Below are 57,671 nucleotides of genomic sequence, written 5' to 3'. Positions count from 1 at the left end.
TAGGTTTTTTAGAATTGTTTTTGATTTCTTCAATCAAGGATTGTATATGGTTAGGTGCGCTGCAATTTATTCCTATGGCAGCCACTTGAGTAAAGGAATCTAAATATTTGGCACAATCAGAAATCAATGTACCATCGCTTATCTGCAAATCATTTTTAGCGCTAAAGCTCATCCAACAATATACCTTTGGAAATTCTTTAAGTAGTTTAGTAATAGCTTTAGCCTCTATAAGACTAGGTATTGTTTCGCAAGCAAGAATATCTACACCTGCATCTACTAAAATTTTTATTCTTGGTCTATGAAATTCAATTAGTTCTTCTTCACCAATTTTATAATCCCCACGATATTCAGAGCCATCTGCAAGATAAGCACCATAGGGGCCTACAGAACCTGCAACTAATGGGGTTGGTCTATTTATTCTATGTAGTGGATCCTTCCAAAAATCATTTCTAGCTTTTATAGCAATAGTAGCAGATTTCTTAATAAGGGATATCGCTTCGAGTTTAGTGAAACCTTTTTCTACATATCCTTCAATAGTAGCTTGATAACTTGAGGTAATTGCACAGTCAGCTCCAGAAGCAAAATAGTCATAGTGTACTTTCTCTATTATTTCAGGATTCTGAGCAAGTATTTTTGCTGACCAGAGGGAATCATTAATGTCGCACCCTGATCGTTCAAGTTCTGTAGCTAAGGCACCGTCTAAAATAATTAATGGAAAATCTTTTAAAATATTGGTTATTGGATTCATAATAACTCTCCTTCTTTTTATAGATTAATTTTTATTCCGTTTCTTGATATTCTTTATGTTCAAAATCACATTCCATAAGAGGAACTATCTTGGTTTTCTTTATAAACTTATAACCAAAATAGAAAATTGCAAATAATGGAATAGTCATATAATTTGTAATAAAACTAAACCAATCGAATTTGGGTTCTTGAAATATCCATATGTTTGAGCCAAATATAACAATAGTACAAAGTATCATAGCCATAATTGGGCCGAATGGAAACCACTTAGCTCGATACTTTAAATCTTCAAGTTTTCTTCCTTGTGCAATATATGCTTTTCTAAATCTATAGTGGCATATGGCTATACCTAACCATGCAAAGAAAGCTGTAATACCAGAAATGTTAACTAGTGCATAGTATATTTTACCATCACCAACGAGAGATGCAAAAAAAGCTGAACAAGCAACAAGAGTTGTAAGGTAAAGCGCATTCATTGGAACACCCCTCTTATTTACTTTCCCAAAAAGTTTAGGTGCCTTTCCTTCCTTTGCCATTGAATAAAGCATACGTGATGAAGCATATAATCCCGAATTCCCTGCTGAAAGCACAGCTGTAAGAATAACTGCATTCATAAGGCTTGCAGCAAATGCTAAGCCTGACCTTTCAAACACCATAGTGAAAGGACTAAATGCTATTTGGTCTGTACCACTTTTTAAAAGGTTGGGATCATTAAAAGGAACTAGGAACCCAATTACTAGGATTGCACCAAGATAAAATAAAAGGATACGCCAGAAGACCATCTTGATGGCTTTTGGAACATTAACCTGTGGATTTTCACACTCACCTGCAGCAAGACCTACAAGTTCAGTACCAGAGAAAGAAAAGCCTGCGAGTAGAAACACATTTACCATTCCAAATATGCCACCTATGAAGGGGCCCTTATTGCCATTAACATCAGATAGTGTAAAGTTAGAGAAACCTGGCGAGTGTCCACCCATTATACCAAATATCATTAGAGTACCTACTATTATGAACGCAATTATTGTAATAACTTTAATACTGGAAAACCAATATTCACCTTCTCCATAAGCTCTTGCTGATGTAAGATTAAGTATAAATAGAACAACTAAGAATAATATACTCCACAAAGTTGCATTAGTATTCGGAAGCCAGAATTTTATAATTATGGATCCTGCGACTAATTCACAAGCCACGCATGTAGCCCAGCAAAACCAGTAGTTCCAACCTAAAGCAAATCCAAATGCAGGATCTACAAACCTTGTAGCATATGTTTCAAAGGAACCCGAAACTGGTAATAGTGTTGCCATCTCTCCAAGAGATGTCATTAAAAAATATACTAAAATACCCATAACACAATATGCGACAATTGCGCCACCGGGACCCGCTTTGCTTATTGTGCCGCCACTAAGTAAAAATAACCCAGTACCAATTGCACCACCAATTGCAATCATATTTAAATGTCTGGCTTGTAAACTCCTTTTGAGTTCACCATGGTGCTCCACTTCATTCTCTGTCTTTATTTCGACTTTTGTGCTCATTTGAAACCTCCTTGTTTTAAATGTTTATAAATTCTGAACATTTAACTATACTGATAAGTTTACCATTAATATGTAATCATGCAATACATATAATGCATATATGCTTAATACTTTTAAAGTTATCTTGTTAATATTTTCTTGATAATACAATATTAAACGATATATAATGTAAGATATGGACTCAAATGATAAATTTTAAATACCTTATTTGTGTCATTTGCCATAGAATAGAGAAGGTGATTTTTTGATAACAATACTTATAGTTGAAGATGATACTACTTTGAATAGTGGTATTATGCTGTCTCTGCGTCAGAATGATGTGGATATTTATCAAGCATATAATGTAAAACAAGCTAAACAAATACTATGTGAGAAAAAAACAGAGTTAATCATACTTGACGTTAATTTACCAGATGGAAGTGGATTTGAACTTTGTAAAGAAATTAGACAAGCATCCCAAGTGCCTATTATTTTTTTAACTGCAAATGATATGGAAATTGATATAGTCACAGGTCTGGAAATTGGTGGAGATGATTATATTATAAAGCCTTTCAGCCTCATAGTTCTGCGTGCAAGAGTAAGGGCAATATTAAGGCGTGTTAGGGATATAAAATTTGATAATAAAATTACAATAGATAATATGGTGTTTAATTTTGATGCCATGGTATTTACTAAAAATGGTGAAGTCCTTGTATTGAGCAAGACAGAACAGAAACTTTTGAAATTTTTATTAAATAATAAGGGCAGTATTTTATCAAGATCTCAGCTTGTGGATAAGGTTTGGAGTGATGGATCAGAGTATGTTGATGAAAATGCTTTAACTGTGAGCGTAAGCAGACTTAGAAATAAAATAGAGGATAATCCCAATTCTCCTAAATATATAAAAACAATATATGGAATGGGATATATGTGGGTTGGAGGAGAATCTTTTGAATAAAATTACAGAAAATTCATTTAAAAGAATTTATATTATTTTTGGATCAGTATTTGCTTTTTTTACTGTAGCAATTGCCATATTTTTATTATGTATATACGATACTACAGAATCGTTTATGCTAATCGTATTTACATATTTCATGGTGGTGATACTTTTAGCATATATTTTTATAACTGTGTTGGGTAAAAAAGTAACTAGGTCTATTAAGACTATTGATGATATTATGGATAATGCAATAAGTGGTAAAAAAAATATGTATACAGGATATGAGGAAGATATATTTTCAGCTTTTGAGGGTAAAATGTATCGATTTATTGCCATGTCAAAATTCGCAACAGATGAGATTGAAAATGAGCGCAATAAAATAAAAAGCCTTATTTCAGATATCTCTCATCAGACTAAAACACCTGTGGCAAATATCATGCTTTATTCTGAACTTATGCTTGATGGTCATAAGCTAAATCAAGAGCAAAAAGAGTTAGCAAGTGGAATAAAGCTCCAGTCCGAAAAACTTAGATGGCTTATAGAATCTCTTGTAAAAATGTCACGTCTTGAAACAGGAATTATAAGTTCGGTTAATAAGACTTTAATGCCAGTCTTTCAAACTATCAGTACCTCAATTGGGACGATATTTTCATATGCTGAGAAAAAGAATATACAAATCAAGGTATGTTGTGATGAAAGTATAAAGGCATACCATGATGTTAAATGGACAAGTGAAGCGTTTGTAAATATACTAGAAAATGCTATTAAATATACACCAGAGTGGGGTGGAATTGATATAATAGTCATCCGATATGAGATGTTTACTCGTATAGATATAAAAGATACAGGTATAGGCATAAATGAGGGTGAGCTTAATTTTATATTTAAGCGATTTTATAGAAGTGCTGATGTAGCACAATATGATGGTGTTGGCATAGGGCTTTACCTTACACGAGAGATAATTTCCTCTGAGGGTGGATATATTAAAGTTAAATCTAAACTTAATAAGGGCTCCGTATTTTCCGTATTCTTGCCTAATACAAAATAGATATCAAATATTGCAGAACTGTTATATTTGAGAAAGTAGTTTGTTAGATTTAATTGATATAGTATATACATACCTACCTGGGTATAAATCAATATTTTTAGGGAGGAATTATTATGGCAGTATTACAGACGAAAAGTTTGAAAAAGTATTATGGAAACGGTGGAAATATGGTAAAAGCTTTAGATGATGTAGATTTAAGTATAGATCAGGGTGAGTTTGTTGCAATTGTAGGAACATCAGGTAGTGGTAAAAGCACTCTTTTACATATGTTGGGAGGGCTTGATAGGCCAACTTCAGGAACAGTGGAAGTTGAAGGCTCAGATATATTTAAATTAAATGATGATAAACTTACAATATTTCGCCGGCGAAAGATAGGGTTTATATTTCAAAATTATAACTTGCTTCCTATATTGAATGTTTATGAAAATATTGTTCTTCCCATTGAACTGGATGGAAACACTGTTGATAAAGAGTATTTAAACAGTATAATATCTGTTCTTGGAATTCAAAGTAAGATTAAGTCTTATCCAAATAATCTTTCAGGAGGACAGCAGCAACGGGTGGCTATTGCAAGAGCTTTAGCTACAAGACCGGCTATTATTCTCGCAGATGAGCCCACAGGGAATCTTGACAGTAAAACAAGCCTTGATGTATTGGGACTTCTAAAAGCCACAGGGAAACGTTTTAATCAGACCATAGTTATGATAACTCATAATGAGGAAATAGCACAAATGGCGGATAGTATTATAAAAATTGAAGATGGAAGAATTGTGAATAGGCTGGTGAATGATTAATGATAGCTACACCAAATAAGAGGACTATTCGTAATCTTTCCATTAAAAGTCTGAAAGCAAATAAGCTAAGAAATATATTTGCGGTAATGGCAATAGCATTAACCACTATATTATTTACAAGCTTACTAACAATCGGAATAAGCATGAATAAATCTCTACAGGAAAGTAGTATGCGTCAGGTGGGAGGAAGTGCTCACGGTAGTTTTAAATATTTAACAAAAAATGAATTTGATCATATAAAAACCCATAAGCTTATTAAAAATATTGAATATTCAGTATCAGTTGGTTTTGCAAAAAATAATGAGCTTTCCACAAGACAAACTGAAGTAAGATATGCAACAAATAAGGAAGCAGAATATATGTTTGATCTTCCTACAAAAGGGAGAATGCCACAAAACGAAAATGAAATAGCTTTGGATACTATAGTCCTTGATAAGCTTGGTGTACCACATGAAATAGGAAGAAAGGTGACATTAACATATACTATAAATGGCAAACAAGCTACAGATAAATTTATTCTATCAGGATACTGGAAAGGAGATAGTGTGACTCCTGCAAGTATGGCATGGGTATCTGAGAAATTTTTAAAATCAAAGCTTGATGATATAGATTATAAATATGTAGAAAGTCATATTAAAGAAACTGGAAATTTTACAGGACTTATATTTGCAGATGTAATGTTTTCAAATAGTTTTAATGTGGAGAATAAGCTTTTGAAAATTTTAAAGGATAACGGATATAAAGAGGCAAATATACCAGTAGGTGTAAATTGGGCTTATACTTCAGGACAAATCACATCTAATTTAGGTACCATTGCTGCTCTTATAGGTGTTATGCTGCTTATTATGTTAAGTGGATATCTTATTATCTATAATATATTTTATATTTCAGTGGCAAACGATACTAAATTTTATGGTGTGCTTAAAACCATAGGAACCACATCAAAACAGATAAGAAGTATTGTTAAAAGGCAGGCAATAACACTTTCTATTATAGGAATACCCATAGGACTAGTTATAGGATATATAATGGGATCAGTGCTTATACCATTTGTAATGCAGATTGTAAATGTTACACATACTGAAATATATTTTAACCCTCTTGTATTTATAGCAGCATCATTATTTTCACTTGTTACTGTGATTATAAGTTGCCGAAAGCCACAAAAGATAGCTGCAGAAATATCACCCATTGAGGCAGTCAGGTATACGGATGTTCAGGACAATGGGAAAAGGAAGGATAAAGATTCAACTAATGGTGTTAGAATTTACAAAATGGCGTTCTATAATGTGTTCAGAAATAAGAAAAAGGCTATAGTTGTAATGATTTCACTCTCACTTAGCATAATACTTTTTAATAGTGTTTATACAATAGTCAAAGGTTTTAATATGGATAAATATGTTGGTGAATTTATGAGCAGCGATTTTGTTATAGCTGCTGCGGGTTATTTTAATCCTTCTGTTGGATATAAAGGGCAGGATACCTTAAAAGAAAAAACGGTGGATAAAATAAGTTCTTTGAAGGGAGTAAAAAGCGCTGGAAGAATATATTTTAAAGAGTGCGAACATAAGCTAACAGACAAATCATTAAAATGGCTTAAAGGTGCTCTTAAAAGTGAGATTGCCATAAAGGATAAATCTGGTTCTACAGAAGAAACAAATAAAATATTAGAAAGTAAAGAAATGAAATTAGAGCTTTATGGACTTGATAAGCTTATATGGAATAAATTTAAAATTTATAAAGGGATATTTGATGCTGAAAAATTTGCAACAGGTAATTATATTATAATTGGAGCACCCAATATTTATGGAACTTCAGGTACAGAAAGTTATTATGATGTTGGTGAAGATTTTAAAATGGCATATGATGATGGAACAGAAAAGACCTATAAAGTAATGGCAATAGGTGATATACCATTTAATCTTTCTATAAAGCGTGCAGATCCTCAGGCAGTGCAGATTTCTATTCCATCTGATGATTTCAAAGCTCATGTTAAGAAACCTGTCATAATGACAGCATCATTTGATGTGGAAAAGAAAGATATCCTAAGTGTTGAAAAGTATATTGAAAATTATGTAAAAACAAAAGAGCCTGCACTTAGTTATATGTCAAAAAATCTTTATGAGAAGGAATTTGCAAAAACTCAGTCTACTTATAATGTAGTAGGATATTCACTCAGTTTTGTAATTGCATTGATTGGAATACTTAATTTTGTTAATTCTATGGCTACAAGCATAATATCCAGAAGAAAGGAGCATGCAATGCTGCAAAGTATAGGTATGACTGGCAGACAGCTTTATAAGATGCTTTTATTTGAAGGATTATATTATGCTTTGTTTACTATTTTAATCGTTGTTACATTTGGCACGGCATTTAGCTATATTATTGTTAAGGTTATTGCAGGAGGCATTTGGTTTTTCAGCTATCACATTACACTTGTACCAGTAGCAATTTGTCTACCATTTCTTATAGTGATGTCTGTAGTTATTCCTATTATATGTTATAAGACTACAAGTAAGAGGAGTATAGTGGAAAGATTAAATGAAATACAATAATATTAATTAAATAAAATCCATACTAAGACATTTTGGACAAATGTCTTGAAACTTGAACTTTAAGGATTAACGTTAAAAAAGCATTATGATAAAATTTGTCATAATGCTTTTTTAGTATTGAAATATTAGCTTGTCCACTATATTAGCGAATTATGTAATGAAATTAGGTATAGTTATCGCAATTTATAGAAATATAGCTAGGTAATAAATATTTAACTAGCTATATTGTTTTGTTTTATATATTAAAATAGTTATATTTTATTTATACTATTGTCTCAATATTAACGAGCTTAGGTTCAGTACCAGCAGGTGTTGCAGAAACATATATTTTTACTAGTCCAGTTTTAGGTGTTAATGTTACAGTAGTAGACTTAGCTATAAATACATAGTTAACTCCATTTACAACTTGAGTAGCAACTACTATAGGTTCAAAAGTAGAACCTACGAAGCCCTTTAGAGCAATACCAAGTACTTTTTTATTTTCTTTACTAACAGGTTCTTGAATTGTCCATCCCCCACAAACTTTCATCTCATTCCCTCCTTATTATTTTACTTGAATGTACGTAAATAATTATATATCTTTGATAGGTTTTCTATATACAAACAATATATGGATTTTGTTGTTTAAGTGTGATTGGATAAAATTAAAAATATTTACTTTATAATACAATATTAAACGATATTAAACGATATATAAAGTATATTTCAAATCCTTATAAAATCCTTATAATTGCTTGCTATTATAAAACTATAGTAAAGGAAAGGGTGATAAATATGGATTCTTATATTTTGAAAACAGAAAAATTGTGTAAAAAGTTTGGGAAACAACAGGTAGTTAACAATATTTCACTAATGGTTGAAAGGAATTCTATCTATGGGCTACTTGGTCCTAATGGTGCAGGAAAATCAACAACATTAAAAATGATAACAGGGCTTTTACGTCCAACCTCCGGTAATATAATATTCGATGGACATCCATGGAATAGAAAAGATTTAAAAGATATTGGAGCATTAATTGAATCTCCGGCACTCTATGGTAATCTTACTGCTAAGGAAAATCTCAAAGTACACACTAAATTGTTAGATTTGCCTGATTCACAAGTACATGAGGTACTTGAAATTGTGGATTTAAAAAATACGGGTAAGAAAAGAGCATCACAGTTTTCAATGGGTATGAAACAACGTTTGGGAATTGCCATTGCGCTTTTAACTCATCCAAAACTTCTAATTTTGGATGAACCCACCAATGGACTCGATCCTATTGGAATACAAGAACTTCGGGAATTGATTCGTTCTTTTCCGTCTCAGGGTATTACGGTGATTTTGTCAAGCCATATGCTTTCAGAAGTAGATCAAGTTGCTCAGCACATTGGTATTATCAGCAATGGGATACTAGGCTATCAGAATGAAATTCATAAAGATGATGATTTAGAAAAACTATTTATGAAAATTGTGAAAAAAAGTAGAAAAGAGGAGGATGCATCTAATGATTAATTATTTGCAATCTGAAAATTTAAAATACAAGCGAACATTCTCTCGAAAGCTCATTGTCATGGCTCCATTATTTTTTATATTATATGCATTACTTACTATGGCAAATATGGGAACTGAAAATAATTATTTTATTATTATGGTTTTTAACTGGTGGCCACTTATATTTATGCCTATTGGTTCTGCACTACTTTCTTCTCTTTCTGATGCTAAAGAAAGAAAAGCTGGAAATTATAGAGGATTACGTTCACATAATGTAAGGAGCATAAGATTGTGGCTTAGTAAAAATGCTATTATCGCCTTCTATATGTTTTTATCATCTATAATTCTCATAGCCGTTGTCTTTCTATATAGTTTTTTAAAATCAGGAAATATGGCTCCATTTTTGAAAATTTGTGAAGCGAGTATGGTAATTTGGATTACATCGGTTGGTTTGATTCCGATTTATTTGTTCCTAGCAACATGGTTAGGCATGGTTGCTTCAATTGGAAGTGCTTTAATTGGACTTTCAGCAGGCGTTATTATGGCTAATGGCCCATCATGGATATTTGTGCCTTGGAGCTGGCCATTGCGTTTAATGTGTCCTATTGTTCATGTACACCCAAGTGGTGCTCCTCTTCAGAATGGGGATATATTAATGAATCCATCTGTTATTCTGATTGGTATTATTGTATCGATTGTATTTTTAATTATAACATCTTTACTCACCTCAATCTGGTTTTCTAAAAGGGAGGTACGTTAACTTTGAATATATTTAAATGTATCTCTGCTGATTGGATGAAAACAAAGCGGACTGCAATTAGACTTATTTTTACTTCTATACCCATTGCTTATTCTATTTTAATGTTATTATATTTTTCAAACAATAAAATACAATATGTAATGTATGATGGATTTTTTAAGGTGATTTCAGTTTTTCTCCCCCTTTTGGTAAGTTTAATTTCAGGGTTTATTGGTATGCAGGAAGAAGGTGCAGGAAATTTTAGCATAATTCTAAGTTCGACTGTTCCAAGAACAACAAGTTATCTTAGCAAACTTTTTCTACTTGAGTTTATGACCACTATTTCCATTTTTCTTTCTACTTCTATGTTTTTACTTGGAATGAAGTTTATTTTGCATATAGAAAACATACAATATAGTTTATTTTTTCAAGGTTCATTGCTAACGGTTATTGGTTGCCTATTTTTGTATGTATTTTATCTGTTTTTAAGTTTTGCATTTGGAATGGGAGTTTCAATTGCATTAGGTGGCGCAGGATTTTTAATTGCTGCAATTATGGGCGCAACTGTAGTAGGTGATAAAATATGGAAGTTTGTTCCTTGGACATGGCCAGCGCGCCTTTCAATCATCCCAGAAAGCCTTATGCCTGGGATACAACTTCCTATAGGGTTAGCTCCATCACAAGTTCTTACGTGGCTCTATGGAAGATACCTTCCATTGGTATTCCTAGTCACAATTATGCTGATAATTGCTAGCCTTATTTGGTTCAATAGGTGGGAAGGTAGAAAGTCCTATGAATAATAATTTTTCGAAATTTTTGTTTATTTGTTTAAAGGGTGAGCGTATAATTCAGAAATCCTAATATAAAGTAATTCCTGATGCAACATTTTTTTATCTTTTGTATATGCACTTATTCCACCTATTTTAAACAAATCATCTATTGAACTTTTTGCAGATGAGTACTCTTTTATAAAATTACTATATGCAATTGATTTTGCATCATCTACTTTTTCTATAGATTTTTGCACTGGATTTAACATTCTTTCTTCAATTATAGAAGGGTTCTTAAGTAAAGTTGATACACTAACATTGTTTGAAAAGTGCTTATCATTATTTTCTTTGTCTGTATTATTTGGTTTAGTGTCATCTAATTTTCCAAAATCTAGTGTTATATTAAGACTCTTAGACAATATAACACTAGTTTTACCATCAGATCCAGTTAGCGTAATTGTCTTATCTCCTAATACATTATTTTCTTCTTTTTGATTCATAAGACTGCCTAAATTATTTAATAATTCCTCTGCTTGTTTTTCAATTTTTGACTTATCATTTTCACTCAAATCAGAACTTGCATATTGTTTTGATAGCTCTTTGAGTTGGTTGCCTATATCTTTTATATTGTCTAACCCTACCTCTTTTTCTTGTAAAGTTGACATTCCAATTTCTATTTGTTGTTCTGAATTTTGACTAAGTGCAAATTGAGTATTCATATTCCTTATTTTCTGTTTCATAATTTCTTCAGAACTTAAATTTTTGTTATTGGTAATAATATTTTTGTTACTTACTACCTTTTGAAGTTGTTGGTTACTAATATTATTTATATATGGATTTTTTACATTTCCAATAATCATTTTATATTTTCCCCCTTTAAATAAGATCTAAAAAAACAAATCATATTATAGTTATCGAAATAAAAATATTAAACATTAGGTTTTAAGAAAGAAATTTTTGAATAAAATAACTTATAATTGAAATTATGATATAATATAGTATAAAAATAAACTACAATATAGAAATATGAAAGGCGAGGAAAAAGAAATTATAAATCAATCAGATAGAGACAATCTAATTGATTTAATTAATAGTTTGAAAATTACAAAGTCAGGTGTGGAACTACGGGATGGAATAGGCTTTGGTGTTATAATAATATATTCAAATGGAGAGAAGTTCTCAGCCAGTTTTTTGGCTTCAAGTATGGTTTACTTAATTGATGACAAGAGTATTTGTTGTGACATAGACAAAAATATTGTTAATGATTTAAGAAATTGTTACGATAAAAATTAGTGTAAAATCTTTTTTATTTTCTATCTTTTGCATTCGAAAATATGTTAATTTTCAATGACCCAAGTACTGTAATCATCAAAACAAGTGCCACGAAACCACAACCGAAAAATCCTAAATTAGGTCCGAATTTTTCTGTAATGGTGCCTGCAAAAAGATTTCCAAGAGGGGTGGTTCCATTATTAGCCAAGGAATAAACGCTCATTACTCTACCTCTGTAATCATCACTTGTGTTTAACTGAATTGTTGAATTTACTGAAGTTGAAAAAGCTACTGTGAAAAATCCGACTAATGCGAGCATTAGCGAAGACATTAAGTAAGAATGTGTAAACAGCAAAACAGTTTGAGATAAACAAACTAATATTGAACTACCATAGAGCAACTTCTTATTTGGACCTTTTCTAGTAGTAGTTATAACGGTTAAAGCTGCGAAAAGAGAACCTACTCCCATGACTGATAAAAGAGTACTATATCCACCAGCTCCTTGATGAAGAACTATTGTAGAAAAGACAGGAATAATGACATCAGAATTCATAGAGAAGGTTCCTACTGCAAACATGGATAACACTGCTGCTAAAATTGTTTTATTTGATATAATATACTTTAAACCCTCATTTATACCTAAAAACATGTTACCACTTTGTTTTCTTATATATGAACGAGTTGGTTTAATCAAAACGATACCTATAATTACAGCTATAAAGCTTAAACCATTAAAAAAGAAGCATAGTGCGGTTCCAAAACGTACCATTAAATAGCCTGCAATTGCTGGTCCTATAATTCTTGCCACATTAAACACAGAGGAATTTAGTCCAATGGCATTTATTATGTTTTTCTTTTCAACCAATTCTGGTATAAAAGATTGTCTTGTAGGCATATCTAGCGTATTTACAAAACCCATTATGATTGCAATAACAAGTACGTGCCAATAGTGTACTTTACCACTCCATACTAGAAAGGATAGTGTAAAGGCTAACATCATCAAAATGCTTTGAGTAAATATAAGCACTTTTTTCTTGTTAAATCTATCTATAAACACACCTGCAAATAGAGAGAAGAAAAGAACTGGGGTAAATTGGGCCACACCTAAAAGTCCTAATAATAATGGGGATTTTGTAATACTATATACTAACCATTGCTGAGCTGTTCGTTGCACCCAAGTGCCGAGTAGAGATATACACTGTCCGGTCCAAAAATACATAAAGTTTTTTTCCTTAAGTGCTGGAAAAGTATTACCTAAATTTCTTCTAACTACAGATAAGCTACTCATTAATATCTCCCTTTTTAGATAAAAACTTTTTTTATTTACAGTTCAAATTCATAATCATAATATGCTTTGGTTTTAATAAATTCAATTTTACATTTGACAACATATTATTAATATAACTAATATTAATAATAGTACCGGCATTAATATTAGTCAATTTATTGAAAATTATAAATTGTAATTATAAAACATATATGGTATTTTAAAATTGACTGTATATTAATATAAATAAATTATTCATATAAAAAGGAGATTAGAAAATGTCAGAAAAAATATTAAATCAAACTATTTGTTTAAAACAATACATATCAGAAAGGGAGTATAAAGAAATAAGTCAACTAGAAGTACTTTGTACTTTGAAAGACAAAACCAATTTAAAATTAGAATTAGATTATAAAGTAAGTGTAACCAAAAATGATTATATAGGTTTAAAGGAAATTAATGAATATTTATATTATGTAGAAGATGTTTTAGTGGCCTACCTTGGTATTTCAAGCTTTGGAGGCAATAATGGTGAAATTAATGGTATGACTCATCCAGACTTTCGTAGAAAAGGCTTATTTACAAGGCTCCTTAAACTTGCAACAGAGGAGTGCCAGAAAAGAAACTTTAATAATATATTTCTATTATCAGATGGTAAATCGAGGTCAGGGACCCTTTTTATAAAGGCTGTATGTGGGAAATATGATTTTTCGGAGTATAGAATGAAGTTACTTAACAAAACTATTTTAGAAAACATAAATTCAATTAGTTTAAGAAAAGCTGAGAAAACAGACAAAAGGGAAATAGCGAGACAAAATGAAATATTTTTCTATGGTTCAGAAGAGGGTGAAAGTTTTCCAGAGGAAGAGGAAATCATAAATATGAAAACATATATGATTGAATTAAATAAGGCCATTATAGGTAAAATTAGGATAGAACATAGCGATAATTCTGCATTTATATGTGGGTTTGGAATATTGTCAAATTTTAGAGGTAAAGGTTATGGGAAACAAGCTTTAAAAGAAGTTTTGCGTATAATTAATGAAGAGAACATAAATGATGTAGAATTGGATGTGGAATCCAAAAACAACAATGCACTTAATTTATACAAAGTTTGTGGTTTTGAGGAAATGTCTGTAATGAATTATTATAGGTTTAACGATATTTCAGATATTTTATAAAAAATCGTATAATAATGATTTGTAAATGTAGAGGCGAGAATTAATTTGAAAACAATTGGTTTAATAGGGGGAATGAGTTGGGAGTCAGGTAGAAAAAAACGAATGCGCTAAGTACGCATCCGTTTAATCAACATTAAATTTAACGTTTACAAGATATGAAGGAAGATATAGCTTTTGGCACGGTTTATTCATAAATTACTGGTTACTCTTTTAACAAAGCGCTTCAATCATCATAATTCAATATTGTTTATTTACCAATAAAAGTTCCCATACCATTATCTCCATTGTAATTAGGTGCTCCTTTAACTGTTACATAACAAATTATTAGCATATACTGTGCACCTCTAGGAATAACGTGATTAAAAGTTAATATAAATGTTCTCGCTGAGCCATTTTTAGAATTTATTTTAACAAAACTATCCGTAAGTGAATTTCTAGTATTCACACTAGCGTTTCTACCAGGTGTAGCTATATCTTTAGGTATAACATTCATTGTATCCTTGATCCAGTAATTAGTTGATTTCGTTCCTAGCTTTACATCGACATCTATGTCATAGCTAATTTCAATTTGGAAAGGTGAAACCTGTTCTAATTTTACTAGCATTGGAATAGGTAATATCACAACATCTTTTTTACTATCATCGCTCTGCATAGGATCTTTTAAATATGTCTTCAATAATTACACCTCATTAAGAATTGTTAGATATATTAATAGTATATGAAGTGAGCTAATAACTGTGATAGCAGATGACAGACATAATTTTAGATGGAGACATTTTATCTCCACACTTACATTTAATTCAATAAGTTATAACTGTTACCAAAGTATATAACCAACAACCTGGCTTACGGGTGGATTGATTTATATATATAGTGAGAATGTTTCAGGCTGAGCTGTAAAAGAAGAAATAGTAGCTGTTCCTTTTGTAAAGTATAAAACTGCAAAAATTCCATCATCAATGTTATACATAGTCTTTAAAGATGGAACAGCTTGAAGTGCCAATTCTTTTACTTCACGTCTGTCATCATTTGCAACTTCTCCAGTAACACGAATCCATTGTCCTTTTTTATTCATACCAGACATCTCAACTTTAGGATTTTTTAACATTTGTTTAAAACATTTTTTTGTATTGTTTGTGACAATGTATAATTTTCCTTCATATTCAAAGACAGCACCAAATGGTCTGACTCTTGGTTGGTCACCTTCAGTAGTCGCTAAGTAAAAAATACCACTCTCTTGTAAAAATTCTAATGCTTTATTCATAATTATTGCTCCTCTCATATATGTGTGTTAAGATTGATTACACACTAATAATACCATGTATATCAAAAACAACAAGTACGATCTTTTGATGATGTAAGTATCTAATAGATACTGAGGAGGAAACTATGATGGAGAGTAAAAATAGTCTTTTTGGGAAATGCCCATATTTTACAGCGCAAAAAATATTTTCGGGAAAATGGTCAATATTAATTTTGTATCATTTGAGTGATGGAGCATTACGCTATGGCGAGTTACAAAGAGGAATAGGTGATATCACTCAGTCTACATTAACAAAGCAATTAAGAATGTTAGAAGATTATGGATTGATTAGTCGACATGTTTATTCGGAAATTCCACCAAAGGTGGAGTATTCACTAACTGATTTAGGAAAAGCGTTCGATCCAGTATTAGAACAGTTTAGAATTTGGGGAGATAAATATATTGAATCTCTTAAAAATAAATAAGGTAAATTAAGGCTATAGAAAAGCAATAAAACATACTATTAGTATATAATATAACATATTTATGATGCAATTGACAGTTAATGGGTGATATGCTATTCTTTTACTAAGTATGTAAAAAGGATAGGTGAGCACATTGAGAAAAATTAATGCTCTAATTAAATATGAAGTTATTAATTTAAAAAGAGGAAAACTTATATGGGTTATTGCTGCTTTATATGCTTTTGGTATTCAGCAAATAATAAGTAGCATGAAATTAGGAGACGTCACATTTTTATCAGTAGTTGGGCTAATTAAAGATTCTTGGCTACCATTAAATTTGATTATGGTACCTATTTTGCTATTGTGCATGAAAATTGGACAAAGTCACAATGATATTTTTGAAATCATAGATATTTCTCATAGAAAAATAATGTTAAGCAAACTTCTAACATTATCAATGATTGAAGGATTCGTTTTGATTTTAAATATAATAATACTTGTGGCAGTTGGGATGATTTGTAAGGTTTCTATAGGGTATTTTTTATATCAAAGCATAGGGTATATTATTAATACTATAGTTTTCTTAGTGGTATGCACTTGTGTTGGGCTATTTATAGGACAAACTATTAGCAAGTATCTGGGGGAGGTAATAGGGTTTATATCCGTAATTTTAGTATTTTTAATATTATGCAACTTTTATAAAACATCAAATATTATAGTTCCTCTTATTAATATAAGAACATTTCCAAGTGTTTTTGATGTTATAAGTTATGATAAGAGCTATTTATATCATAATATCTTATGGTTAATCATTTCATTTAGTTTATTAATATTACCTTATGCTTACCAATACAGAAAAAAGGAAAATAGAAAAAACACTTTATTTCGTATGGGAGCATTATCTTTAATTCTTATTTTATGTATATGTTTAGGTAGGGGTATATATTTAATGAGACCCAGTTATTATGATATAACATCAAGAAATGAAGATATAGCGGCTAAATATAGTGATAATAAAGATGGAACTTTCTTTGGTGAAAGGAAATGTGGCTATTATATTGATAAATATAATATGAATCTCGATATTAGTAATAAATTAAAGAATGATTGTGAAATGGAAATAAAAGTTAATAAATCTGGAGTTAATTCTTTAGAATTAGGATTATATGAAAAATTAGATATATCTAAAATAGAAGTTCAGGGAAAAAAATTGAAATTTAAAAGGACTAACCACAGCTTTATAGTAACGCTTCCAAGAGAATATACAAAGAATGAAATAGTAAACATGAAAGTATCTTATGAAGGAGAAATAAACACAAGTTGGGTACAAGGGGAAGAGTTATTTTATGTGAGGGATAATTCGTTTTTTTTGGCTGATGTTTTTGAATGGTATCCAAAATTAAATGATGATACAGATAAAGAATATAATATAAATATAAAGTATGCTGGAAAAAACAAAATATATTCTAACCTAAATGAAAAAAGTAAAGCAAATCAATATGAATTTCAAGGGAAAGATAGGGAAGTTGTTTTAATAAGTGGTAATATATCAGATAGAACGTATAAAGGGTATTTGTTTATTGGTAATGAAGAATATATTAATAGCAACAATAAATGTAATGATGTAATTGATTATCTTAAAACAAAAAGAAACCCAATAAATAGAATCTTACTATCACCATTTATTCCAGGAATTAAAATGGATAAGCCTTATGAAAAAATGTTTTTATATTCAGTAAACTGATAGAGTGAGGAGTAGTGGGAATGAATACTTTAAATGTAAGTAATTTAAATTATAAATATGGAAATGTAGAGGCACTAAAAGACATTTCTTTTGAAGTGAAAGAGGGCTTAGTAGGAATACTCGGACCTAATGGCGCAGGGAAAACTACAACACTTAAGCTTTTAACAACACTATTTGCGATTCAGGGTGGAGATATTTTTTTAAATGATTTAAATTATAAAAAAGATTTAAAAGAAGTAAGAAAAACTATAGGGTATCTACCACAGGATTTTTCTACCTATGAAAATTTAAAAGGCCGAGAGTTTTTAGAAATAATAGGTAGTTTAAAACTTGATTGGAATAAAAATAACATAAAAAAACATCTTGATGAAATTATAGATAAGTTAGATATGAATGAGTATATAGATAGGAAGATTAAACAATATTCAGGTGGAATGAAACAAAAATTAGGGTTTGCACAGGTGCTCATTGGTGACCCTAAGTTAATCGTAGTAGATGAACCTACTGTGGGGCTTGATCCGGAACAAAGGAATATTATTAGAGAACTATTTCCAAGTATAAGTAAAAATAGAATAGTATTAGTTACAACTCATATAGTTGAAGATATTGAATACTATTGCAATTACTTACTAGTAATAAAAGCAGGTGAATTAATTTATAAGGGGACAAAAGAAAATTTTATAAATGAAGTAAGTGAATTGTTATGGGAAAGTGATGTAGATGTTGATACACTTAATAAAATAAATACTTCTGGTAATGTTCTTACAACATTAAATTCTACGAATTTCTCACACATAAAATATATAAGTGATGAGCCTTTAACACCTGATTCTGTAAAAGTTAAGGTAAATCTACAGGATGCGTATATAATACATAGTAGGCTAAAAGGAAATGGAGTAAAGAAATGATTAAATTCTATTTAAGGTTTCAAAATAATATGCTAACTAAGAATTTGCTGTATTTAATAACTTACCTAGTGCTATTTTTTAATATAATTATAAGAATAATGCCAGATAAATTTATTCCTTTATCCAATGGGCCTGCAGGGATTGGAAATATAATTCCACAAAATCTATATCTTTATTGTGATGTATATCTTCTAATGTTATTTATAATACTGATATTTTTCTTTTTAGGTTCAGATTTTAATAACAGCATGGAAGAAATAGCTTTAGTAGTTGGTGGAAGTAGACCTAACAAATTTATGATAAGGAAGTTGGGTTCAATATTAATAATGTATACAATTTTATATTTTATTTCCTTCTTCAATATTTACTTTTTATATAAAGGAATGATTAGGGCAAATGAAACTCTACCTCCAATAAATGAAATACTTTTATGTTCAATCACCACTAATATTTTTGTTATATCATTAAGTATATTTGTATTGCTTATCTCAAGAGACATAGCAGTAAGTACATGTTTAATTACTGCTTATTACTTAATTGAAGAGGGTTTATGGAGATGTAAGATTACTCAAACAAACGGGATATTAGGACATATATATTATTACTATGATTATGAGAAAGGTGGAATTTTAAAAGTTAAATTAATATATATGATTATCTCAATAATTTTATTGTTTTTATCCTATAAGATTTCTCAAAGAAAAATTCATTTTAAAATTCATCATTCATAGTCTTTATATGTTTTTAACTTAGTGGCTGTAAAATTATTGTAATTGTCTTCAGTTTCAAATTTTATGAATGTATTTAAAATATCTTCATCATATTTTAAAGATATAATCTAATTAAATTAATTAAACAGAATATTAAAATTGTGATAAAATAACATTATAATTATGATAATATTACGATATACTAATAACAGTAACAATATCAAGAGAGGAGATTTTATTATGCTATATGACATTCTACCAGTCAGCGATTTGCGAAACAAATTTCCCGAAATCTCAAACATTTGTTTAACAAAAAATAGACCAGTCATCCTTACAAAAAACGGAAAAGGAAGCATGGTATTATTAAGCATTGCTGAATTCGACAAACAACAAAATGAATTAGGTAAATTAAGAGCTGAAGTAGCTAGATTAGTAATTATAGAAAAAGAATTAGTTGCTGTAGAAAAAGTCTATGGAAATCTGCTTGAATCAGAAATTTCAGAAAATGGAAATGATGAAGTTATTAATCATGAAGATTTTATAAAACAGATGAAAGCTAGAGTTTTAAATGCAGAGCACAATAACGTACAGTCCTCATTATAATGTAAAAATAAATAAAATATTTGATGATTTAGAACGTATAAGTAGTGCAAGAATGGCTAGTTTTTTAAAACATACATTAATGCAGTCGACACGATTACGGTATATGTGAATAGTGCAAGCAATCCTAAGAAAGAACTACTAATCAGGCTTAATTATAAATTTAAATGCTTCGATGAATATGTTTTAATATATAGAATTTCAAATAAAAATATAATCAAAGTAATGGATATATTTAATCAGAAAGAAAATTATCAAGAATATATATAGTAAAAACTTAATTAAATTTAACAATCAATCAAAAGAGATTCTTCTACTGAAGAATCTCTTTTGATTTTATTATTTTATTTATTATATTCATTTAAAGGGGTTTCTTTTGAAAAAGAAACTTCTTTTATAATGCTATATAGCAATCCTAACAGAGCACCAACTAAAGCTGGTATTACCCAAACAAGACCTTGTTTTGCTAAAGGCATAGAACTTAAAAATGATATTTTAAGTCCAACTTGATTTAATGAATCAGATATACTAAAAACAGCAGTAAATAGCATGCTGAAAGAATATACTGTGTTATAACCTTTAAATAAGTTATGGGTAAATGCTAGTACAATAAGCACTATTGCCATAGGATATATAGCTGATAAAACAGGTACCGATATTTTTAATATGTTAGTTAAGCCTACGTTTGCAAATAGCATACTAGATAGTGTTATTGTGGTAACCCAAACTTTATAACTAACCTTTGGAATTATCCTTGAGAAATATTCACTACATGATGTTATAAGACCAACGCAAGTTGTAAGGCAAGCTAATCCAAAAGTTAATCCAAGTATTATTAGGCCATTTGTATTAAAAAGATAAGAAACTACCTTTGTTAATGTTTGCGCTCCATTTGTTGTATTGCCAAATTTGGTTTGAGCAGCAGCGCCTAGGCAGGAAAGCATTAAATATATTACAGTTAAAACAAGACCAGCTATAAGTCCAGCTTTTATTGTATAAGAGCTTAAAGCTTTTTTATCTGTAATGCCTTGTTTCTTTAAAACTAAGGCAACAACTATCCCGAAATTAAGTGCAGCGATGGCATCCATAGTCATGTATCCATCCAAAAATCCTTTTAAAACAGGGAAGCTAGCATAATCTCCAATTGGGGCACTAAAACTACCAAGAGGGTTCACTAAACTACCTATGAATATTATAAGTATTAGTATTAAGATAGCGGGAGTTAGTATCTTCCCAAAACGATCTACTAATTTATTAGGATTCATACTTAGCCAAAATGCTAAACCAAAGAAGCACACTGTATATAGAAAAAGAGGTAAAGCTCCACCAGTAACTGATGTAGGTAAAAATGGTGCTATGCTAGTTTCAAAAGATAAACTAGCAGCACGAGGTATGCCTAAAAATGGTCCTATTGATAAATAGATTAATAATGTGAAAATAAGTGCGAAGGGTTTATTAATTCTACTAGCTAAATTCTGAAGACCGTCAGCTTTTGCAACAACAGCTACAGCGAGAATTGGTAGACCTACTGCTGAGGCAAGGAAGCCCGATAGCGAAAGTAGAAGATTTGTACCAGACATTTGTCCGAGGACTGGAGGGAAGATTAAGTTTCCAGCTCCAAAAAACATTGAAAATAACATTAAACTAACTAGCAGTAAATTTTTTCTTGATAATTTATTCATAGTAACTCCTCCAAAAATTTTATTTTTTTTGTATGTTATTATATCGCTAATGTCACTGTCCACTAAACCACCCCCTTTTTAAAATAAAAAAAGCCCGTCCCTATAAAAGGGACGAGCGAATATGCACGTGTTACCACCCAAAATCTATTAAAATTATAATGTCTAACTTTAATAGCACTTAGCAAGATACCAATCGATATCTGTTCCTTTTAATGGTGGACAACCATTAAACCTTATTACATTTCAGGTTTACTTCTCAGAGATGATTTTCGATTATAGACTGAACGTTGACTCTCACCAATTGTCAACTCTCTTTAGAACAGATACTAAAACGTACTCTTTCTCGTCATCAAATTTGTTATTTATGTTGTAATGAAATATACCATATTATAAATAATTTGTCAATATGTAATTAATTTTATTATTTTTATGTAATTAATTTTATTTATTATTTTTTATTTTTTTCAAATATAACCTTACCTGCACAAACCTTAGACTGACCAAACCACATACACTTTGAACATTTTAAACATTTTCCAGTATCTTTTCCTTCCTTGGCATCATTTGCCCAATTAGGATTTATAAGAAAGCCTCTAGCAATATCTACAATGTCTACATTTGTATCAGTTAATATTTGCTCTGCAATTTCAGCTGAATTAATTCCATCAACTGCAAATACTGGAATTGAAACTACTTCTTTAATTTTCTTGGCTGCATAAACAGCATTAGAGTATTTATATTCCTCATTTACGTGCATTTCTTGCTCACTCATAAATCCATAAGAAATATCAAGGAAATCTATTCCGTTTTTTTCTAATATTTTAGCGTAATGTATTCCATCTTCTATTAGTGGTTCAAATCCTCCCAAACGAATTCCGACAACAAATTCCTTTGGTGTTGTTTTTCTAATTTCATCTAGTATTTCTAGCACAAATTTTTCAGGGTTAGTGCCATATTTGTCAGTTCGTTTATTTACTTTTTTATCTAAAAATTGGCTTATTAGATAGGCATGACATCCATGAAGCTCAATACCGTCATATCCTGCTTTGTAAGCTCTTCCGGCAGCTTTTATAAAATCATTTTGTATAGATTTTATATCTTCACTAGTCATAACGCGTCCAACAACTATATTTCCTGCATAATTTTTATATTCATAAGGACTTGGACACATTGGGTCGTTTGATATTCCAACAACTCCTGCATGATGAATTTGAAGAAATATTGGACAGTTTTCTTTGTGAACTACATCTACTATTCTTTTTAGTCCTTCAATTTGATCATCTTCCCATATTCCAAGTTGATTTCCAGATAATTTTCCATCATTATTAACACAGGTAGCCTCTTGAATTATAAGTCCTGCTCCACCTTTAGCTAACTTTTCATAACGTTCTACATTTTCAATTGCTACATATCCATCAGGTCTGAATCCAACAACCATCGGAGGAACACAAATACGATTTTTCATTTTTATATTTTTAATATTAAATTCGGTAAATAATTTTTTCAAAAATAACACTCTCCTATTTCACTATTTCATTTACATAAAACCCTTTATATGTTATGTTATTATTATATCTTACAAAGGAACACAATATCAAGTACGCACATTTTTGTGCCCTGGATTTGGAGGCATCATTTATGAAAGATCAACTAAAGAAAACACCACATATTTATTCTAAGCAGTGTCCTGTTGTTCATGCACTTGAGATTATTGGCGGTAAGTGGAGAATCGCTATTATATGGGAATTATCCTCTGAAAAAAGCGTTAGATATAATGAACTTAAACGAAGGATACCTGGAATCACTAATATTATGTTAACACGTTCTTTGAAGGCTTTGCACGAGCATGGTCTTGTAGAAAGAATAGAATATAATAAAATTCCACCTCATGTAGAGTACTCTTTAACAGATACCTGTCATGATTTGCTACCTGCATTAGTAATTATAAATGAGTGGGGAAAAAAGTTGAGTAGTTATCATACATTTTTAGGCGTTTAAGTAGAACCCATATGAGGTAACTAAAAGTTACTTTATATGGGTTTTTATAATCAAGGCGAATTTGTTATAGAAATCTGTTACTATAAAGAGGAGTATTTGCATTTTCTTAATAAATTTGTAAGAATTATGATAAGTATTTTGTAAAAAGTGTCCTGTATAATTGTTTATAGTTACTGATATTAAAGGGGGAAATACCAAATGAAAAAAGTTATGCTCATTTTACTTGTTGTAGTTTTTACGAGTATAGTAGTAATAGTTATAAAAAATAATATTATACAAAATGAATATCCACACTTAAACGAAAATATATATGGTTTTCTACAAGATAAAGGAAAACGAACAGATGTTTATAATACATCCGTAAAATTAAATAAGGGTAGTTCAAAAAATACATGCGTTTATTTTTTATCTGAAGTTTTAAGGAAAAACAATTTTAGCGTGCCGTTAGAAACAAGTAATACAGAGCAAATGATATCTTTACTTTCACATAAAGGTTTTAAAAAACAAAGCAATTATAAAAAATTAATGCCTGGAGATATATGTTTTACTACAGATGCTAATGGACAGCAAAGTGGTTTTCCAACTCATACATATGTATTTATGAAATGGGTAAAAGAAGGAAGTTATGATTATGCATATATATGTGATAATCAAGCAAAAGATTATAAGGGTAAAATTTATCACATTCGTAATATAAACATTACGGTTAAATCTAATGGGTTAGCTAAGGACCCTTTTGCATTCTTTATGAGATAGGTTTAGTTGTAAAGTTCTCATATTAACATATATAATATATATAATGGGGTGGTTAGAATGACTAAATTTAATGTTTTGGTTGTAGATGATGAATATGAAATAAGGGAAGCTATTGAGATATATTTGAAAAATGAAGGGATAAAAGTGTTTCAAGCGGTGGATGGTATAGAGGCCTTGGAGGTTTTGAAAGAAGAAGAAATTCACCTTATACTAATGGATATAATGATGCCTAGAATGGATGGAATTAAAGCTACCTTTAAAATTAGGGAAAATAAAAATATTCCAATAATAATGCTTTCAGCTAAATCAGAAGATACAGACAAAATACTAGGTCTTAATATGGGTGCGGATGATTACATTACAAAACCGTTTAATCCAATGGAACTTATAGCAAGAGTTAAATCTGGACTTAGAAGATATACAAGCCTTGGTAATTATAAAGAATGCGATGATGAGATAAATGTGCGAGGACTTATATTAAATAAAAATTCGAAAATGGTAACGATTGATGAAAAAGAAATGAGTCTTACACCTATAGAATATAGAATATTGAAACTTTTAATGGAGAATAAAGGGAGGGTATTTTCAATTGAAGAAATATATGAGAGAGTTTGGGAAGAAACATTTTATAATGGAGAAAATACTGTGTCAGTTCATATAAGGAGAATAAGAGAGAAGATAGAGATAAATCCAAAGGAACCTGAATACTTAAAGGTGGTGTGGGGGATTGGATACAAAATCGAAAAATAAATATTGGGTCATAGCCTTTATTATAAGTGCATATATGTTGGCTCTTTCAAACTTGTCAGTAATGGACATTATAAAAAATAAAAATTATTTAAGAATGGAGCCCTATTTTACTAGTTCAGAGTTCAAGGCTGAAATTGTTGGTTATTTTAATAATATAGAAGCGTTAAATGTTATATATAAAGACTATTCACACAAGTCAGATGACGAAAAAGTTACAAATGGAGAAATAATGCCATCAAAAACAACATATGATGCTAATTTGAGAACTAAGGAAGATCAATTAAGTAATAAGTATAAAAATGATCTATTAGCAGCAGAGAAAAAAGGCAATAATGTTGAGATTAGTAGACTAACTGATGCAAAAAATAAAGAGCTTAATGAATTTAAAAAGGAAAATGAAAAAACATTAGATAATGCGAAAAAGAAAATTGCTCTATATAAAAATCAAGACTATGAAAATATTAAAAGAGCTGTAGAGGGGAAAACTATAATAAAATATTATATAACAAAGGGTAAAAACAATGTTATATATACAAACATAGTAAACGTTTCAGATATAAATTTATATGTAAAAAACAATGCCTTTTATAGTATGAAATTTCCTGATAAATCTTTAAAGATTAATGATGATATGTTTACAATAAATCAGTGGGTAGGTACTAGCGGAGAAGCATATTTCATTATTCCAAAGGATATAGATAAAACGAGTTATATATATGAAAATTATAATTATTATAATTCTGTGAGACAAAGAATTATTAAAGAGGTTATCATAGGTTTTGTGGCATTTATTGTAGGGATTATACTTATTTTTATATTAAAGAAAAATAAGGAGCAGATGCCTTTTATTAAAAAACTAAAAAACTGGTACAATAAAATACCATTAGATGTGAGAATATTTTTATTTATGATATATTATTTTATAATGAATACATATATAGATAATGTGCCGTTTTTTTACAAACCATATAATTTCGCACAATTTCGCACACTTACCATTATGGCATTTTATATGTTATATTGTATTTCCAATCTTATTATGGTATATGGGTTATATAAAAATAGAGAAGAATTTAGAGAACAAGTAAAAAAATGTGCTTTTTATCAATTATCTAAAAGAGGCATTATTATCCTTACAATGTTCGCTGGAGTAGCGATATTTGTAGCCTATAGCACTTTCATGGTATCCTCTAGGATTACAATAATCCCGATTATGTATATAATTTGTTACTTTGTATTTATCTTTATTTATTCCTTTAATAAAATAAGATTTTTGAGAAGTATTATAAAAGGAACGGAAGAAATAGTTTCAGGAAATCTTAATTATACAATAGTAGAAAAAGGGAGAGGAGATCTTTTTAAGCTTGCCCACAATATAAATAATATGAAGGCTGGGTTTAAAAAGTCTCTTGAGAATGAGATAAAAAGTGAAAGACTTAAGTCTGAACTCATAACTAATGTATCTCATGATTTAAAAACTCCACTTACTTCTATTATAAATTATGTTGATTTTCTAAAAAAAGAAGGTTTATCTAAAGAAGAATCGCAAGGGTATATAGATGTATTAGATAGAAAATCCCAGAGACTTAAGATACTGATAGATGACTTATTTGAAGCTTCTAAGATGGCAAGTGGTGCGGTGGAACTTAATATAGAAAAAGTAGATATAACTGCACTTTTGCAACAATCATTAGCTGAACTTAATGATAAAATTAATAATTCATCTTTAATATTTAAGGTGAAAGTTCCAAAACAAAAGATTTATGCTAATTTAGATGGAAAAAAGACTTGGAGAGTATTTGAAAACTTAATAAATAATATATTAAAATACACGCTTCCTAAAACTAGAGTATATATTGATTTAATTGAACGGGATAATCAAATAATTATAAATATGAAAAACATTTCATCTTATGAGATGAACTTTGATAATGAAGAAATATTTGAGAGATTTATTAGGGGTGATAAGTCCAGAAACACTGAAGGCTCAGGACTTGGACTTTCAATTGCTAAAAGTATCATTGAGCTTCAAGGAGGGGGACTTAGTATTGAAATTGACGGAGATCTATTTAAAGCGAAGGTTATAATTCCATCGTTTTCTCAGTCGCTTATTGAGCCTTAACAGTAATTAGTGTGTTATAGGACATTATTACATAATGTTCACATATTTTTTTGACATTTATAAAGTATTATTAGTAATAAATGTGTTAAAAGAAATTAAAGGGGTGGGGTAGAGTGAAGTCAAAAAAGTTATTTACGATATTCTTAGCGACAACATTATTTATTATATTAACATGTGGAACAGTTTTTGCGGCGACAACAGTGCAGGGTGGTACGAAAAGATATATAGTTAAATTTAAGACAAGCAGTATTAATGAAAGCCAAACTGTAGCAAAGCATAGTGGAAAATTAAAACATCAATTTAAACATGTTAATGCAGTTGTAGCTGATATGACTACTCAAAGTCTTGCAAGTTTAAAAAAGGATTCAAATGTAGCCTACGTTGAAGAAGATAAAGTAGTTAAAATGTCATCAACTACCTACACAAATTGGGGTATAAGTGATATAAATGCAGCGGCCTCCGTTCAATCTGGATTAACAGGTAAAGGAGTAAAAATTGGAATTATAGATTCAGGAGCAGCTACACATACGGATTTGACAGTTGCTGGTGGGACTAATGTAATAAATGGTTCAAAGACAACATCATATGCTGATGATAATGGACATGGTACAGTTGTAACAGGAATTATTGCTGGCCAAGGATTAAATGGTGGAGTTAAAGGAGTAGCTCCGGATGCGTCAATATATGCTGTAAAAGCACTTGACTCAACAGGTAGTGGTTATACTTCAGACATAATATCTGGTATAGATTGGGCTATAGAAAATAAAATGGATATTATATCTATGAGTTTAGGATCAGATCAGTCAGATGTTACTCTCAAAAATGCTGTTGATACAGCTTATAAAGCGGGAATACTGATAGTGGCAGCGGCTGGTAATGATGGAAATGTTAAAGGAACCGGGACTAATGTTGAATACCCTGCTAACTATGATTCTGTTATTGCAGTTGGTGCAGTGGATTCTACAAATACTAGAGCATATTTCTCGTCAACTGGAAATAAGGTAGAAGTAAGTGCACCAGGGGTTAATATAATGAGTACTTACTTAAATGGTGGATATGAAGAAATGAGTGGTACATCTATGGCAACACCTTTTGTAGCAGGAGATTTGGCTATCTTAAAAGAGAAATATCCAGAATATACTAATGTTCAATTAAGAAAATTACTGGATACTAATGTGGCGGATCTTGGAGTAGTAGGTAGAGATTCCTTATATGGATATGGATTAATACAAGGTATAAGTAGTACAACTTCTGTTATTACACCCGTTATGGCACCAGTTACTGTAACAACACCTATAACATTGCCTACACTATTGCCTACATTAATACCTACACCGATAGCTAGTATGGCTTCAGGTTCTTATAATAGGGGTATAATGGTTCAACTTTATGCTAGGTATTCACAACCGTTGAGGGCATTTTATACTTTAGATGGTAGTAATCCAACAACTAAAAGCACACCTTATAGGGGATATATTAAGATAAATTCTACCAAAACTCTAAAAGTTATAGCGGTAGATTCTGATGGAAATATTTCTGGAGTGTTAAGTAACACCTATAATATAAGTAACTCTATGCATGGTTGCGACGTAAGACCTATAGAAAATAATATGTAAAAAAAAAATTAAATTAAAAGGTAGAGACTAAAAAAAGTCTCTACCTTTTAATTTTCCATCATAATTTTGATGATTTCCTTGTCGGTTTCTTTCATTCCTTCTTTTGCAAGTTTACCTACATTTGATATAGTAGCTTCAATACCTTTTTTCACAATACCATCGCCACCCTTAAACTGCTGCCCTTCTTTAAACATATGATAGCCTAGAATTCCGGCATCTACAGATGTAGCAATTTTAGCCGCGCATGATGCTTTAGCGCCATCACAAATTATTCCAGAAACTATGGATAATGCATTAACAATTGTATGAGAAATATCTCGATACCCTCCTCCATATAAGTAAGTAATGCCTGCTCCACTTCCAGCGCCTGCACAAACAGCGCCACAATAAGCTGAAAGTCTTCCTATACCAGTCTTTTGATGTATTGTAACTAAATTTGAAATAACCAAAGCTCTATAAAGTTTTTCTCTTGAAACTTTTAATTCATTACCATATTCAATGACAGGCAGTGAAGCTGTCATTCCCTGATTACCACTACCGGAAACTATAATGACAGGTAGTTCACATCCATTCATTCTGGCATCTGACCCGGCAGCTGCTTTCGCCTTTGCTCTTACTTTAACATCAGAGCCATATGTTGAAATTAGAACACTTCCTATATTGGCGCCATAACTATTTTTTAATCCTTCTTCTGCGATTTTCGAATTATAATCAATCTGTCTACCAATAATATCTTCTATATCTTTTATATCCACAGAATCTGCAAAATCAACAATATCTTTTACGCTTAGTAAATCTTTACCACTAAGACCTTCTTCATTTGATGATGTTGCTTCTTTGTGATAAAGTATCTCACCATTCTTTTCAATTAAAATAATATTGGTATGATAGTTTACAATTCTTACTTTTACATATGTTTCTTTATAAAATACAGTTATCTGTATATCAAATATAAATGGCGTATCTATAAGTTTAACTTCTATAGGAAAAGTAGATAAGTATTCTTTAATTTTTTCTTTATCTTCATTAGATACATCTGAAATAACTTCTAGTTTCTTTTCAGGGTTGCCTGCTATAATACCAGCTGCTGTTGCAGCAGCAATTCCTTTTAAATGACCTGTATTAGGAACTATAACACTTTTAACATTTTTAATAATGTTGCCACTCACTTCTACAATAGTTCTATCAGGCGTATGACCTAATACTTCTTTAGCTTTTGCCGACGCATATGCAATTGAAATTGGTTCAGTACAGCCCATTGCAGGTATCAACTCTTCTTTCAAAATCTGTAAATAAGTTTTATAAATCAAATCACTATTTTTAATTTCATTCCCCTCCTTGTATCTACTGTATTAGGGAATAGGTCTCCCGCGCATACATATAATGAATTATACCATTATAATTAGTGGTAGAGTATTTTTTGATTTTATAAAGTTTTCATTGTTATATGTGGTTCTACCACTTTAGACACATTAAATTTTATATTATTTAAATTGTTACCAATTAAGTATATAATTACAAATATAACAGTTAATATTGCAGCGACCCAGGAGATGATTTAACTCAAACTGGTTGATTAGAGAATAAAAGACGTAAATTTATGAGGTGGCTTATTATGGAAGATATTAAAATTTTAATAGTTGAGGATGATAAGGACATAAGTAATATGATAAAAAAAGCTTTGACTAAAGAAGGGTATGGAGTTTCCTGTGCATTTGATGGACAAGAGGCACTTAGTGTTTGGGAAAAAGAAAATTGCAAATTATTTATTTTAGATATAATGCTTCCCAAAATCGATGGAATAGAGGTTATGAGAAGAATTCGAATGAAAAGTATGGTACCTATACTTATGGTATCTGCAAAAGCGGAAGAGAGTGATAGAATCATAGGTTTAGGGCTTGGCGCAGATGATTATTTAGTAAAGCCTTTTGCAATAGCAGAGCTTATTGCAAGAGTAAAAGCTCTGCTTAGAAGATATATGTATTATAGTTCAAGCAATGATATTATGGGGAATACCATAGAGTATGGAGAAATAAAGTTTGATTTAGATAATTATACAGCTATAAAAAAAGACAAAACAATTAATCTTAGGGCAAAGGAATATGAGCTATTAAAGTTATTTTTTAAAAATCCCAATAAAGTGTTTACGAAGGCCCAAATATTCAGTTCTGTATGGAGAGAAGAATATTTGGGAGATGATAATACTGTGATGGTTCATATCAGGAGATTAAGAAATAAAATTGAAGACAACCCTGACAAGCCTAAATATATAGAGACTGTCTGGGGAATAGGGTATAGGTTGGGGAGTTTAAAATGATATACATATTTGTGATCACAACTATTATTCTAGTTTTAGTTATAGTATTTCAAAATATAAAAATACATAGTGTTTCAGATAATATAAAAGAAGTTATAGATGGAAATTTTAATGAAAGGATTAGGATTTATGACTATAATCCTAGAGTTAAAGAGTTAATTATTAATTTGAATAGACTTATAGATGAATTTCAAAAAATAGTTTTCTTGAACAAACAATATGAAGTGGATAGGAAAAAGATGATATCAAATATATCCCATGATTTTAGGACTCCACTCACAACTATGCTAGGATATATTGAAATGCTAAGGGATGATAATAGCTTAAATGATGAAGAACGCATGGAATATTTAGAGATAATAAGTACAAAGGGAGAAATCTTAAGGGGGCTAATTGAAGAATTTTTTAGTTTAGCAAAGTTTGACTCTAGTGATGTTGTACTAACTTTTAAAAGAGTGAATATCACTGAAATTATGAGACAGTGTATATTATCCTTCATAAAGGATTTTGAAATTAATGGTATTGAATTAGTAATAGATATTTCAAGTGTGGATTTATTTATCCGAGCTGATGAAGGGGCTATTTATAGAGTAATACAAAATATAATAGCTAATGCTCTAAGGTACGGAGCAGAGGGAAAAGTAATCGGAGTGAGTTTAGAGGGGGAAATGGATAGCGTGGTCTTGGAAATATGGGATAGGGGTAGAGGAATACCAGAGGACCAAGTGCCATATATTTTTAAACGCTTATATTCAGTGGACAAATCAAAAAATAATAGACAAAGAGGTAGTGGTCTGGGCTTAGCTATAGTAAAAAAACTAGTAGAAAAGCATGAAGGAATCATTGAAGTTAGTAGTAAGCCCTATGAAAAAACAACGTTTAAGATAACACTTAGGAATATTACGTAAGATTCCTTATTAAAAAGTTAAGAAACGTGTAAGAAGTGTGTTAATGAGAGTTAAGGATTATGGTTTATTATTAAAGCATAGTCCTTTTAATATGTAATGAGGTGATTTTGTGGAATATGTAATAAGAACGCATAATTTAACTAAAAAATACAAGGGAGTGTCCGTAGTAGATAATTTAAATATTAACATAGAAAAGGGTGAGATATATGGATTTTTAGGACAGAATGGTGCGGGAAAAACTACAACTTTAAGAATGCTTATGGGACTTATAAGAATTTCAGAAGGGGAGGTTGAACTGTTTGGACAGAATAATTATTCAAAGAAAATATATAAAAAAATAGGTTCATTAATAGAGTATCCTGGATTCTATCCAAATTTAACTGCAGAGGAAAATTTAGAGATACATAGGAGAATGGCAGGTATAGAAAATATAGAGTATATAAAGGAAGCCTTAGAAATAGTGGGACTAAATTATGATGAAATTAAGAATAAAAAGGTTAAAAATTACTCTCTAGGTATGAAGCAAAGACTAGGCATATCAAGAGCGATACTACATAAGCCAGAACTACTTATTTTAGATGAACCAACTAATGGGTTAGATCCTCTTGGCATAAGAGATATTAGAGAAATATTGTTAGAACTAAAAAATAAAAAGGGTATAACTATTATTATATCAAGCCATATTTTAAGTGAGATCGAACATATAGCAACAAAGATAGGAGTTATTCATAGGGGGAAACTACTTGAAGAAATAGACTATCGAGAACTTCAGAGAAGAAATAGAAAATATCTTAGGGTAAAAGTAAGTGATGATAAAAAAGCTTGTTTCTTGCTTGGAAACAAACTTAATATTAAGGATTTTGATGTATTAGAAAAAAATGTTCTAAGAATTTATGAAAATCTTGATAAGGGGTCACAAATAGCTAAACTTTTCATTAACAATGATCTGGAACTTCATGAGATGCAGCTTAGTGTGGACAATCTAGAAGATTATTTTGTAAGGCTAACAGGGGGAGAGGGTAATGTTTAATCTTGTTTATTGTGAATTTTTAAAGTTAAAGAAATCACATTTATTTTTAGCCTTAGCTATAATAATTTTAATTCCCCCAATATTATTATATATAAAATATCATGCTGAGTATAATTTAATTATATGGGATACGTATCTTTTACAAGAAGAAATAATCTCAGCATCATTAATTAACCTACCTATGTATATATTTATTTCTTCATATATTTACACAAGAGAATTCTCTTATAGTACTGCCCAAACCTTGTTTTCCTACTCTACTAGCAGGACAAAAATATTTATATCAAAATTTTTAACTATAGTAATAATGACATCATGTATTATGATTTTACAGCTTTTATTTGCTGTTTTGGCAGGAGCATTACTTCCTCATGAAGTACTTACAAATGGGATAATCTTAGATCATTTAAAAATGAATCTTTACATTTTAGTTGCCCAATATGCAATTTTGCCAAGTGCTATTTTTATAGCACAAGTAAGTAGAAATATTATTTTGCCAATGGTTTATGGGGGGATTATAACCACATTTAATATGTGTGTACCCCAGCTTAAGGTAGGGATTATAGAGTACCTTCCATTTACTTATCCAATACAAATAATGAACAATTCTTTCAAAACTAATATTTATAGGCAAGATATAATGATAATAAATAATTCAATTCCATTATCAAGTGTAAGCATAGTTCTTGCAATTTCAACTTTTATAATTGGAATTACAATGTGTATTACATATTATTTAAAGACTGATATTACTTAACTAAATAGGAATTATGAATAGACAAAACAGAGGGGGGCATAAACATGTTCATAGAAATATCTAATTTAAAAATGCAATATAATAATGGACCAATGGCACTTAATGACATATCTCTCTTCATTGGAGAAGGAGTTTTTGGACTTTTGGGAGAAAATGGTGCAGGGAAAACTACATTAATGCGAATTCTTGTAACGTTAATGAATCAAACTAGCGGTACAGTTAATATGGATGGTACAATTATCAATTCAAAAAATGCCTCAAAAATAAGATGTAAAATTGGTTATTTACCTCAAGAACTGGGATTACATCCTAATCTAACAGTTCGTGAAACCTTGGATTACTTCGGAGTATTATCTTTAATGAGTCTTTCAGATAGGAAGCACCAAATTGATAAATTACTGGTTGAAACAAATCTAGAAGAACATGCCAATAAGAAAATCAAGCATTTATCAGGCGGAATGAAGCGTAGAGTAGGATTAGCTCAAGCAATGCTAAATAATCCTTCTCTATTAGTAGTAGATGAACCAACTACTGGTCTTGATCCAGAAGAACGTATTAGAATCCGAATGCTTTTAAGCAAGGTTTCTAAGGGGCGAACTATAATCTTATCCACCCATGTAGTGGAAGACGTCGCAAGTATTTGCAATAAGCTAGCTATCATGGAAAAAGGTAAAATAATATTCACTGGATCGGTTCCTGATTTAATTAATATTGCGAACAATCATGTTTTTACAAAAAATGTTCAGAATGAAGCTGAACTAATCCAATTTAGCAAACAACATACTATTACAAATAGTGTTTACACAAGCAAAGGTATATGTGTTCGTTTTATAAGTGATTTTAAAGTAGAAGATTCGGTAACTGAAAATCCTAACATAGAGGACGCTTATATTTATGTAAGAAATCTAATACAGAAGAAGGCGAGTAAATGAAATCTTGGTTAAAAATTGTTGGTTTTGAAATAAAGATTCAAGCTAAAAGTAAATTCTTTTGGCTATTAACTTGTATGCTGCTGGTGGTATCTATTAGTGCTAGTATTAAATATTTTAATCATTATCAACTTAAGACACCAGCAGATTTAACTAGTATATTAAGCTCCAGTACAGCAGATAACGCTTCAATACCTGTTGCAGGTAAAGATCGAAATACCTATTTTATAAAAGGGATTTCCAATAGATTTATAGAGAATAACAAGCAGGATTCAGATAAAATTATTAAATGGCTATCATCAACAATTTACTCACGAGAAACATGGACAAAGGATACGCTTAGAGATGTTGAGAACCAGATGTACACTAAATTCCCATCAGTTAAAAAAATTGGATACGGTCAAGATATGCTTTATAATGAATATACAATGAGTGGGGATAAAATGGACGCAACATATTCAGAATTTATGAGTTATTTACATGAGACAAATCAAACATTTTCTACTTCTTTTGCACGGCAGTATGCTCAAGATACTGCTATGTATGTATCAATTATCTTTATACTCTTTTTTGCATTTCTTTTCCAAAAGGAACTGCAACCGTCTTTACATGAACTGTTACTTTCAAAGCCAATATCAAAGATTACCTATATTACTGCAAGATTTACAGGTGCATTTTCAATGTGTTTATTTGCAATAGCATTTAATACTATGATTTTTAGTATCTGGGAGACCATATTTTGTTCTAAATTGGGAATGCCCTTATATCTAGGAGCATTATGGACAAATATATTATTCTACACCGTTCCAACTATTTTATTTTACGCAAGTCTTATGGTTTTAGTTTCTCTTTTATTTAGAAATGGATTTGCTGCGATACCACTTTTTTTTATCACTCTATTATCTTCTAGTATAACAATAACATTACCAGATGGTACTTCAGTGCAATGGATGTGGCTTGCCACAGTTATGTCATACGATAAATTTTATCAGTTAGTTCCACCTCAGCAAATGCAAGCCTATATTATCAATCGTATTGGGCTTTGTATTTTAGGTGTGATTTTCCTTTTAGCGTCATGCCGCATTTGGGATAGAACTAGCGAGTCTAGAAAACGAAGTAGAAAGTTCAAATTTTCTCATGTTAGTTCAATAAAGCATTTAAATCCTCCTAAAAACAGTGGAGCTTTTGCGTTTGTAAAATATAATGCAAAAATAGCTGCCTCACCAATTCAATTATCCATTGCATTTATATTACTACTTTCTACTATAACTACAATGCTTACTGTCAACACGGGGGTAACAGAAATAGGAACCTCAATTTTAGGAACTATAGCATGGGCATCGGTAATTATATTTGCAAATATTTACAGTGTAGAATATTCACATAAAACTATGGATAATTTTTATTTAACTAATAGAAATAAATTGGGTATCATGGCTAGAAGAATATTCATCAACTTATGTTTTATATTCGTAATGGTTAGTATTGTATTTTTTATTGATTTATTTTTGACTGATAAATCACATGGTAATGTTATAGGTACGATTATTTTAATGAGCTATTTTAAGACAATTATTACTTGCATGTCATGTTCGATTTTTTTCGGGGTGTGTTCCATGACAATTTCCAATTTTTTATGTACTGGTATAGGAGGAATAGTTGGAGGCTTTTTAATCAATGCAATTTTTCTTTCCACTGCAGTTGTTAATAGATATTCCATATTTAATATTTATATTTCAAATTTATCTTATACAAATATTAATCAAGATCGTGCACTATGGTGGAAAAGCGCAATTATTTTCATAGGAATATCACTTATGATATTTATGTTAAACAAATGGACGATTTATCGTTCAAATAAAGTTGAATTAAGAGTTAAGCATAGCACTATAAAGCCAAAATAGGTCAGTGTAGTTTCTAGGGTTTTTATTTGTAATTTTGTGAATTTTATTTAAGCGATATCTAATGGTATTTCTATGAATGAATAACCTGTTTGATACATTGTTAAGCTCTCCATTTTCTTCTATTAAAACTTTTAACGTTTCTCTTAGTACTCCATCATTATCATTTAAAGCTACTAATTTGTAGGTCTCTGCTAATTCATCGATCTTCCATTTTTCATTGTTTTGAGAAAATAACATCTCAGATTTTAGTGAATTAAAAAAATAAATATTATGGTTAGGGTAAATCTTTTCACCAAATATAAGTGTTTCTTTAGCTATACTATAAGATTTATACATGTCATTTAAGTTGTCATATGTTTTTCCAACTGATATCTTTACAGTAACCCCTAGTTGAGTACATATTTTTTCATTGATTTCCTTTATTTTTTCATTATAATCTTGGATTTCATTGTTAATATGCAGACATTTATGTAATACTACAATGGTTTGCGAATTGATTATGGTCGCTAATGATTCCATAAATGTCACTTCTAATAGGGTTATTATTATATTTAACATATTTAAATCAATTTTATCTGAATTATCTTCAAAATTTACTTCAATTATAAATATAAACATAGGATAATTGTATGGAATTTCAAATCCCTTAATATGTTTTTTTAATAATGAAAGAGAATCTTGTTTATTATATATAAGTGCTAGCATAACCTCTTGCTTCATCCTCTTGTTACTTTCGAGTTCTGTCAATACATGTTCTTGTTCAATCATCATTTCTGCTGTCATTTTAATTAATTTACCATAACCTAAAACATCGCTAGGTTTTCCTGTAATACCAATTACTCCAACTACCCTATTTTGAAATTCTATAACTAGGTTAGTTCCGGAATGTACACCGCTTAATTTCTCACTTCCATGTTCACTAACACTAAATTCTGAATTTCTTTTAAGCGCTATTATTGCTCCTTCATGGATATCTCCAATTCTGGTTTTATCTCCTGACGCTATAATAATGCCTAATGTATTGGTTATAATTATATTATAATTAACAGCGCCCATAGTCCTTTCAACAATATTTTTAGCTAATTTGCTACTTAAGATTTCCAATAAGTACATCTCCTTTTAAGTTATAAAAATAAATACGATAAATTAAATAATCGATGTGCATATAGACAAAATTAACGTTTAATATTTGTACAATTAGATATTGATTAATAAATTAAAAAGCATGATAATATATATATAACGTTAAGTAATCTTTTAATTTTACTATAAAAAGCACTATTATTATAAGAATTATATTAATTTAAATAGGGGTGAACTAGGTTAATTATATTTTAATATTGTACAAATTGCTATAGTGAATTTGTGTAAATGCATAACTAATACAATTATATTTTTTAAAATAATAAATAAGTAAATTAGATTTAATATTTAATTAAGGAGTGATAAATTTTGGTTGGTGATAAATTATTTTATAGCACTTTATTTAAAGGCATATTTTCTAATCCCTTTGAAATTAAGTTTTGGGATGGGAGTGTAGAAAAATTTGGTGAAGGTGAGAGTAAGTTTCAACTTATTTTTAATGAGAAGGTATCAAAGGGGGATGTTGTAAATGATCCATCCATAACGCTTGGAGAAGCATATATGACAAAAAAATTAGACATAAAGGGTAATGTACAAGAGGTTATAGAGTCCCTATACAATAACGAAGAAAGCTTTCTTTGTAAAAGTGAAAAATATGAAAAACTCATAAAGAAGTTTAAAAGCAGTATAAAAAGAAGTAAGGATAATATACAATTTCATTATGATATTGGAAATGATTTTTACAAATTATGGCTTGATGATTCTATGAATTATTCCTGTGGATATTTTAAAAATGATACGGATACTTTGGACGAAGCTCAAAACAATAAAATAAATCATATTTTAACAAAACTAAACTTAAAAGAAGGACAAAGTTTACTTGATATAGGATGTGGATGGGGAGAACTTATAATTAGGGCAGCAAAACAATATAAGGTAAAGGCTGTTGGAGTTACTTTAAGTTTAGAACAACTACAGAAGGCTAATGAAAGAATAAAAGCAGAGGGACTAGAAGATTTAGTAGAAGTTAAACTTCAAGATTACAGAGAAATAAAAAATATGAGTTTTGATAGAATTGTTAGTGTAGGAATGCTCGAACATGTAGGACTAGAAAATTTATCTGAATATTTTCATATAGTAAATGACTTATTAAAAGATAAAGGACTTTCTTTACTTCATTGTATAACAGCAGTAAATGAAGGCGGTAATAATACGTGGATAGATAAATACATTTTTCCAGGTGGACATGTACCTGCAATTAAAACTATAATTTCAGATATAGCAGAACTAGAACTTGAATTAATTGATATAGAGAGTCTTAGAAGGCATTATGGAAAGACACTTGAACATTGGGCTGAAAACTTTGAAAATGCTCTTCCTATAATAGAAAAGACTAAAGATGAGACATTTATAAGAATGTGGAGATTATATTTGAATGCTTGTGCTGCATCATTTAATTGTGGTAATATTAATGTTCATCAAATATTGTTTGCCAAAGGTGTAAATAATGATTTGCCTTTGACCAGAGACTACATGACAAAATGACTAAATGAAATACTGAAGGCAACTAATAGTTGCCTTTTTTTTGTTATTTAAATTTACAATATATAGCTTAATAATAGCATTATATTAAGTGCAGCTACTATAAGTCCAATAATCCAAAGAGCAATCTTATCAAATCTAGTGTTAGCATATTTGCCCATAACTTTTTTAGAAGAAGTTAGATATATCTGAAGGAATATAGTTATAGGAAGTTGTATGCTTAAGAACATTTGTGAATAGATGAGACCTTTAAATGGCTCCGATATAAAAAATATAGCTATTGTAGCACCAATTAAAGTAATTCCTACGCCTAGCTTAGTATGAATATCATGAATATCATATGGTTCTCCAAATATTCCTGCAAAAATACTACCACCGGCCATACCGGCAGTAACTGACGAAGATATTCCAGCAAAGAGTAGTGCTAAAGCAAAGACTACGGAGGCTATGCTTCCAAGTAATGGCGTCAGCATTTGCTGAGCCTGATTGAGTTCTGTAACTTGAACTTTTTGTGCGAAGAAAGTAGCTGCGGCAATAAGTATCATAGCACTATTTATAGCCCAACCCACCATCATTGAAAAAAAAGTATCCATAAATTCATATTTAAGTTGTTTTTTTATTACACTTTCATCCTTTAGATTCCATTGACGACTTTGTATTATTTCAGAATGAAGGAATAGATTATGGGGCATTACAACTGCGCCTAGAACACTCATTATTATTGGAATAGATCCCTTAGGAAATGAAGGTTTAACCCAGCTTATCATAGCTTTTCCCCATTCGATATGTACAAGGCTTAATTCGAATATAAAAGATATTCCTATTATAGAAACAAACCCAATAATCCATCTTTCTAGTTTCTTATAAGAATTTGTGAAGAGCATCCATAAGATCAAACCTAAAACTAACACTGTTCCGAGCTTTATAGGTATACCAAATAACATATTTAAAGCAATAGCACCACCTAAAAGTTCTGCAAGGGCAGTAGATACTGCAGCTAGTACAGCAGAACCAAGCACTAATTTGTTCAGTCTTGGTTTTAATGCAGCAGTAGATGCTTCTGATATGCAATTTCCTGTAACAATCCCAAGATGGGCAGCATTATGCTGGAGAACAATAAGCATAATAGTTGAAAGAGTCACCATCCAAAGTAGAGTATATCCAAAATTAGCACCAGCAGAAACATTTGCTGCCCAATTTCCAGGGTCTATAAATCCTACGGTTACTAGTAAACCAGGTCCAATGTATTTAAAAAAATCTAATGCCATAAGTTTAGGTTTATGGTCTTTTTTTGATATTATTTTATTAAATGGAAAATTCACTATAACACATCCGTTCTTTTTATTGTATAATATATATTATAAAGTAATTATTATTTAAAGCAAGATTAAATGGTAAAATTACAATGCTTTTGTGTAGAAAGCCCACTCGTTGAGGCGTGAGTTGGATAGTATAAGAAATTAAAATTTTATCTGTGTATAGGAATATTGACAACATACACAATTTGTGATATACTGTAATTATAGAAAACAAATATAGAACAACTAAAACAACCTTATCATTAATTAATTATCATTTTATATTTTGTTTAAGATATTAAAGGAGGCGATATATTTAAGGACCACACGCCTTAGGCGTAAGAGTATCAGATTTATACATAAAATAATAAATTATTTATTTAAAAAATTATTTATGTTAATTAAGACGGAGGTTATTTAAATTAAAAATTCAACAAAACATTCAATCGTTATAGGTTCTGCATTATTTGCAATGTTCTTTGGTGCAGGAAACCTAATTTTCCCACCAGCATTAGGAAGGGCAGCCGGAGATAAAATGTTATCTTCAATTATAGGCTTCCTTATTACAGGAGTTGGTATTCCTATATGTGCTATAATTGCCTGTGCTAAAATAAATGGTGATTTTAAAAAAATGGCAGATAGAGTAGGCCCAATATTTTCTGTAATAGTCTCTATAGTCTTAGTTCTTATTATAGGTCCTTTATTCGCAATTCCAAGAACAGCTGCAACAACTTTCGAACTGGGAATACATCCTTTATTCCCATCAATTGGACAGAATATATCAATTATAGTTTTTTTTGTAATAGTGCTTGCATTTTCGCTTAAACCTTCTTCAATAATTGACAAGATAGGCAAAGTACTTACACCAGCACTTTTATTAATGCTCGCTATAATTATAGTTAAAGGAATAATACATCCTATTGGACCAATTGTAACTACATCTTACGAAGGTGGATTCTCAAAAGCATTAATAGAAGGATATCAGACAATGGACGCTATGACTGGTGTTATATTTTCATCAATAATTCTTTTGTCTATTAAAGCAAAAGGTTATAAGAGCCAAAAAGATATAATGAAGATAACTTTGAAATCAGCTTTAGTGTCTTTAATCGGTTTATCTTTTGTGTATACTGGACTTATGTACCTTGGAACTCAAACAACTACCTTGTTTTCAAAAAGTATATCTAGAACTAGTTTGGTTACATCAATTGTTAGATTAGACCTAGGTAGTATTGGTAGTGTTATACTTAGTTTATGTGTTTCGCTTGCATGCTTAACGACTGCTATAGGAATCCTTTCAGCTGGATCAAGATTCTTTGCTAAGCTATTCAAGGGTAAATTGTCTTACGAAAGTATTGCTATTGCTATTGCTTTAGTAAGTGGAGTAATGGCTACACAGGATGTTGATAGTTTAGTAAAATTGGCAAATCCAGTTTTGAAAATCATATATCCAATTGTAATTGTTTTAATAGTTACTACCTTACTTGGTGATATAGTGAAAAATAATAAGGTAGTTACTATAACTACATACACAGTTTTAATAGTAAGTGTTTTAAATACTATAAATGATTTAACAACAAATAGCATTGGTTTTTTTAAATATGTTCCGTTATCCAGTGTAGGATTTGGATGGATTATACCGGCTGTAATTGCTTTTGTAATTTCTAACAGTTTGGTTAACTCAAATCAGGAAAACAAATCTGTTATGCCAAACTTAAATCAGGAATTGTAGGAAGTATAAAATTAAGAATATAAACTATTTAAGCGGCTAAAGTCCTAGATTACATGGGGCTAAGGCTGCTTAATTTTTTTTGTAATCTCTTGGTATTGTAGAAAATTACATGTTCTTGATTTTTTCCTTTATTTTATAAAATAAATTTATTATGCTTAAATAAAACAAATAAAAAAAAGAAAAAACAAATAAAACAAAGAAAAAACTATTGACTTTATGTTGGAAGAAAAGTATGATTGTGTAAATAAAGGAATATAAATGTTTAAAGTAATCGATAACAGACGATAAAATATAAAGTAAAAGAAAAATTAGAAAAAATGTAGGATTATAATACATTTTATTATGGAGGGATGTTTGATAATGATTGAAAATCAACGAAATGAATTTATTAATCCTTTAAATGAATATACGCCAATCCCTTTTTGGTTTTGGAATGATGATCTAGATAAAAATGAGATTATAAGGCAAATCAATGATTTTTCAAATAAGGGAGTTAATGCATTTGTTATTCATCCAAGGATAGGAATACCTAAAAATATTGAATATCTTTCAGATAAATTTATGGGTTTTGTGCGCTCAGCTATTGAGGAAGCAGAAAAACTTAATATGAAGGTAGTATTATATGATGAAGCTATGTACCCTTCAGGGTCGGCTCATGGTACGGTTGTAAAGAATAATCCGGAGTATGCAAGCAGAGGACTGAAAATGCTTGAATATAAATGTCACAATGAAACAATAGTAGAATTTCATGAAAAAGATGGAGAAAGCTTAGTATCAGCTTTAGCGATTAAAAAAGTTGAAGAAAATAAATTTGATAGTTCCCAGATAAAGAAAGTAATATGTAAGCATAATAAAGTAACATTTGCGCCTCCAAGTTTGGGTGAGTGGTACATAATTATTTTTGTAGAGGCATATACCAAAGGGACTATAAGAGGAATACATTTTGGTGAGGATGATGGTGAACTAGAGGCTCCAGCTTCAAGTGATTTACTTAATCCTTATGCAGTACAATCTTTTATAAGTTTAACTCATGAGAGGTATTATAAAGAATTTGGCGAATATTTTGGGAATGTAATAACAGGCGTCTTTACTGACGAACCAGACATAATGGGTAGAGGTAACCACGGTAATATGATAGCTTGGACAAGAGGGTTTCTTGAATTTTATATTAGGCAGGGTGGAAGAGAGGAAGATCTACCAGCATTGTGGTTAGAAGGTACTACAGAAAGTATCAATATTAAAACCAGATATAACAGAGCCATAAACAAAAAATTAGAATTATCTTACTATAAACCTATAAGTGAGTGGTGTGAAACTCATAATATTGAACTTACAGGACATCCTCATGAAAGTGATGATATTGGATTACTTAAGTATTTTCAGGTGCCAGCTCAAGATATTGTATGGAGATGGGTAGCTCCAGAGGATAATAAGGCTATTCAGGGAGAAAATACTACTATGGCTAAGTGTACTTCTGATTCAGCTAGACATAGAGGTAAAAGAAAAAATGGAAATGAATGTTTTGCTTGTTGTGGAGCAAATAAAATAGAATGGTCATTTGCAGTTGACGATATGAAATGGTTTATGGATTGGTTATTTGTAAGAGGTGTAAACCTTTTATATCCTCATGCTTTTTTCTATTCAATAAGAGGGCAGAGAAGAATAGGAGAAAGACCACCAGATGTAGGACCAAATAATATATGGTGGCCGTATTACAACCAAATTTCACAATATATGAAGAGAATGAGTTTTATAATGACGGATAGTTACAACGTAACGGATATTGCTGTATTATGTGAAAATCATAATTTACCTTGGAAGAGCGTTAAGCCGTTATATGAAAATTCTATTGAATTTAATTATTTTGAAAAGGAATTGCTAATGTGCGATTTATGCGACATAAGGGATGGAGCTGTTTACATTCAAAAACAAAAATATAAGGTTATTATTATTGAGGATGTAAGTATTGTTACTGAAGAAATAATAAAGCCATTGGAAAAATTTTCACAGGGTGGCGGAACAATTATTATAAACAATGCAAAGGGATACAACATTAAAATAAAAGATACTATAGTTATTAAAGAAGCAATAGAGATATTAAACGTGCTTGATGGTTTAAATAGCCGTGATTTGTTTACTAAGCATAACCAGAAATCATTAAGAGTAAGCCACGTAGTTAAAGATGGTGTGCACTATTATGTTCTTGTAAATGAAGGTGAAGAAAAGATAAAAGATATTTTAAATATAAAAAATATTGGATATGTAGAAAAATGGGATGCATGGAAAGGAAGAATTAAGAAGCAAAAAGTATTAGAAACAAATGATGAATATATAAAGATACCTATAGAAATAAATAGAAGAGAAAGTGTTATATTCGTTTTAGATACTTCGAAGGTTCCAACGATCGGTGATAAAAAAGAAAAATTCAGCAATTGTTATACTATGGATATAAAATCAGATTGGAAGGTTTATGACCAAAAAAATAAGATTGTAAATGAAGGAAAACTAACACATTGGAACGAATGGGAAGGATTTAAAAATTATTCTGGAACCATGATATATAGCAATCAATTTGTAATTGAAAATAGAGAAGGGATAAATGAAATACAGCTCGAACTAGAGGAAGCCCACGAAATCGTGAAAGTATTCATAAATGCAAAAGAAGTAGAGATTAAAATGTGGGCACCATACATTTTTGACATCTTAGATTATGTTAGTTCAGGCTTAAATACATTGACTATTGAGGTCACAAATTCATTAGCTAATAAAATTTGTGATGCTAAACTTAAATCGGGTATTGGAGGAAGTGTAAAATTAAGAATAAATTTTGATTAGTACATGTTAACGTTAACAAATATCTACGTAAATAGGTATGGTTATATAGACGATTCATATGATGATTTTAAGAAACTAATATATTAAAGGATGTGAAATAATGGATGATGAAGTTAAACTAATTGTACAAGGGTTAAAAAGTATAATATCAAATGGAATATTAACTGTGGAATTTAATGAAAATGCCATAGCTACATCTTTACTTAAAAACAATAAGGAGTTAATAAAAAATCTTAATGGAGCAGATAATGATCCAGATAAAAATCATACATTTTATCTTGATTATCATGCAGAAGGAAAAATTAGAAATTTTAAAGCAGCGGAATTAAAAGTAATAACAAATAGTAAAGATGAAGTGCATATAAGATATATTGATAGGACAAGCTTATTGTATATAGAATATAACATAATTATGAAAAAAGGTGAAAGTGGTATTTACTCTTATGCAGTTGTAAAAAATAACATAAAAAAGGAATTTAGGCTAAGTGAGTTAAGAACGGTGTATAGATTAGATTATAATATTTTTGATCATGCTTATAATTCAGAAAGAAAGGGAAGACAACCAACCCATGATTATTTGAATAAAAATAAAAAAATTCAAGACGAAACTTATGAATTACCAGATGGAGAAATGTATACCAATGGAAAAATATATTCTAAGTATGATTATGTAGGATATTTTAAAGATAATCACTTTTGGGGTCAATATGGTAAGGAATTTGGATTTTGGTTTATTCCGGTAAGTACAGAATATTATCCAAGTGGTCCTCTAAAACAAGAATTATTAGTACATTATGATTCTATTATATTAAATTATATGACTGGTGCTCATTTCGGAACAGGTGATTTTAATGTTCCAACGGATTGGGAAAAGATGTATGGACCTTGGTATATTTATATAAATTGTGGTAATGAAGAAGAAATGATTAATGATGCTAGAAAAAAAGCAGATATAGAAGAAAGAAAATGGCCTTATACATGTATAAATGAACAATTATATCCTTTAGATAGAAGTAATGTTAGTGGAAAATTAATTATAACTCATAATAGATCGAGTGAGGATGCTATGGTAGTACTAGCTAAATCGGGTGGAGAATTTATAAGACAAAAAGGTGATTATATATTCTATTCACAAGCTGATAAGGATGGTAAGTTTTTAATTAATAACGTTAGACTAGGCACATATACATTATATGCTTATGCCACAAAAGGTGATGTTACAAGGCAATTAAGTAAAGACTATATAGTTATTGGAAATGATAATTTAGATTTGGGGGAGATTATTTGGAATCCACCATATCGTAAAAATAAACTATGGCAAATTGGAACGGCTAATCGTACGGCGAAAGAATTTAAATTTGGAAATGAATTAAGAAACTATAAATGGAATAATATGGTTCCTGAAAATTTAGATTATGTTATAGGAAAAAGTAAAGAAAGTGAAGATTGGTATTATGCACAAACAAAGCCGGGAAATTGGAATATAAAATTTAATATGGATAAAAATGATGAAAAAAGATTTTATCTTACAATATCAATTGCATCTGCTACTAAAAACAAAATTGATGGAAAAGTGGAGCCTACTTTAATTGTTAAAGTTAATGGTAAAGTTGTTAAATCTACTAATTACATTAGTGATACATCTATTTATAGGTCAGCAATGAAGAGTGGCTGGTATCATTTAGAAGAGGTGGAGTTTGATTCTAATATTTTAAACCTTGGGGAAAACGTTATCACATTTACAACCTGTAATGCAGCTATAATGTATGACACCATACTATTAGAGAGTAATTAAATATATTCGTTTTAACTGAGTTCTAAAATAAAATTTTCTAAAAGGAGATTAGGATATGTTATTAAAGACTAATGGCAAACTTAAAATGATAAATAAAATAGGATTTTCATCATATCAATTGGCGGGTGTTAGCGATGTTTTAGTAAATGCTTGGCAAATGTACTTTTATACAACATTTTGTAATGCATCTATAGTTACAGTTACTTTGATGATTACAATAGGTAAACTTATAGGGGCTACTCTTACGCCTGTAGTTGGATATATTAGTGACAATTTGTACAAGACGAGGTATGGTAAACGATTTGGAAGAAGGAAAGGTATTCTATTAATTGGGATACCATTAAAGATACTTACTTTCCCGTTATATTGGATACCTAATATGCCTATAGCTTATTATGCTTCAATAATAATTATCACGTCATTTATAAATCCTTTACTTGCCGTTCCACAGGCAACTTTTGCAGCTGAAATGTCAGAAAATCCAGTTGAACGTGCTGAACTAATAGGTTTTAATCAGATTGGTGGTGCAATAGCAGGTATATCTTCTTCATTGATTATAATAAAATTATTTGATGCCTTTGGACAAAACAATGCTGGAACATTTTTTATAGCAGCTATTATATATGATGTAATATCACTTATAGCACTCACATGTTTCTATTTGTCGGTATACGAACGTCCTGTAAATGAATCGAATGTTAAAGTTGTAAGAGGAAAAATATCATTTAAAAATGGATTTTTAGGTATAATTAATGATTTTGCATCTACTATAAAGATAAGATCATATAGACTTTATCTATGTATGTATTTATCAGAACAAATGTTTAGATCCTTAGCAGGTACAATAAATACTTATTTTATAGTTTTTGTATTACTTTTAAATCCAAAGTCAGTTTCAATTTCAACTAGTGTCGGATTTGTTTTTGGAGTTATGTTTTTAACCTTTTATATATGGTTAACAGCTAAAACAACTGGTACATTTACCTATAGAATAGGAGGTTTTGCAACAATATTAGTTCTTGTATGTTTTATGTGTCTTGGTATAATTAGACCTACAAACACTAATATATTCCTAGTTATTTTAACCGTTGCATTGAATTTTGGAAAAACAGGCTTAGTTAATGCTGCACAATTTTTATTTACATTTATGCCAGACATTGATGAAATGATCACGGGAAAAAGAAGAGAAGGTGCATATGCTGGGGTTAATACTTTCTTAGATGTAATTTTTTCTACTATTGAAGTACTAATAATTGGACTAATTTTACAAGCAGCAGGTTTTCTTAAAGGTGCGAAAGTTCAACCACAGATTACAGTACATGCTCTTTTGATTTTGTATACAGTTGTTCCGATTATATTAGTTATAATAGGTATAATATCATCTTATAAACTTAACTTAACTGTAAAATCGCATATGATATTAGAAGAAGAAGTAAATAGATTGAAGAGTGGTGGATTAAAAGAAGATGCCACTGAAGAAATCAAAGTCATAGTTAAAGATTTAACTGGATTTAATTATGAAGATTGTTGGGGAAATAACAATTTATTAAAATACGAGCATGAAAATAGAGTACAAATTAATAAACAAGGGTAATAAAAATAATATTTCTTATTATTAAAAAGGTATGTTAAATTAGAAAGAGAGGGTTTTAAAATGAATACTATTATAAAATGTTTTCCTAATGGAAAATTTAAAGCATTAACCATGAGTTATGATGACGGAAAATTGGCTGATAAAAGGCTAATCAAAATTTTTAATAAATATGGTATAAAGGGTACATTTCATTTAAATTCAGGTTTTTTGGATTCAGAAGACCACGTAAAGAAAGAAGAAGTAAAAAAGCTATATGAAGGTCATGAGATTTCATCACATACGTTAACTCATCCAACAATAGCTAGATGTTCTAACGAAGAAATAGTAAAACAGACATTAGGCGATAGAGAAAATCTTGAGGAGCTTGCAGGATATACAGTAAGGGGGATGTCATATCCCAATGGATCATATAATTCAAATATAAAATCCATGTTGAAATACTTAGGAATTGAGTATTCTAGAGTAGTGGGAAGTAAGGATAACTTTGATTTGCCAGATGATTTTTATGCTTGGCAAGCAACTTGTCACCATAACCATAATCTGATGGAAAATGCTGAAAAGTTTGTTCCATTATTTAAAAAACAGTATCTATACCTTATGTATGTTTGGGGACATAGTTATGAATTTGATAGAGATAATAATTGGGATTTGATAGAAAAGTTTTGTAGCTATGTATCTAATAAGGATGATATTTGGTATGCAACTAATATAGAAATAGTTGATTATATGAAATTGCTTGATAATTTGAAATTTTCATCAAAAGGTAATTTTGTTTATAATCCTTCTTTTAAATCTGCATGGATTAGTTTTAATGATCAAGTAATAGAAATAGAAGGTGGATCTCAAGTAGAATTATTCTAAAGATTAAATCATCATCTTCGGAGCTGCAATATTAAAGTGGAATTATTTCCACTTTTTTTAGTGATTTAAATTTTGTTTTTTTGTTTATAAAGTAATAATAATATAGTAATATATGGTCGTAAAGAACTATCTTCAAACGATAAATATTATTATCCAAAAGGTAACTTAGAGGTGGTGAGAGTTTTGTCAATTAACCATGAAAATTTAAAAAATGAAATTGTTAGTCTTATTAGTAAGGGAGACTCTGATAGAGTAGAATTTAGAAATCATAGCGGGGGACCCAATTTATTAGGTAAGATTATTTCTTCTTTTGCAAATGCAGCAGGTGGCAAATTAATTTTGGGGGTAAATAATAAGGGCAAAATCAATGGATGTAATAAAAACGATGTGATGGAAACTTTTAATAAAGCTAAAGAAAAATTGATACCATGTCCTATTGTTTCAATAGAATTTATTGAAATAAATAAAAAAGTACTAGCTATCATTTCTATAGAGAAAACCGAAAAAATAATTTCGTCTAGTTTAGGGGTATTTAAAAGAGTCAACAATTTAGAAGAAATTATGGTAACAGAAGAGATAAAGAGTAGACAGCTAAGTACGGTTAAAAAAGATGAAATTAACGATACCGTTGGAGAAATGGCTCAGCAAATTTCGCAGCTTACAATTACATTAGAAGAAACTATACAACAATACAGAATCCAAAATAAACTAAGTAGAAAAATTATTGAATGGATAGCTTGTGGAATAATTGGAATTGTTTTATCAATCTTTATTCATTTATAGGGTATAACAGTATTCGATGGATATATAATTTTTATACCCTTTAAAATTTAAATCACTCCACTATAAGCTATTTTTGAGAGAAGCGGCATAATTTCAAAAGCTACTGAGGATACTATAGTAGTATATATCCTAGGTTGTAAAATGAAATAGCTTGTAAAACCTCTTACCGGGAGGGAAGGTGGAAAAAGTGAAAGTAAAATCATTTAAAATTAAATTAATAATTTTTACTATTATTTGTGTTATGGCAGCAGGGATAGTAGTTAATGGCAAAATTAAAAATAGTAATGTGATTGAAATAAATGATAAAAACGAAATTAAAAATAAGCAATTACAAGAATGTGAAATTAAAAACCAGGCAGATTTAGAAAAGAGATGGAAGATAGGATATGACCAATTTTTTGAAGGTGAATATGCGAAAGCCATTGCAACTGAGAACCAAGTTTTAAAGGAAGATTCTAAATTTTATAAAGCATATGCTGTAAAAGGAATTGCATTAGCTTATAATGGAGATTTCAAGGGAGGTATGCAGCAGATTGATAACTCCTTAAAATTGAAACCTGATTATGGATATGCAAGATTTAATAAAGCACTAGCTTATGAATTATACGGATACTATACTGAAGCTATCAAGTGGTACGAAAATGATTTGGAAGTGGAAAAATCTGAATGGACTTATTATGGTATAGCCAGTATTTATGGAAGAAAAGGTGATATTAATAATACCGTGAAGTATCTGAAGCTAGCTATTGATATTAATCCAAATATCAAAAATGAAGCAAAAAACGAAAAAGATTTTGAAAATGTAAAACAATATAATCAATTTAAATTATTAATAAAAAAATAGAATCTCTTTTGTACTATTCAAAGGAATGTTTGTAAGGTATAATGAATCAGTAAAATAACAAGACATGCCTTGTTAGTATTTATTGTGAATATTAATTTAGAAGCTATCGGAATAAGATATTTTTAAAGATGTGAAAAATAAAAAAAGAGGTGAAAATATGAAAAAAGATACAAATAAAAATATGGAAATAATGAAAAAAGTTATTGAAGAAAAAAAAGCAAAATCTTCTATGCAAAAAAATAGTAGACGAGCATCAATTCATGGAACACAAAGTTCATCATCAGGTAATGGTGGAGGTTTAGTTGGTAAAAATAACAGGGGACAATAAGTTCCCTTGTTATTTTACAATCTTTTCAAGAGACGTAACAAGCTTTTCTTTATTAATAATCATATCAGATAACGTTTTATATGTTTTTGTGTTTATATCACTTGCATCTCTCAGAAACCTACCTTGAATGTCAATAAGTAAAGAGTTTGCATCTCGCTCTAAGTTAAGCGAAAACTTTAAATACTCTTTAATATTATTAATATCTGTAGCACATATTTTTTTATTAAACTCATCTATTAAAAAAGACATTTTATCATATATATAGAAGTCAATTTCTTCAGTGTTCGATTCACTTACTTCACTTTTCAATTCCTCATAATAGTTAATAGAGTTGCTTATTTCTTTTGCTAAGACCTTTGACATTGTTTCTATAAATGGAATATCACATTTTATTTGTCCTATGCTTTCATATATAGCCTTTTTTCTAATAGCAATATTTATAGACTTATTAATTAAATCTATAACGTTATATCCCATGACATCACTCCTAATATTATTTCTAGTTTAGCATTATGTCTATTTAGCAGTAATAGTTAGATTACATGGGAATCATAACATATTTCTTATATTGTCACAATAAAATTGTCGAAAAATAGCATTTTTAATACTTTGTAAGAAATTAAAGTACTGTATACAAAAAAGTATCTACAATTAAATACTTAGTTAGCAGTTAAAGATACTTGCATGGCGGTGAAAAGGTATTACAAAATAATTACAATATTACTACATATAATATTTTGGAGCTCTATTATGTTATAATCATAACTGATAATATGGAACTTAAAATATTTATTTCAAAGTAAGAGGTGAAATTATGGGGAAAAAAGTGCTCATTATAGAAGATGAGGAATCTATTAGAGGGTTTATTAAAATTAACTTTCAAAGAAACAACTTTTTAGTATTTGAGGCTGCAAGTGGAGAAGAAGGTTTAGAAAAAGTCCACGAGGAGAGACCAGATTTAATAATTTTAGATATAACACTTCCTGGTATGGATGGGTTTAAAACCTGTGAATTGTTAAGAAATGATTTTCCAAAGTTGGGCATTATCATGCTTACCGCTAGGGGAGAAGATATGGATAAAATTATGGGCCTTGAGTATGGGGCTGATGATTATATGGTAAAACCATTTAATCCTTTAGAACTTATTGCTAGGGCAAATTCTCTACTTAGACGAATGAATCATAGTGAAGAGAAAAATCCTGAGCAATTAATCTCTGGGTGCTTTATAATAGATACTGTTTCCATGAAGGTATATAAAAATCAACAACTTCTAGATTTAACACCTAAAGAATACTTGATTTTGAAGACATTTATGGAAAATGAAGAAAAAGCTTTTAATAGAGATGATTTATTAAACTTAGTATGGAATTATGAATACTTTGGAGACTCTAAAATTGTAGATGTTAATATAAGGCGGCTTAGAGAAAAAATTGAGGATGTCCCTTCTAAGCCAGAATATATAGAAACGGTATGGGGGGTTGGATATAGATGGAGAAAGAGGTGATATTTTGAGGGGAATAAAAGCCAGACTTGTTTGGAGTTATCTAGTAGTGATTGTTTTCACTGTAATCACATTAGAAGTTTTTCTTACCGTTTCTTTAGAAAAATATTACTATCAAAACATGGAATCATTACTTTCAAAACAAATTAGGGGATCAGTTGATTTTTATAATAATTATTTTTCTTCATCTAGTTTAAAAGAAAATGTGGAGAACAATGATGATATTTTTTGGAAAAATACCTCTGCAGAGGTCCAAATTATTGATAATTCAGGAATGATGCTAATGGATTCCATTGGTAATTTTAATAAGAAACATATCGAAGATGATGATGTGGAAAAAGCATTGCAAGGAGAACTTGGAACATTTATTAAGAAAGATAAGAATACAAAGGAAAATTTTATGTACGTTTCGTATCCCTTAAAGTCAGCTAATAAAATAGAGGGTGTACTACGTTTTGTTACTTCTTTATCCGAGGTAGATGCACTTATTCATAAAATAGTAATTCTTTTTTTTGGAGTTGGAGCGCTGGTAATTATTATTTCTGGTGTTTCTAGTATATTTATCTCTAATACTATTGTGGGACCATTAGATGAAGTAAATACCCTAGCTAAGAAATTTGCGTCTGGAAACTTTAATGAAAGACTTGAAAAAAGAAGGAATGATGAAATTGGGGAATTATCCGATACGTTTAATTTTATGGCAGAAGAAATTCAAAAAAGTCAGAACCTAAAAAATGAATTTATTGCGTCTGTTTCTCATGAACTTAGAACTCCTCTGACATCTATAAAAGGGTGGGCTGCGACTATTAGATCTGGTAGTTTAGAAGATAAGGAAGAAATTCTAGTTGGACTTAATATTATAGAAAAGGAAAGTGATAGACTTACAGTAATGGTGGAAGAATTGTTGGACTTTTCCAAATTCATATCGGGAAAAGCACCACTTAAAAAAGAATATGTAAATATTCAAAGTATTATAACCTACATAGAAAAACAGTTTATGCCCAAGTCCATACGTCACAATATTAACTTTACTTGCAAAATACAAGAGGATTTAGTCCCTGTTTTTGCGGATGAGAAAAGGTTAAATCAAGTTATTAGCAACATTTTAGATAATGCATTTAATTTTACAAAAGAAGGAGGCAAAGTAACACTTGAAGCATGTATTGATGGTAATAATATTTGTATTATTGTGAAGGATAATGGAATAGGAATTTCACCGGAGGATTTGCCTAAGGTCACAGAAAAATTTTTCAAGGGGAGAACAAGTATGTCACAAAATGGGATAGGACTTTCTCTCTGTAAAGAAATTATAGAAATGCATAATGGTAAACTTGAGATTTCAAGCGAATATGGCAAGGGTACAGATGTTAAAATATTTTTACCTCTGACATAAGAAAGAATAAAATTTATATATAAGAGGTGACTCCTGGTGAAAAAAGCATTATGTTTATTTGTTATTATATTTTCTATTATAATTTTTATATGGAGTCAATATGCAGGATTAACTTTAAGCTCTCAAGTATTACATAAAAAACTTACTGTGTCGCCTATACAGGGAAGTTGGATAGTAGAGAAATATGTTTCTATTGGTGGCACTACTATTGATGATGACAAAGCAAAACAATTACTTGGAAAGGTTGCTTATTTTAGGGGAGATACAGTTGAGTTTAATGGCAATATATCTAAGGATGTTAAATATAAAGTTAAGTCCGTGAATACTAAGAGTTATTTTTGGAATAGTATAAAAATAAGTGCCAAAAGCTTAGGGATAAAAAATACTGATGTACAAATTATTACTATTAACTCCAATGAAACTTTTTTTGATGAGTACATAAAGCTTAATGAGTTAACCCTTATAAAAAACTATGAGGGTACCTTATTATATTTTCACAAAGCAAAAGATTCTTCTGCTGCTCACTCATATAATAAAGATAACAATACAAAAATTCTAATCAGCAAGGCAGAAAAAGAAATACGATCTAAATCAGGATTATTACTTGGACTAAGATATGAAAATCCTGAAGATGAAGATGGGCTGAGTAAATATTCATATAAAACATTATGGATTAGTTCAGTAAATGATAAAATGCTTCCCATTCGGGAAACTAAAGATTTGTTACTTCCAAGGCAAGATGGATTTTGGAAGGTAGGGATAAGTAATAAAATAGAAAATGGAGATTCTAAGGACATACTTTGGTCTTATCCAATTAATTTACGTAATCCTACTAAACCCATAAATTCAAAAAAAATAAAGTATACTAAAACGGAAGGTAGTATAGCTATTAAATTTGTAGGCGGTAATTATGTTTCTACTGATACGATGCAGGATGTAAATAATAATGATTTAAAAAAGAAGTACTCTAATAATAAGCTTAAAATATTTCCAATGGATAATTTAATGGGAGAACCTATAAAACTTACAAGCATACTTCCGAGGGAAATAGAAAAAGCTACTTTCCCAGGTACAATTTCAAATACAAAAAAAAGTACCCAAGATGAAAAGCTAGAAAAAGTGGATAATAATTTGGGTGTAATAAGAAGAAGTGGGCGATGGATACTAAGAGGAAGAATGTCTAAAGCAAATAGCGGAGATTCATTTATAGACTTTGATATTCCTTATGCCACACCTAAATCGTTAACTACCTATGATAATTTATTCCCTTCTTTTAACGTAATAAAAACAAAGGTACCAAGCGCAGTGGATGCTTATTCATCTCCTAATAGAGATTTTGTTGTTGTTCTAACTAATACAGAATTAATGGTCTTTACTATAAAAGGATATAATCTGGGAGAAAAGTCATTAACTTTGGAACTTAAAGCAGGAGAAATGCCAGTAATGTCTCAGTGGGCTACAGGTAGTTATGTGGATGAGTGGCAAAAAAAAGTAAAATAAGTGCTAACGCGGCTACGCGCGTTAGCACTTATTTTATTGTTCTAAATTCATATCCTTTATCTTTTAAATATTCTATAATTTGAGGTAATGCATTAGCAGTTTGCATTTTACCATAAGTATCATGCATTAATATAACTAATTTTTCTTGTGTTCCAACCTCTTCCTTTAATACGTTAAGTAACTCTTGTGGAGTTTTATTTGGCTTACCTTCTGCATCTTTGATTTCAGCATTCCAATCTATACTAAACATATTTTTTTCCTTTAACTTTGCATCGAACTCTGGTAAATTCGGATCTCTATAATATGCTCTCGACATATATCCTCCTGGCACTCTTAAAATCCTTGTACTAAAATCCTGGCCAAGTATATTTTTTAAAGCATCATCATTTTTTTTCACATCGTTCATGAAGATGGGTACATTAATTTTGTTGTTAGGGAATAATGAATTGTGTTCATTATGATTATAAGTATGATTTCCGATTGCATGTCCCTCATTAAATTCACGTTTTACAAGTTCTTTGCTTTTTTCATTTGATTCTATGTTTTGTCCAACCAAAAAGAATGTTGCTTTAACGTTATTTTCTTTTAGAATATCTAGTACTTTTGGGGTCACAGTAGTAGATGGACCATCATCAAATGTAAGAAATGCTATTTTCTGATTATCATTTTTCCCTTTGTAATTTAATATGGCACTTACCTTTGCGGCATCATAAATATACTTTTCCCCTTCTTTATTTACGGCGAAATTTTTTGTCGATTCATTACTATTATTATTTAATGTATTAGTAGCTTTAGCTGTAGAAGTTACTGTAGTAGTAATTGGTACTATTACTGGTTCAGCGTTAACTTCATCTTTAGTAAAGCTTTTACCTATTATGATTGTACCTATTATAATTAAAAAAATGCAGCTACATATTAAACTTATTTTTAAAGGTCTTTTATTAATTCTTTTCTTTTTCTTCATATTCACCACTCCATTAACTAGTATTTATAATTGTATTTTATATAATATGACTGTATATAGTGAAATGTTATTGTATATTTTTTATTCCCTATAGATTATTGCTTTTAAAATATGTTTATGAATTTAATTACCCCCCCAGAATTTTAAATTATTCATATTTTTTAAACACCTAACAAAACAGGTAAAGCTTAGTATAAATATAACAATGTAATTATTTTACATGAAATTCATTTATATGACAACATTTTACTATGAATACTATCCCATAAAATCCTCTTTTAAGCTATATACTTATAATACTACTTATTATAAACTAAGAGATTACAAAATTATTACAATTTCATTACAGATTATATTAAAACATTCTGGTGTCTTCTTTTGAGTACACCTAGTTAAAAAAACGATAATTTTTATTAATGGAAATAGTAAGTTACTTTACATATATATTAAAAATATTAGAATATATGTGATATTTCATATGAGTTAAATTAATTTTGCAGCTCCATAGGAGACGATTTAATAAGACTATTTAAAATCACTCCAAGTTATCCATTGAATAGTTGTGCAAATGAACAATGAAAAATGTTAAATAACCAATATCAACTGGTTTATAAAAATATTATTATTAATAGAGATGTCATGAAACCGTTATATGGATATTATGCATAAATTTTAAAAATTATCTAATTAAATCTATGGTTAAGAGTAGATGAAATCATTTATTAATAAAGATAAAACTATATTATACAATAAGGGGGAAGTAAAATGGCTGTAATTAGCTGGAGTGGAGCAATATTTGGTTTAATAGTTGCTATAGTTTTAATATTTAGAAAGGTAAGTCCTGTATACGCACTTTTTGGAGGTGCTATTA

Annotated in this window: 51 protein-coding genes, 1 pseudogene and 1 other annotated feature (1 of these 53 running past the window's edge); of the genes and pseudogenes, 38 read left to right on the top strand and 14 right to left on the bottom strand. The window is 29.9% G+C overall.

Annotated features, from left to right (window positions below):
• Positions 1-748: the 5' portion of a homocysteine S-methyltransferase gene (gene mmuM, locus KPL54_RS08970; protein ID WP_216106247.1), read on the bottom strand. 188 nt of this gene lie to the left of the window's left edge; 748 of the gene's 936 nt are visible here — the first part of the coding sequence; it begins with the start codon at positions 746-748; its stop codon lies beyond the left edge, outside the window.
• A 31-nt stretch (positions 749-779) separates the two neighbouring features.
• Positions 780-2,288 (bottom strand): amino acid permease, encoded by a 1,509-nt coding sequence (locus KPL54_RS08965; protein ID WP_216106246.1) that lies wholly within the window; start codon positions 2,286-2,288, stop codon positions 780-782.
• A gap of 244 nt (positions 2,289-2,532) precedes the next feature.
• Between KPL54_RS08965 and KPL54_RS08960 the strand changes: the two genes are divergently transcribed.
• The 4 genes from KPL54_RS08960 (at position 2,533) to KPL54_RS08945 (ending at position 7,607) form a co-directional block, all read left to right on the top strand.
• Positions 2,533-3,225 carry a response regulator transcription factor gene (locus KPL54_RS08960; RefSeq protein ID WP_216106245.1) on the top strand — a complete coding sequence of 231 codons (693 nt, stop codon included), beginning with the start codon at positions 2,533-2,535 and terminating at the stop codon, positions 3,223-3,225.
• Positions 3,218-4,258: a sensor histidine kinase gene (locus tag KPL54_RS08955; RefSeq protein ID WP_216106244.1), complete on the top strand. Its 1,041-nt coding sequence runs from the start codon at positions 3,218-3,220 to the stop codon at positions 4,256-4,258. The genes KPL54_RS08960 and KPL54_RS08955 overlap by 8 nt, the downstream gene beginning before the upstream one ends.
• 113 nt (positions 4,259-4,371) lie before the next feature.
• The gene (locus KPL54_RS08950; RefSeq protein ID WP_216106243.1) at positions 4,372-5,052 is read left to right on the top strand and encodes an ABC transporter ATP-binding protein; all 681 of its coding nucleotides are present in this window, start codon (positions 4,372-4,374) and stop codon (positions 5,050-5,052) included.
• Positions 5,052-7,607 (top strand): ABC transporter permease, encoded by a 2,556-nt coding sequence (locus tag KPL54_RS08945; protein WP_216106242.1) that lies wholly within the window; start codon positions 5,052-5,054, stop codon positions 7,605-7,607. The genes KPL54_RS08950 and KPL54_RS08945 overlap by 1 nt, the downstream gene beginning before the upstream one ends.
• Positions 7,608-7,869: 262 nt before the next feature.
• On the opposite strand, the gene KPL54_RS08940 is transcribed toward KPL54_RS08945, so the two are convergent.
• Positions 7,870-8,136 (bottom strand): hypothetical protein, encoded by a 267-nt coding sequence (locus tag KPL54_RS08940; protein ID WP_216106241.1) that lies wholly within the window; start codon positions 8,134-8,136, stop codon positions 7,870-7,872.
• A 245-nt stretch (positions 8,137-8,381) separates the two neighbouring features.
• Between KPL54_RS08940 and KPL54_RS08935 the strand changes: the two genes are divergently transcribed.
• From KPL54_RS08935 to KPL54_RS08925, 3 genes are read left to right on the top strand one after another with little or no spacing between them, the layout of a single operon-like run.
• The gene (locus KPL54_RS08935; RefSeq protein WP_216106240.1) at positions 8,382-9,101 is read left to right on the top strand and encodes a lantibiotic protection ABC transporter ATP-binding protein; all 720 of its coding nucleotides are present in this window, start codon (positions 8,382-8,384) and stop codon (positions 9,099-9,101) included.
• Positions 9,094-9,840, top strand: coding sequence for a lantibiotic immunity ABC transporter MutE/EpiE family permease subunit (locus KPL54_RS08930; RefSeq protein WP_216106239.1), 747 nt, complete (start codon positions 9,094-9,096; stop codon positions 9,838-9,840). Before KPL54_RS08935 ends, KPL54_RS08930 begins: the two co-directional genes overlap by 8 nt.
• Before the next feature lie 2 nt (positions 9,841-9,842).
• Positions 9,843-10,619, top strand: coding sequence for a lantibiotic immunity ABC transporter MutG family permease subunit (locus KPL54_RS08925; RefSeq protein ID WP_216106238.1), 777 nt, complete (start codon positions 9,843-9,845; stop codon positions 10,617-10,619).
• Between the two features lie 20 nt (positions 10,620-10,639).
• Here the strand turns inward: KPL54_RS08925 and KPL54_RS08920 are convergent, their stop codons facing one another.
• Positions 10,640-11,449, bottom strand: a complete 810-nt coding sequence (locus KPL54_RS08920) for a hypothetical protein (RefSeq protein WP_216106237.1) — start codon at positions 11,447-11,449, stop codon at positions 10,640-10,642.
• Between the two features lie 166 nt (positions 11,450-11,615).
• On the opposite strand from KPL54_RS08920, the gene KPL54_RS08915 reads away from it, so the two are divergent.
• Positions 11,616-11,882, top strand: a complete 267-nt coding sequence (locus KPL54_RS08915; RefSeq protein WP_216106236.1) for a hypothetical protein — start codon at positions 11,616-11,618, stop codon at positions 11,880-11,882.
• Between the two features lie 13 nt (positions 11,883-11,895).
• Here KPL54_RS08915 and KPL54_RS08910 read toward each other — a convergent pair whose 3' ends face one another.
• Positions 11,896-13,149, bottom strand: coding sequence for an MFS transporter (locus KPL54_RS08910; protein WP_216106235.1), 1,254 nt, complete (start codon positions 13,147-13,149; stop codon positions 11,896-11,898).
• Positions 13,150-13,406: 257 nt separating this feature from the next.
• On the opposite strand from KPL54_RS08910, the gene KPL54_RS08905 reads away from it, so the two are divergent.
• On the top strand, positions 13,407-14,309 hold the full coding sequence (locus KPL54_RS08905) for a GNAT family N-acetyltransferase (protein WP_216106234.1): 903 nt from the start codon (positions 13,407-13,409) through the stop codon (positions 14,307-14,309).
• A 247-nt stretch (positions 14,310-14,556) separates the two neighbouring features.
• On the opposite strand, the gene KPL54_RS08900 is transcribed toward KPL54_RS08905, so the two are convergent.
• Together KPL54_RS08900 and KPL54_RS08895 are read right to left on the bottom strand one after the other, a co-directional pair.
• On the bottom strand, positions 14,557-14,985 hold the full coding sequence (locus KPL54_RS08900) for a hypothetical protein (RefSeq protein ID WP_253203408.1): 429 nt from the start codon (positions 14,983-14,985) through the stop codon (positions 14,557-14,559).
• 186 nt (positions 14,986-15,171) lie between these two features.
• A complete protein-coding gene (locus tag KPL54_RS08895; RefSeq protein WP_216106233.1) occupies positions 15,172-15,573 on the bottom strand; it encodes a pyridoxamine 5'-phosphate oxidase family protein in 402 nt (133 codons plus the stop codon).
• A gap of 128 nt (positions 15,574-15,701) precedes the next feature.
• Here KPL54_RS08895 and KPL54_RS08890 point away from each other — a divergent pair, with 128 nt between their 5' ends.
• The 5 genes from KPL54_RS08890 to KPL54_RS08870 all read left to right on the top strand — a co-directional run bounded on the left by KPL54_RS08890 (position 15,702) and on the right by KPL54_RS08870 (position 19,981).
• Positions 15,702-16,037, top strand: coding sequence for a winged helix-turn-helix transcriptional regulator (locus KPL54_RS08890; RefSeq protein ID WP_216106232.1), 336 nt, complete (start codon positions 15,702-15,704; stop codon positions 16,035-16,037).
• A gap of 133 nt (positions 16,038-16,170) precedes the next feature.
• Positions 16,171-17,760, top strand: a complete 1,590-nt coding sequence (locus KPL54_RS08885; RefSeq protein WP_216106231.1) for a hypothetical protein — start codon at positions 16,171-16,173, stop codon at positions 17,758-17,760.
• A gap of 20 nt (positions 17,761-17,780) precedes the next feature.
• Complete coding sequence (locus KPL54_RS08880) at positions 17,781-18,668, top strand: ABC transporter ATP-binding protein (RefSeq protein ID WP_216106230.1); 888 nt, start codon at positions 17,781-17,783, stop codon at positions 18,666-18,668.
• Entirely contained in the window at positions 18,665-19,399 is a 735-nt protein-coding gene (locus KPL54_RS08875; protein ID WP_216106229.1) for a hypothetical protein, read from the top strand. The genes KPL54_RS08880 and KPL54_RS08875 overlap by 4 nt, the downstream gene beginning before the upstream one ends.
• Before the next feature lie 219 nt (positions 19,400-19,618).
• Positions 19,619-19,981, top strand: a complete 363-nt coding sequence (locus KPL54_RS08870) for a type II toxin-antitoxin system Phd/YefM family antitoxin (RefSeq protein WP_216106228.1) — start codon at positions 19,619-19,621, stop codon at positions 19,979-19,981.
• A gap of 341 nt (positions 19,982-20,322) precedes the next feature.
• On the opposite strand, the gene brnQ (KPL54_RS08865) is transcribed toward KPL54_RS08870, so the two are convergent.
• Together brnQ (KPL54_RS08865) and KPL54_RS08860 are read right to left on the bottom strand one after the other, a co-directional pair.
• On the bottom strand, positions 20,323-21,660 hold the full coding sequence (brnQ, locus tag KPL54_RS08865; protein WP_216106380.1) for a branched-chain amino acid transport system II carrier protein: 1,338 nt from the start codon (positions 21,658-21,660) through the stop codon (positions 20,323-20,325).
• Positions 21,661-21,764: 104 nt separating this feature from the next.
• Positions 21,765-22,019: a binding site (T-box leader), on the bottom strand.
• An 89-nt stretch (positions 22,020-22,108) separates the two neighbouring features.
• Entirely contained in the window at positions 22,109-23,176 is a 1,068-nt protein-coding gene (locus tag KPL54_RS08860; protein WP_375372981.1) for an NADH:flavin oxidoreductase, read from the bottom strand.
• A 122-nt stretch (positions 23,177-23,298) separates the two neighbouring features.
• Here KPL54_RS08860 and KPL54_RS08855 point away from each other — a divergent pair, with 122 nt between their 5' ends.
• From KPL54_RS08855 to KPL54_RS08835, 5 genes are all read left to right on the top strand, one after another.
• Complete coding sequence (locus KPL54_RS08855; protein WP_216106226.1) at positions 23,299-23,658, top strand: winged helix-turn-helix transcriptional regulator; 360 nt, start codon at positions 23,299-23,301, stop codon at positions 23,656-23,658.
• Between the two features lie 198 nt (positions 23,659-23,856).
• Positions 23,857-24,414, top strand: a complete 558-nt coding sequence (locus KPL54_RS08850; protein ID WP_216106225.1) for a hypothetical protein — start codon at positions 23,857-23,859, stop codon at positions 24,412-24,414.
• Between the two features lie 57 nt (positions 24,415-24,471).
• Positions 24,472-25,164, top strand: a complete 693-nt coding sequence (locus KPL54_RS08845) for a response regulator transcription factor (protein WP_071611418.1) — start codon at positions 24,472-24,474, stop codon at positions 25,162-25,164.
• A 34-nt stretch (positions 25,165-25,198) separates the two neighbouring features.
• Positions 25,199-27,286 (top strand): MFS domain-containing histidine kinase, encoded by a 2,088-nt coding sequence (locus tag KPL54_RS08840; RefSeq protein ID WP_216106379.1) that lies wholly within the window; start codon positions 25,199-25,201, stop codon positions 27,284-27,286.
• A gap of 113 nt (positions 27,287-27,399) precedes the next feature.
• Complete coding sequence (locus tag KPL54_RS08835) at positions 27,400-28,902, top strand: S8 family serine peptidase (RefSeq protein WP_268038356.1); 1,503 nt, start codon at positions 27,400-27,402, stop codon at positions 28,900-28,902.
• 47 nt (positions 28,903-28,949) lie between these two features.
• Here the strand turns inward: KPL54_RS08835 and KPL54_RS08830 are convergent, their stop codons facing one another.
• A complete protein-coding gene (locus KPL54_RS08830) occupies positions 28,950-30,227 on the bottom strand; it encodes an L-cysteine desulfidase family protein (RefSeq protein WP_309245374.1) in 1,278 nt (425 codons plus the stop codon).
• A gap of 290 nt (positions 30,228-30,517) precedes the next feature.
• Here KPL54_RS08830 and KPL54_RS08825 point away from each other — a divergent pair, with 290 nt between their 5' ends.
• The 6 genes from KPL54_RS08825 (at position 30,518) to KPL54_RS08800 (ending at position 36,747) form a co-directional block, all read left to right on the top strand.
• On the top strand, positions 30,518-31,219 hold the full coding sequence (locus KPL54_RS08825) for a response regulator transcription factor (RefSeq protein ID WP_216106223.1): 702 nt from the start codon (positions 30,518-30,520) through the stop codon (positions 31,217-31,219).
• On the top strand, positions 31,216-32,127 hold the full coding sequence (locus tag KPL54_RS08820) for a sensor histidine kinase (RefSeq protein ID WP_216106222.1): 912 nt from the start codon (positions 31,216-31,218) through the stop codon (positions 32,125-32,127). Before KPL54_RS08825 ends, KPL54_RS08820 begins: the two co-directional genes overlap by 4 nt.
• 109 nt (positions 32,128-32,236) lie before the next feature.
• Positions 32,237-33,157 carry an ABC transporter ATP-binding protein gene (locus KPL54_RS08815; RefSeq protein ID WP_216106221.1) on the top strand — a complete coding sequence of 307 codons (921 nt, stop codon included), beginning with the start codon at positions 32,237-32,239 and terminating at the stop codon, positions 33,155-33,157.
• A complete protein-coding gene (locus KPL54_RS08810; RefSeq protein WP_216106220.1) occupies positions 33,150-33,914 on the top strand; it encodes an ABC transporter permease in 765 nt (254 codons plus the stop codon). Before KPL54_RS08815 ends, KPL54_RS08810 begins: the two co-directional genes overlap by 8 nt.
• A 44-nt stretch (positions 33,915-33,958) precedes the next feature.
• A complete protein-coding gene (locus tag KPL54_RS08805) occupies positions 33,959-34,846 on the top strand; it encodes an ABC transporter ATP-binding protein (RefSeq protein ID WP_216106219.1) in 888 nt (295 codons plus the stop codon).
• Positions 34,843-36,747: an ABC transporter permease subunit gene (locus KPL54_RS08800; protein ID WP_216106218.1), complete on the top strand. Its 1,905-nt coding sequence runs from the start codon at positions 34,843-34,845 to the stop codon at positions 36,745-36,747. The genes KPL54_RS08805 and KPL54_RS08800 overlap by 4 nt, the downstream gene beginning before the upstream one ends.
• Here the strand turns inward: KPL54_RS08800 and KPL54_RS08795 are convergent.
• Positions 36,712-37,851: a CdaR family transcriptional regulator gene (locus KPL54_RS08795; RefSeq protein WP_216106217.1), complete on the bottom strand. Its 1,140-nt coding sequence runs from the start codon at positions 37,849-37,851 to the stop codon at positions 36,712-36,714. The two genes, KPL54_RS08800 and KPL54_RS08795, sit on opposite strands and share 36 nt — an antisense overlap.
• 348 nt (positions 37,852-38,199) lie before the next feature.
• On the opposite strand from KPL54_RS08795, the gene KPL54_RS08790 reads away from it, so the two are divergent.
• Entirely contained in the window at positions 38,200-39,375 is a 1,176-nt protein-coding gene (locus KPL54_RS08790) for an SAM-dependent methyltransferase (protein ID WP_216106216.1), read from the top strand.
• Positions 39,376-39,428: 53 nt separating this feature from the next.
• Here KPL54_RS08790 and KPL54_RS08785 read toward each other — a convergent pair whose 3' ends face one another.
• Positions 39,429-40,640 carry an Nramp family divalent metal transporter gene (locus KPL54_RS08785; RefSeq protein WP_216106377.1) on the bottom strand — a complete coding sequence of 404 codons (1,212 nt, stop codon included), beginning with the start codon at positions 40,638-40,640 and terminating at the stop codon, positions 39,429-39,431.
• A 254-nt stretch (positions 40,641-40,894) separates the two neighbouring features.
• Between KPL54_RS08785 and KPL54_RS08780 the strand changes: the two are divergent.
• From KPL54_RS08780 to KPL54_RS08740, 9 genes and pseudogenes are all read left to right on the top strand, one after another.
• Positions 40,895-40,969: pseudogene (locus KPL54_RS08780) on the top strand (IS200/IS605 family transposase); the annotation flags it as partial.
• A 122-nt stretch (positions 40,970-41,091) separates the two neighbouring features.
• Positions 41,092-42,402 carry a branched-chain amino acid transport system II carrier protein gene (gene brnQ / locus KPL54_RS08775; RefSeq protein WP_309245373.1) on the top strand — a complete coding sequence of 437 codons (1,311 nt, stop codon included), beginning with the start codon at positions 41,092-41,094 and terminating at the stop codon, positions 42,400-42,402.
• A 360-nt stretch (positions 42,403-42,762) separates the two neighbouring features.
• Complete coding sequence (locus KPL54_RS08770; protein WP_253203407.1) at positions 42,763-45,237, top strand: glycosyl hydrolase; 2,475 nt, start codon at positions 42,763-42,765, stop codon at positions 45,235-45,237.
• A 100-nt stretch (positions 45,238-45,337) separates the two neighbouring features.
• Positions 45,338-47,032: a polysaccharide lyase family protein gene (locus KPL54_RS08765; RefSeq protein ID WP_216106213.1), complete on the top strand. Its 1,695-nt coding sequence runs from the start codon at positions 45,338-45,340 to the stop codon at positions 47,030-47,032.
• A 55-nt stretch (positions 47,033-47,087) separates the two neighbouring features.
• Entirely contained in the window at positions 47,088-48,626 is a 1,539-nt protein-coding gene (locus KPL54_RS08760) for an MFS transporter (protein WP_216106212.1), read from the top strand.
• 60 nt (positions 48,627-48,686) lie between these two features.
• The gene (locus tag KPL54_RS08755) at positions 48,687-49,487 is read left to right on the top strand and encodes a polysaccharide deacetylase family protein (RefSeq protein ID WP_216106211.1); all 801 of its coding nucleotides are present in this window, start codon (positions 48,687-48,689) and stop codon (positions 49,485-49,487) included.
• A 183-nt stretch (positions 49,488-49,670) separates the two neighbouring features.
• Positions 49,671-50,270: an AlbA family DNA-binding domain-containing protein gene (locus tag KPL54_RS08750; RefSeq protein ID WP_216106210.1), complete on the top strand. Its 600-nt coding sequence runs from the start codon at positions 49,671-49,673 to the stop codon at positions 50,268-50,270.
• 178 nt (positions 50,271-50,448) lie between these two features.
• Positions 50,449-51,114 carry a tetratricopeptide repeat protein gene (locus KPL54_RS08745; RefSeq protein WP_268038347.1) on the top strand — a complete coding sequence of 222 codons (666 nt, stop codon included), beginning with the start codon at positions 50,449-50,451 and terminating at the stop codon, positions 51,112-51,114.
• Positions 51,115-51,271: 157 nt separating this feature from the next.
• The gene (locus KPL54_RS08740) at positions 51,272-51,442 is read left to right on the top strand and encodes a hypothetical protein (RefSeq protein ID WP_216106209.1); all 171 of its coding nucleotides are present in this window, start codon (positions 51,272-51,274) and stop codon (positions 51,440-51,442) included.
• Between the two features lie 9 nt (positions 51,443-51,451).
• Here the strand turns inward: KPL54_RS08740 and KPL54_RS08735 are convergent, their stop codons facing one another.
• A complete protein-coding gene (locus KPL54_RS08735; RefSeq protein ID WP_216106208.1) occupies positions 51,452-51,919 on the bottom strand; it encodes a hypothetical protein in 468 nt (155 codons plus the stop codon).
• Between the two features lie 337 nt (positions 51,920-52,256).
• On the opposite strand from KPL54_RS08735, the gene KPL54_RS08730 reads away from it, so the two are divergent.
• The 3 genes from KPL54_RS08730 to KPL54_RS08720 are packed head-to-tail and all read left to right on the top strand — an operon-like array spanning position 52,257 to position 55,836.
• A complete protein-coding gene (locus KPL54_RS08730; RefSeq protein WP_216106207.1) occupies positions 52,257-52,946 on the top strand; it encodes a response regulator transcription factor in 690 nt (229 codons plus the stop codon).
• On the top strand, positions 52,921-54,336 hold the full coding sequence (locus KPL54_RS08725) for a sensor histidine kinase (protein ID WP_253203406.1): 1,416 nt from the start codon (positions 52,921-52,923) through the stop codon (positions 54,334-54,336). Before KPL54_RS08730 ends, KPL54_RS08725 begins: the two co-directional genes overlap by 26 nt.
• A 36-nt stretch (positions 54,337-54,372) precedes the next feature.
• A complete protein-coding gene (locus KPL54_RS08720; protein WP_216106206.1) occupies positions 54,373-55,836 on the top strand; it encodes a hypothetical protein in 1,464 nt (487 codons plus the stop codon).
• Between the two features lie 28 nt (positions 55,837-55,864).
• On the opposite strand, the gene KPL54_RS08715 is transcribed toward KPL54_RS08720, so the two are convergent.
• On the bottom strand, positions 55,865-56,800 hold the full coding sequence (locus KPL54_RS08715; protein ID WP_216106205.1) for a polysaccharide deacetylase family protein: 936 nt from the start codon (positions 56,798-56,800) through the stop codon (positions 55,865-55,867).
• Between the last annotated feature and the right edge of the window lie 871 nt (positions 56,801-57,671).

Origin of the sequence: Clostridium estertheticum, from assembly GCF_018861295.1 — a bacterium.
GTDB classification, from domain to species: domain Bacteria; phylum Bacillota; class Clostridia; order Clostridiales; family Clostridiaceae; genus Clostridium_AD; species Clostridium_AD estertheticum_D.
Note: the sequence above shows the minus strand (reverse complement) of the source record. Positions and strands in the feature narration are given on the sequence as shown.

Coding starts and splice junctions, on each gene's coding strand:
- KPL54_RS08965 (WP_216106246.1), bottom strand. CDS start 2,288: ATGAGCACAAAAGTCGAAATAAAGACAGAGAATGAAGTGGAGCACCAT.
- KPL54_RS08950 (WP_216106243.1), top strand. CDS start 4,372: ATGGCAGTATTACAGACGAAAAGTTTGAAAAAGTATTATGGAAACGGT.
- KPL54_RS08945 (WP_216106242.1), top strand. CDS start 5,052: ATGATAGCTACACCAAATAAGAGGACTATTCGTAATCTTTCCATTAAA.
- KPL54_RS08940 (WP_216106241.1), bottom strand. CDS start 8,136: ATGAAAGTTTGTGGGGGATGGACAATTCAAGAACCTGTTAGTAAAGAA.
- KPL54_RS08935 (WP_216106240.1), top strand. CDS start 8,382: ATGGATTCTTATATTTTGAAAACAGAAAAATTGTGTAAAAAGTTTGGG.
- KPL54_RS08930 (WP_216106239.1), top strand. CDS start 9,094: ATGATTAATTATTTGCAATCTGAAAATTTAAAATACAAGCGAACATTC.
- KPL54_RS08920 (WP_216106237.1), bottom strand. CDS start 11,449: ATGATTATTGGAAATGTAAAAAATCCATATATAAATAATATTAGTAAC.
- KPL54_RS08915 (WP_216106236.1), top strand. CDS start 11,616: ATGAAAGGCGAGGAAAAAGAAATTATAAATCAATCAGATAGAGACAAT.
- KPL54_RS08910 (WP_216106235.1), bottom strand. CDS start 13,149: ATGAGTAGCTTATCTGTAGTTAGAAGAAATTTAGGTAATACTTTTCCA.
- KPL54_RS08905 (WP_216106234.1), top strand. CDS start 13,407: ATGTCAGAAAAAATATTAAATCAAACTATTTGTTTAAAACAATACATA.
- KPL54_RS08895 (WP_216106233.1), bottom strand. CDS start 15,573: ATGAATAAAGCATTAGAATTTTTACAAGAGAGTGGTATTTTTTACTTA.
- KPL54_RS08890 (WP_216106232.1), top strand. CDS start 15,702: ATGGAGAGTAAAAATAGTCTTTTTGGGAAATGCCCATATTTTACAGCG.
- KPL54_RS08880 (WP_216106230.1), top strand. CDS start 17,781: ATGAATACTTTAAATGTAAGTAATTTAAATTATAAATATGGAAATGTA.
- KPL54_RS08875 (WP_216106229.1), top strand. CDS start 18,665: ATGATTAAATTCTATTTAAGGTTTCAAAATAATATGCTAACTAAGAAT.
- KPL54_RS08870 (WP_216106228.1), top strand. CDS start 19,619: ATGCTATATGACATTCTACCAGTCAGCGATTTGCGAAACAAATTTCCC.
- brnQ (WP_216106380.1), bottom strand. CDS start 21,660: ATGAATAAATTATCAAGAAAAAATTTACTGCTAGTTAGTTTAATGTTA.
- KPL54_RS08855 (WP_216106226.1), top strand. CDS start 23,299: ATGAAAGATCAACTAAAGAAAACACCACATATTTATTCTAAGCAGTGT.
- KPL54_RS08850 (WP_216106225.1), top strand. CDS start 23,857: ATGAAAAAAGTTATGCTCATTTTACTTGTTGTAGTTTTTACGAGTATA.
- KPL54_RS08845 (WP_071611418.1), top strand. CDS start 24,472: ATGACTAAATTTAATGTTTTGGTTGTAGATGATGAATATGAAATAAGG.
- KPL54_RS08840 (WP_216106379.1), top strand. CDS start 25,199: ATGTTGGCTCTTTCAAACTTGTCAGTAATGGACATTATAAAAAATAAA.
- KPL54_RS08825 (WP_216106223.1), top strand. CDS start 30,518: ATGGAAGATATTAAAATTTTAATAGTTGAGGATGATAAGGACATAAGT.
- KPL54_RS08820 (WP_216106222.1), top strand. CDS start 31,216: ATGATATACATATTTGTGATCACAACTATTATTCTAGTTTTAGTTATA.
- KPL54_RS08810 (WP_216106220.1), top strand. CDS start 33,150: ATGTTTAATCTTGTTTATTGTGAATTTTTAAAGTTAAAGAAATCACAT.
- KPL54_RS08805 (WP_216106219.1), top strand. CDS start 33,959: ATGTTCATAGAAATATCTAATTTAAAAATGCAATATAATAATGGACCA.
- KPL54_RS08800 (WP_216106218.1), top strand. CDS start 34,843: ATGAAATCTTGGTTAAAAATTGTTGGTTTTGAAATAAAGATTCAAGCT.
- KPL54_RS08785 (WP_216106377.1), bottom strand. CDS start 40,640: ATGGCATTAGATTTTTTTAAATACATTGGACCTGGTTTACTAGTAACC.
- KPL54_RS08770 (WP_253203407.1), top strand. CDS start 42,763: ATGATTGAAAATCAACGAAATGAATTTATTAATCCTTTAAATGAATAT.
- KPL54_RS08765 (WP_216106213.1), top strand. CDS start 45,338: ATGGATGATGAAGTTAAACTAATTGTACAAGGGTTAAAAAGTATAATA.
- KPL54_RS08760 (WP_216106212.1), top strand. CDS start 47,088: ATGTTATTAAAGACTAATGGCAAACTTAAAATGATAAATAAAATAGGA.
- KPL54_RS08755 (WP_216106211.1), top strand. CDS start 48,687: ATGAATACTATTATAAAATGTTTTCCTAATGGAAAATTTAAAGCATTA.
- KPL54_RS08740 (WP_216106209.1), top strand. CDS start 51,272: ATGAAAAAAGATACAAATAAAAATATGGAAATAATGAAAAAAGTTATT.
- KPL54_RS08735 (WP_216106208.1), bottom strand. CDS start 51,919: ATGGGATATAACGTTATAGATTTAATTAATAAGTCTATAAATATTGCT.
- KPL54_RS08730 (WP_216106207.1), top strand. CDS start 52,257: ATGGGGAAAAAAGTGCTCATTATAGAAGATGAGGAATCTATTAGAGGG.
- KPL54_RS08715 (WP_216106205.1), bottom strand. CDS start 56,800: ATGAAGAAAAAGAAAAGAATTAATAAAAGACCTTTAAAAATAAGTTTA.